The organism is Ruegeria sp. N4 (assembly GCF_056531425.1).
This window is the reverse complement of record NZ_JBQFLT010000015.1, coordinates 1-57,671: the sequence shown is the minus strand read 5'-3', so window position 1 is coordinate 57,671 and position 57,671 is coordinate 1. Positions and strand designations below refer to the sequence as shown.

Genomic DNA, 57,671 nt, shown 5'->3' with positions numbered 1-57,671 from the left:
GGCGCTTGCCCGGGATATGGCGTGCGAACAATTACCTGGACATCCGACAGATCCGGGATTGCATCAACCGGCGTCTCACGAATGGCCCAAATACCCGCAACTCCTATCATGAATGCGAGGGCCAAGATAACGAACCTGTTGGCGAGAGAAGAACGAATGATGGCCGTGATCACTGCGTAACACTCCCATCAAGCGCGACCTCTAACAGCGTCATCGAAAAGTCGGGATTGCGGCGAAGGATCAAAGAAACATCAATCCCTACAGGCAAGTTAGAAACCTCAATCCCCTCCGCAACCGGGAAATCCATGGTCATGCCCGGCATGCCGATCTCAGTCATCGGACCGTGTGTTACGTTCGCGGTACGCGCGTTCGGGTCGATACTGTTAATCCGGCCAGAAACCTGAAGTGGCGGTGCAATAGGCGTTGCCGCAGCCAACACCATTGTCATGCCATCTGCACGCGCGAAAGTCAGAGTCATTTCAGAACCGACTTCGAGCATGCTTGTGTCCAATGTAGGTTCTAATGGGAAATCCATGGTCATTCCGGGCATGCCAATCTCAGTCATCGGCCCGTGAGTGATGGTTGCCGTTCCCGCCTCAGCATTAACGAGGTTGATCGTGCCGGTGACTACAATCGGTGGAGCAGAAGGCGTGTCGGTTTCTTCGGGTTCAACGGAATCCGTCGGCGGCGAGCCCTCTTCGCGAATTGCCACAATCGAGAACATCCCCCCTTCTCCCTCAGCCAGATCAAACTCAATTGGCATGTCGATTGGCACGGTAGTGAGATCTACTCCTACAACAGGCAAATCCATTGTCATGGCGGCCCAACCGAGCTCGGGGATCGGTCCGTGCTCAAGCGTCAATTTGCCGTCTGAAGTGACGGCGCGCGCGATTCCGGCACCAGTTCCGGCAATACCATCGTCTGGTGCAAGCTCCATCAGGCTCAGAAGCCCATCCGCACCCCGTGCGATCACGAAAGCGACTGCGTCGCCTGCACTCAAGCTGTCGAGCGAAACACCAGACCTCACCGGAAACTGCGAAGTCATTGCGGGCCAATCGAGGCTTTCGAGAACATCGTGACGAACAGTTGCCATACGATTTTGGGCATCGAGTGAAACCAGGGTGCCTGCCCCGCGTGCTGGTTCGGTATCCGTTGGTGCCATTCGGGTGAAACCGGCGCTCAAAGCACTTTCACTGTCGATTAGAAACTGTGCGGATGCGACAACTTCCTCACCAGGTTCAAGCCCTTGCAGAACTTCTGTTCGACCCCCCTCGCCGAAACTGTCTCGAAGACCTGTAGTCACCAGTCTCGGGCGAAAAGTACCATCGCCTGTTTTTAAGATGACGCGTTCCGCCGAACCGGTACGAATTAACGCCTCTGATGGAACAGTGAGAACATTTCGGCTTTCATCCGGTATAAGGCTAACACTGCCAAACATGCCCGGCCGCAGCACGCCGTCGGTGTTATCGAAACTAAGCCTTACGGGAAGAGTTCGGGTTTGCGGATCAAGCTCAGGGTAAACATAGTCGATGTCGCCTTCGAAGGTGCGACCGGGTAGGTGCTCGAACCTTGCTATCGCGCGCATATCTTCCGACAAACGTGCAATATCTCGTTCAAATACATCAACGATCAGCCATACTTCAGAAAGATCGGTTACCGAAAAAGCAAGCGTGCCTGGCTGCAGGTACATGCCATCGGCGGCATTCAGAGCTATGACGACACCGTTTTGAGGTGCCTCAATTTCCACATTTCGAACCAACTCACCGCCCGCCTCAATCTCAGCAACCTGACGAGCGGACATACCGTGGCTGATCAACTTATTGCGCGCCGCGTCCAAAATCCGCGGGTCACCAGCTTCGACTGCGCGTACAAGATCGCCGGTCGCAGCTGCGATCAGTGGTGAAAAGAGTTCAAATAAAACTTGCCCCTTCTCAACGCGATCACCGACCGCTCGAACTTTCAGTTGCTCAATCCAACCTTCAACACGCGTATGAACGTGATTGGTCAGGTGTTCGTCAAAGCCGACGAAACCCACCGTTTCGATGCGAGGTTCGATATCAGTCATGCGTGCAACCGCAGTTCGCACACCAATTGCGTTGATTTCCGCAGCGCTCAGGGTGACTTCTTCAGGGTCGCCGGTAGGTTCCTGCCCAGAATAAACCGGGATCAAGTCCATACCCATCGGCGATTTTCCAGGTCCAGGCTGCCGAAAATTCGGATCCATCGGTGCTACCCAATAAAGGACCTCTGGTTCGTTCGACTGGCCCTGATCAATTGGATTCAGGTACAGTCTTTCAAGAAAGACACCTCCACCCAGGCCAATCGCCAAGGCAAGTACTGATAGTGCCGCATATCTTCCACGCATAATAATCTCCTGACGGTCGCAGTGCATGCTCGAACCGAAACAACATGAAAACCCGCGCTGACGGGCCTGTGGATGTTAGGAGATTTGTGGAGGACGATCGGGCGTCAGAGGCGCTTGAGAGTTGTGGATGTCGGAATCCATGTTACGGTTTTTCTGGCCAAAAGCTTCAGCCAAAACCGCAAGTCCTACGTGGGTCGGATATTCGCCAACACAACAGATACCGGAATGACATTCTCCGCTGTGATTTACGTGGCTATCCGTGTGGATTTGGCCAGTCGTCGGATGCAAACCGCTATGGTCGTGTTTGAAGTCTGATGACTTTGCAGCCATTGAAACGCCGTGAGGCTCAGAGGTGCTACTGTTTTTGACGTCACTGCTCGCGACCACAACAGTGCCGACGAAGGTCATCGCCAAGCAGACGCATGTCAGAAACGTCATTCGCAACACTGAGAAAAACTTCCACTTCATCCCGTGCAGTTAGGACGAACGTAACGAGTGTTCAAGCCAGTCGGAGGAAAAAACAGGTGAGTTGGTGCGCTGTATCGAAATGAAGCGGATTCCCGCGAATACACGTAACAAACTGCCAAAATAGGAGGCAGTTCATACGATGAGCGCATCTAAGTTTGGCCGAGGTTCTTCAGGATCGGGCAGTCGGGACGGTGGTCTCCGGCACATTCATCGATTAAATGAGACAGTGTAGCATGCATGGCCTTCAGGTCCGCGATCTTGGCATCTATTTCTTTTAGGTTCTGTTTGGCGATATCCTTCACGTCCGCGCTTGCGCGTTCTTTGTCCTCGTACAACGCCAGTAGTGAACGGCAATCCTCAATGGTAAAGCCCAATGAGCGGGCCCGCCCGATGAAGGCCAGTTTGTGCAGTTCCTTTTCGTCGAAATGTCGATACCCGTTCAGACTGCGCCTGGGTTTGATGAATCCGATATCCTCGTAATAACGGATGGTTTTGGCAGGCAGACCCGAACGTTCTGCTACATCTCCGATATTCACAGCGGTTCTCCTATTCTATTCAGCAGGCGCTGATCGCAGCGCCTGCTCTTCATTCTGCGAGATCTGTTCTCGCCCAACTTTGATCGGCTTAACCCAGCGCAACCGCAGCGCGTTGGTCAGGACAAATACACTGGACAGCGCCATGGCACCTGCAGCCAAAACCGGCGACAGCAACGGGCCGCCAAACGGATAGAGCACCCCCGCTGCAACCGGTATGAGCAGCGTGTTGTAGCTGAAAGCCCAGAACAGGTTTTGGCGGATGTTACGCATGGTGCGCTGACTAATATCGAAGGCGTTGACCACGCCTGTCAGGTCGCCTGACATCAGAACGACGTCAGCCGCCTCGATGGCGATGTCAGTGCCTGTCCCGATCGCAATTCCTACGTCAGCCGCCGCCAGAGCGGGGGCATCATTGATGCCATCACCCACAAAGGCCAGTTTTCCGCCATTTGAGCGCAGATCTTGCAACGCGGATACTTTACCCTCTGGCAGAACCTCGGCCACGACATGATCGATGCCAAGCTGCGCCGCGATGGATTTGGCTGTAGCGGTATTGTCGCCGGTAATCATCGCTACTTTCAGCCCCAGTCCGTGCAAAGCTTCAATTGCGTCTGGCGTGGTGGTCTTGATTGGGTCCGCCACGGCGATGACGGCTGCGATAACTCCGTCTACGGAGGCATAAAGTGGAGTCTTTCCGTTGATTGCGAGTTCAGCGCCCCGATCAGACAACGCGCCCATTTCAACCCCTTCGCGACTCATCAGGCGGTCGGCCCCGATCAGGATTGTATGGCCTTCGACTGAGGCGCTTACCCCGTAACCGGTGATCGACGTGAAGTCTTCTGGCTTCGAAAGCTCCAGACCACGGGTTTCAGCCGCGCGCACGATGGCCGTGGCGATCGGATGTTCGGATGTGACCTCAACGGCAGCAACAAGGCGCAGAACCTCATCCTCGGCCAATCCTTCGGCCACAATCAGGTCGGTCAGCTCCGGACGCCCTTCGGTCAAGGTCCCCGTCTTGTCCACCGCAACAACGGTGGTTTCCTGCAGCATTTGCAAGGCGTCGCCCTTTCGAAACAGGACACCCATCTCGGCCGCGCGGCCGGTGCCGACCATGATTGAGGTGGGTGTGGCCAACCCCATGGCGCAGGGGCAAGCAATGATCAGTACCGCAACCCCGGCTACCAACGCCAAGCTGAGCGCAGGATCGGGTCCGAACAACATCCAAACCAGCACAGTCATTACGGCCACAGCGATCACTACCGGCACGAACCACAGCGTGATGCGGTCAACCAAGCCTTGAATCGGAAGCTTGGCACCCTGTGCTTGTTCGACCATTTGAATGATCTGGGCCAACATAGTGTCTGCGCCGATCTTTTCAGCCCGGTACGTCAATGCGCCCGCGCCATTAACTGTTCCGCCGACCACAGTTGCGCCCTCGGTCTTTTCGGCAGGAACCGGCTCGCCGGTGATCATGCTTTCATCGACATATGACGCGCCGGTCACTACGGCACCATCCACCGCGATTTTTTCGCCCGGTCGAACGTGCACAATATCCCCTACAACGATCTGCTCGATCGGTAGCTCGACAACCGATCCGTCGCGCTCAACGCGCGCTGTTTTTGCCTGCAGACCGACCAGTTTTCGGATCGCTTCACCAGTTCGCCCCTTGGCGCGCGCCTCGAGGAACCTCCCCAGCAATATGAGAACCACGATCACCGCTGCGGCCTCGTAGTAGACGTTTGCGGTTCCGGCGGGAAGAACACCCGGCGCAAAGGTGGAAACAAGCGAGAACCCATAAGCCGCCGAAGTGCCCAGAGCCACCAGAGAATTCATGTCCGGCGCGCCTTTGAACAAGGAAGGGAATCCCTTAGTATAGAACTGCAAACCTGGCCCAAAAAGAACGATCGTGGTTAGAAGGAATTGCAGGTAATAGCTGTTCTGGATGCCGATCGTGCTCGCTATCAGGTGGTGCATGCCCGGAATAACATGCGAGCCCATTTCAAGGATAAAGACCGGCAAAGCGAGCAAGGCGGCAAAGCTTGTTCGCCGGGCCAATTGGCGAATCTCTTTGGCTTTGCGGTCTTGTGGTTCGGTCTGCGTCGCGGATCGCAGGCTCGCCGGATAGCCAGCAGATGCCGCAAGCGCCGCGATGGCTTCGGGTGTTGTGACTCCCTCAGCATAACGTACAGTTGCACTTTCGGTGGCCAGATTGACCGACGCGGACAAGACGCCATCATCTGCTTGCAATGCCCGTTCAACGCGCCCCACGCACGATGCGCAGGACATGTTCTGAATATCCAGCGTTACCTCTTCCGTCCGTGCCAGATATCCGGCGCTGTTTAACGCATCAGCAATGGCCGCTTTATCGGCTGGATCGCGGAAATCGACCTGAACGCTTTCGCTGGCGAGATTAACCGAAGCGGCATCTACCCCTGGCACATCTTTCAACGCGCGCTCAACCCGCCCTACGCAGGACGCACAGCTCATACCCTGAACTTGAAACCTTGCATGTGAAATTTCAGTCATATTGTCACCACCAATGTTCTGCTGACGGGAAACATAAGGGTTCCAGCAAGTGGAAGGTCAAGGGATGGGGCTGACTTTCTTTGCCACTAATTTTGACGATCCAATAATCACGACTTGACCTTCCTGTGCTGGAATACTTTAGCCGGGACGACGGAACACAGGAGCAAACATCCATGACGACCCTAAATATCCCGGATATGAGCTGCGGGCACTGCAAGTCAGCTATCGAAAAAGCCGTTGCCACGGTGGATTCCTCCGCACAGTTGGACTTTGACATGGAAAACCGCAGGGTACGTGTCTTAAGCACCAATTCACTTGATCATATCCTTGCAGCGCTGAAGTCCGAGGGATACGAAGCCACGATCGCATGATAAACTTAGGAGCGCACATGCTGTCGCCCCCTTGGTTCTATCTTGCGTCTCTGACTGCCACGATTAACCGGGTCATTTCATCTTCGGTGATCAGACCCGGGGCAAGCGCATCTCCAATCACAAACGAAGGAGTGCCACTGAAGCCAAGCTGTCGGGCCAATTCCATGGAAATCTGAATATGCGCGTCGACTTCCGGCGCTTCCATATCTGCGCGCAATTGATCCTCGTCCAGGCCAAGTTCCCGAACAACTTTCAGTACACTGGCCTCAGTGGCACGACCGTTCAGAGCCATAAGCGCCCAATGAAATTCTTCGTATTTTCCCTGGTTTCGTGAGGCCAGCGCAGCGCGTGCCGCGAAGTCGGAACCTTCTCCAAGTATGGGCCATTCTCGATAAACAATTCGCACATCGGAATCGCCCGCGATTACGTTCTTCACGACCGGGGCAGCGCGTTTGCAATATGGGCAGTTATAGTCGAAAAACTCGACCACGGTTACATCGCCTTCCGGGTTTCCGATTACAGGCGCATTCGGATCCTGTTCCAGCAATTCACGCTGATTTTCCAAGACGCTTCCAATTGCTTCGGCTTTTGCCTGATCCTCGCGCTGTTGAAGCAATTGAATCGCCTGCATGATGATCTCAGGGTTTTCCAAAATGGCTTCGAGAGCCAGCCGTTTTACATCGGAGTCAGACAGCTCGTCGGCGCGTGCCATAGGAATGCCAATCGACATGGCGATAGCGACTAAGCCTGCAAGTATTCGTTTCACATCAGTTTCCTTCCGTTTGTTCTGCTTCGGTGCGTTGCTCTTGCAGCTTGCGTTCCCGATCCGGCCAACTCTCCTGGATGAAGGCGAGGATGTCCCAGATATCCTGATCCGACAGAGTGTCCCCGAAGCCTGGCATGCCGCTTTTGACGTCAGCGACACCCATCTGTTTCAAAGTTTGGTCCCCGCCAAACTTTGTATAGTCGAACAACAGCTTGTCGCCGTGATGCCAGGTATGCCCGGTTCGGTCATGCGGGGGCGCCCGCAAGACGCCATCCGGATCAGGTGTTTGCCAATCCTGCTGACCCTCCAAATTTGCCCCGTGGCATGACGCGCAGTTTTCGGCGTACAAAACTGCACCACGTGCCGAATCCGCTGATGCACTGTTCTGCGCACGCCCACTCAGGCCCCAGCCAGCGACCGCGACAATGATCACTACAGCAGCCAGTGACACCCATTTCGCCGAACTCTTGTTCATCATGCCACGCTCAGCCAGGTCTTCATACCAGCGGCCTGATGCGACAGCATATGGCAATGAAACAGCCAATCCCCCGGGTTATCCGCAACGAACGCAATCTCCCGCTTTTCTATCCGGTCAACCAGGATTGTGTCCCGCAGCGGCCCTAGGTTGCCGTTTGGCAGAACTTCCTGAAAGTGCGTCCCGTGCAAGTGCATAGCGTGCGGAAAGACGGTGTCGTTCTGCATCTGAATCCGGACTATGTCGCCACGCGAAACGGCAGCAAGGGGGTTTTCAGGTAACCCGGCGACACCGTTGAATGTCCAGATCTGCCCTTCCTGAACCAATTCATTGGTGCTCATGACCTGGCCGTTAAAAGTGCCTTGACGCAGTCCGCCCATCGCCCCGCCTTCCATCACTAATGGGATTGTCAAAGCGTCAGAAACATCTTCGAGAAAGGAAACAGGGTTGGGTGGCAGGGCTTCTATTGCACCGCGGTTTGCGGATGCACCGCTTCCCGAAACCGGGATTTCAGCAATGACAAACGATTCATCGCGTTCGTGAAGAGTTATTTGAACGGCTTCGTTCGATTCCGCTGTGACATCAACAATTAAGTCTGCTCGCTGTGCAGGCCCAAAAACAAGGGTTTCAAAATCCTCTGGCTGCCTTACAGGCATGCCATCATAAGCGACCAGTTTCCCGTTTGCGCCACCTACTGAGACATACATGATCCGATCAGTTGCCACGTTGACCATTCGAAGTCGCAAACGCTGGTTTGTCAGAACTTCTGTCATGGGCGATATGTGTGCGTGAACGTAGTTTCCCATTCGGCCTGCATGCGTCCAGTCATGCATCGCGCCGAAATCATCGACGATTTGGGCGTCCTGACCCAACCTCCAGTCATCCAGCAGGATCGTAATGTCATGATCCGTGTCCGGCGGGTCCATTTCGTCGACGATGAACGCGCCGTAAAGGCCCCTGGCCACTTGTTCCGTTGACTGGTTATGAGAGTGGTACCAGAAGGTTCCTGCATCCTTCAGAGGCAAGTCATACTGAAACTCGCCGCTTGTTGGTACAGCCTCCTGTGTAAGACCCGGCACCCCATCCATGTTGTTTGGTACCCGCAGTCCATGCCAATGGATTGCCGTAGGCTGAGGCAGTGAGTTCAGGAGTGTCCGGCGAACCGTTTCGCCCTGCCGGGCACGAATTTCGGGGCCCGGAACACCGCCATCATATCCCCATATCTCGGTTTCAGGATAGCTGTCGGGGGCAACACGTGCCAATCCTGAACGCGCCTCGATTATTCGGGGGGCGGTAGCCGCCCTCCCGATAGTCGGCACTGCGATTAGTGCCGACGTGCCTGCAACGAATTGCCTGCGATTGAGCTTCATGAGGACTTCCCTCCAAAGAAAATTTGATCTCTCACTCGATTACCCCCCGTCGTGCACATCCAGCAGATAGGTCGCCATTGCCTTCCGGTCTTCGTCTGTCAGAAAGCTGGTGCCATAGTTTACGACCTCTCCCATGGCGCCGCCGAAGACATCGCCATCAGGCATGACGCCGGTGCGCAACGCGTAGGCCAAATCATCTACCGTCCAACCACGCTTTTGCAGGGTCTCAAAGTCGATGGCCGGTGCCTTGTCACCGCCCGGCAGAGAGTCACTTCCCTTGAAGTGTTCCGTGTCCGAATTTCTTGCGCCAGCCAGGTTCCTCCCGGTGTGGCAGGCCGCACAATGTGTGGCACCTTCGACCAGTAGCCGGCCCCGGTTCCACACTTCGTCATTGCCCGGCACGGGATCAGTGCGGGGTGGTTCCAGAAAAGCCGCGCGCCACAGCTTCAGGCCCCATCTCTGATTGAAGGGGAACGCCATTTCCTGTTCTTTTGACGGTTCCGCTACCGGTGGAACTGTTTGCCATGCGGCCCAGAGATCGGCGATGTCCTGATCCGTGAAATTGGCATAGAATGGATAAGGAAAGGCCGGGTAATAGGGTTGTCCGCCGGGTGATACGCCTTGACGCACCGCGCGGGCGAACTCCTCGATTGTCCAATCACCGATCCCGTGATCGGGATCTGTGGTCAGGTTCGGCGAAAAGAGCGTGCCGAACGGGGTATCCAACTCCACCCCACCGGCCAAGGCCGCGCCCCCTTTGGCAAAATCTGTGTGGCAAGCGATACAACCACTTGCCCTTGCCAGATACGCCCCGCGGTTAACGTCACCCTGAATGTCGAGAGCTTGTAAGGGCTGGCCAATCGGCCAAGCCATCACAGCAACAAGTCCCGCTGACGCCGCTACGGCGGCAGCAAGGCCCAATCGGAATATCGGTCTCATGACGCATTCCTATTCCGACCGAAATTGCGTGTGACACGCCGAGCATGTCTGGCTCAGCATCATGAACACACCATCTGCCGGCATTTCAGAAAGTTGTGCCTGGTTTGGACTGCCGCCCATCATTCCGGCACCCATCATAGAACCGCCACCCATCATGGATGCGCCGCCCATCATGCCCGAACCATGGCCCGACCCGGACATCATCAACCCGTTGTCCGCCGCAAGCACAAGGCCTTCAGAGTAGGATTCCAACTGCCTGGCTAACTCTGCAAATGAACCCCAATCCTGCCAGATCTCCGATTTGGCCTCCGAGGGTTTGCCATCAGATCCCTCTGGAAACAGCTTTGTCATGCTCTCGCCAGCGTGACGCCCGATTTTCTTGGCCTCGCTTCGTACCGTTTGCGCATTGTAGGGCGTTTTCCCCTGCATCATCGGCGTAAGGATCTTCATGCTGTCCTTCATCGCGGACATACCATCCATGCGTTCTTTGACGATGCCGGTTGCGCCACCATGCGCCAGGGCGGCGGCTGCAAACAGAGAAACCAGGGCAACGCCTGTGGTCATTTTCAGAATGTTCATTGTTTTGTCCTTGTCGTCTGCTTCGACGCGCCCAGGTTGAGCGCAATTCGACTGGTCAGATCAGGACACGCGGCGGTGGTGGGTCAAACGCCGCGATACCGAGAACCCGGTATTGGGCTCGAGGGATCGAGTATCTTTGTTCAGTATCTTGGGGGCCAGGCGGTGGTGGACCCATCGAAAATAGACCAACAGCGTTGCAAATCGTTCCGCCATGACAATGTCCGGGATGACCCTGCTTGACATGCTCAACGTCCGCGGAGTCCGTTTGGTCAATCACGTGCTGAGAACCACTGCCATGTGCATGAGCAGAATCGGCCGTCACAAGCAGCCCGCCAATGGTCAGCACCATTGACAGTATGATGTAACGAATTGCACTGCCCATTCGGCTCGTCACCTTCAGAAAATCCCGTTTTCCTGCTGCAGCTCTCTGATATACGCCACGATGCCCTTCACATCCGCACGGGTCAAGCCATCGACCGGCGGCATATTGCCGAACTTCCAATGGTGTGCCCGAACTCCATTCTGGACTGCCACATAAAATGACTCGTCCGAATGGTGGCTTGGTTCATAGATTTTATGCACCAAAGGTGGTGCAAGGCCTTCCAGACCTGTTGCATTCGCGCCATGGCACGCCGAGCATTTGGCGTCGAATGCCACTTTGCCGACGGCCGCAAATTCGCTTAGCTGGTCCGGCAGAGTGACGTTTTCGATTGGGTCTCCTTGCTCCAGTGCTGACGTATCGGGCGGCGTCATCGAGTGACCTGTTGGTTGCTGATTTAAGTTGTAGACGAACGCGGCGGCGCCTGCGATCACTACTCCGCCGATCAAGAGTGTAAGTTTATCCATCTCTGTTCTTCACATGATTGTCAGTTCTTAGGTTCAACGCGCGCAAAAAAAATCGGCCTGACCAAGGTCAGATCAGTTTTACCTGAGTGCCCACAGTGGCCAGTTCGAACAATTCCGCAATCTGCTCGTTGTACAAGCCAATGCAGCCGTTGGAGGATCTTCTCCCGATCTTGCGCGTGTCGTTGGTGCCGTGGATCCGGTAGTATTGCCAGCTCAAATAAAGTGCATGTGTCCCCAGAGGATTCTCCGGACCCGGGCCCACATAATCGGGCCAAGCGGGGTTGCGCTTTTTCATTGCTGGTGTCGGTCGCCAAGACGGCCCTTCGACCTTGCGAGTAACTGTGGTGTAGCCCAGCCTTGTAAGGTCTTCCGTCAGCGGTACGCTGGTTGGATACATTCGGTAGACGCTTTCGTCTTCCGACCAATATTGCAGGACCTTGGACTGTGTATCGGACAGGATCACACCATTCTTAAGCGTATCAAAGTGGTCCTGCCATTTAGCAACGCGGAATGAGGAAACATTGCGGCGCGTCCCCTCAGTTGCCGTTGATTGGGCCCAAACGGCCGGTGCTGGAAAAAGCGTCGTCGCAGCAAACGCGGCAATCACTCCACGTCGCGTAACAACCTTTCCTTCTTTGCTCCGTTTCATGCCTGCCATCCCAAAGTTTATTCTTTTTTTCCGACTCAAATAACTCGTATGCCCGGTTCCTGCGCTGGAAGGTCAACACGCAAATGACATTTCATATGGGATGTCTCGTCTGAATTGTCGTTGCCGTTGGCGCAGGGATATTTCCTTAGAAGGCGGACCCAAATCATCAAGTCATTGTGGAAAAGCAATTTTTCTTGGACGTAACTCCAGGCTGCTTTAAGCAAAACCTGACTTTCTTGAATCAACCGAACACAAAAAAGCAACGCTAACAATTGCTTAGTTCTTGGTGAATTGATGTGATCACCCGTCGATGCGAGGGTAGCAGGCACTACAAATGACAATCACAGTGGACTAAACACCATGTCCTTCAGGAAAGCTTTCCAAGCACTGGCCGCACTTTTGTTCATCGGCGCTTGTACCGAAACAACGTCAATATCTGCAGATAGCGAGCCCGGAACGCTTTCCCAAGTTCCTGACGCCGTAGCCCAGATTGCTGCTCCGGGCCAGGACCTGAACGCAGTGAAAATCATGCCTGAGGACGGTTGCTATTGGTATCGCTATGTTGGGCCAGTTGAAACAACCTACCTACCACTTAGGACTATTGAAGGGCGCCCAATCTGTACGCGCGCCTGACAAGCGCCTGTCAGCTGGTCGCGGTCAGAAGCCGCTCGGGAGGGTAGAGATGAGCCGTGGACCCTGGCCTGACACGATCATAAAGCCCGATGATATGTGGCATCGCCATCCTTACGCAGCCAGAACTTGCGCGACCTCCGATAGATCTTGGATAAGGCGTTCCGTGAATTCGCAGGTATGTGTCGCGACCACCTTCGAACAGATAAAACGCCCTTGATCCCAATGGGTTTGTCGGCCCACCGGGCACACCATCTGCGAATTGCGCATATTCATCAGGGTCGCGCTCAATCATTTCGGCTGTAGGAGTCCAACGCGGCCATTTGGCCTTTCGCTTGATCGTGTAGACTCCGGGCTCGTAAAGATTGCCTCGGGCAATGGCTACGCCGTAACGCATTGCTGTGCCACCGTCTTCGATGAAATACAGATATCGTGCCACCGCGTCGACATGAATGTCACCCGGAGTAAGTGGTCGATTGGTTTGCACACGCTGAGGCAGGAAACGTGGGTGTAAACCCCAGGGATTGGATGTTGCGGGATCAAAATTGGCTGGAGTTACTTGCGCATCCCACTCCGACCATTGCGAGGCCGCCGCCGACGTCACTCCAAAAACCGGCTGAGAGAAAATGGCGAGCGAGGCTGCAACAAAATGTCGTCTGGTCAGCATTGATAGCGCTCCTATTGGCTGGTTGGTGTCTGGAGTTAGTACCCAGGGGATTAGACAATCCGCGACGGGGGAAGATTTGTCCATTCAATTATTCGTTCGATATCGCTTCGACCCACCCGCGAGTTTTCAAGGCTTAAAGTGACCTAGGCAGCTTCGTGTTTAACCTGAAACTTCACCAGGCGTCGGGACGACAATGCCTGCTGTTCATACCCCTAAAAACTTCCCTGTTCCGGCCGTGTCTATGCACCAAGTAAGGCCCAAGCAAATGCTGGACTGGTTTGACAGCGTCAAATTCGCTTCGCGCCAAAACAGCTTGACCTTCCATCGTGGGAAGGCGTTAGCAGAGGTCTCCAATCCAAATTTTGGAGTTGAATGTGAAAGAAAAACAGACTGCAAACGCGCCGCAGGCGTCAGTACCGGTTAGCGGCGGCAAGATAATGAAATGGGGCATGATGGTATGTTGCATTGCCATGATAACGCCGATCGCTCTCTACTTGATCGCCGGCGGGACGGTTGGTGGGCTTTCTGACTCCTTGGGTCTTTTCGCACCGTTGATCCTGTGCCTCGGAGCCCATTTCTTTATGCACAAGGCGATGGAAAAATCCTGTCATTCGAACAAATCTGAATCGGAAAGACCAAAGGCAACAGACGCCGCGGTCGGACCGAACCCAGTACACCGGCAATAATCTTCAATCATGAAGCTTTGGTGCTCAAGGTTGGCCGCCATGTCGCTGGCCGCTCTTTCGCTGGCGGCTTGCGCACCACGCCCTAAACTATGCCCGCTGCAACCGCCGCAGCCTGAATACGCCCTGCCCCAAGGTTGCCGGGTTCAATGGGAGGGCGCGGATGGCGGGGCCTATTTCATCTGCGAAGACGGGCGCGAAGGTTTCGTGAGCTGATCGTGGGGATGTGACATTCCGGCTCGTTGACCCTCCAGCGCTGGAATCTGGCAGAGACGGGTGCAAAACAACCGATGGCAACGCGCAATGGCAAGAACACTCCTAAATTTATGTATTATGATCTTGGGGTTAATCTTTGGCCAGACTTCCGCCGGGACAAGCCTTGCAGCTACATCCCAAGCGTATGAATCAGAGCCCCTGGTCGCACACATAATTACCGCGCAGGACGGGATCGCGCCTGACGTCAAGACGATCACTGCAGGACTGCATCTGAAACTGGGCGAAGATTGGAAAACCTACTGGAAGTCGCCTGGTGAGGTGGGAATTCCGCCCAAGATCACTTGGAACGGCTCGCAAAACGTCAGCGACGTACAGTTTCACTGGCCCGCGCCGATCCGTTTTCGCGCCTTCGGGATCGAGAATTTCGGGTACAAGGACGAAGTGGTCTTTCCGCTGACCGTCACACTCGAGAACCCCGGAGCGCCAGTTGACTTGAAGGCCGCTGTGACAACGCTGATCTGTTCCGATATCTGTGTGCCGGTCGAGTTTTCGCTGGACTTGTCGCTGACTCAGGGAACGGGTCGGGATCAGGACTCGGCCCGGCTTATAAATGCCTTTCTGTCGCGGGTGCCAACCACGGGAAACACAAGCGGAATGAAGTCCGACGCCGCGACCCTGGATACCGAGTCCGAGATGCTGACGCTGAATTTCACCAGCGACCTGCCCTTTGATGCGCCTGATGTCTTTCCCGACATGGGACGTGACACCGCGTTTGGTGCACCCGACATCCGGCTCGCTGGCGACAGGCGTCAGCTATGGGTGCAGTTCCCGGTCCTCGCTCTGGCACAGGACCCCCCCGCCTTGTCCGTCACGGTTACCGACACCAACCGCGTGGCCGAGTTTTCGCCCCGTACCGACGCTCCCCCTACCCCGCCACCATATGAGATCGCGGCCGCCGAAACTTCAGCCAGCGCGCTGGTCTGGATCATTTTGCTGGCGGTGGGCGGCGGGTTGATTCTGAATGTCATGCCCTGCGTACTGCCAGTGCTTTCGATCAAGCTTTCCTCGGCGGTAAAGGCTCGCGACCGCTCTGCGGCTCAGATTCGCGCCGGGTTCCTGGCTTCGGCAGCCGGAATCCTGACATTCATGTGGCTGTTGGCGGCTATCACCATTGCGGCGCGGTCGCTGGGCTATTCCGTCGGCTGGGGCATCCAGTTCCAGAATCCGCTTTTCCTTGCGGTGATGATCGTGGTGCTGGCGGTTTTTGCAACCAGCCTCGCGGGCTTGTTCGAGATCACGCTGCCGCAGTCGCTGAACACCCGGCTTGCCCATGTCGAAAAGGGCCGCGTGTCGCTGGTCGGGGATTTCCTGACCGGAGCCTTCTCAGCAGTTCTGGCGACGCCCTGCTCGGCCCCCTTCCTCGGCACGGCGGTGGCCTTTGCCCTGACCGGCCGACCGGTGGATATCGTGGCGATCTTCACCGCAATGGGGGTCGGGCTGGCCATTCCTTACCTGCTGGTTGCAGTGCACCCGAAACTTACCGCCGCTCTGCCTAAACCGGGGCGTTGGATGGTGGGATTAAAATGGGCCCTGTCGGCGGCACTGCTGACCACGATCGGCTGGTTGGTCTGGGTGATGGTCGGGGTGGCCGGAGACACTGCTGCAACTGCTACCGTGCTGGCTGCAACTGTTCTGGTCCTGTTGATCTGGAAAAGTACGATGATGCCACCCGTTTTGCGCTGGACAGCCCTGTTGCTGACGCTGACCGCAGCGTTTGCCGCACCGGTTGCGATTGCCGGCAAAGACCGGTCCAGGCTGCTTGAACCAGCCGGAGAGATCCCTTGGATTACCTTCAGCCGCCCCGAAATCGCCCGCCTTGTGTCGCGCGGCGAGGTGGTTTTCGTCGATGTCACAGCCGACTGGTGTCTGACCTGCAAGGCCAACAAAGCGCTGGTGCTGGAACGCGGCGAGGTTCTGGCAACACTGCAATCGGACAAAGCAATTCCGATGCAGGCCGACTGGACCCGCCCCGACGATGTGATCGCCCGTTTCCTTGAGGACAATGGACGGTTCGGGATCCCCTTCAACATCGTCTACGGCCCGTCGGCCCCCGAAGGCATCGCCCTGCCAGAGATCTTGACCACGAACGCCATTCTCGACGCGATGGAACAGGCCGCGCCGATTGCGGGCGGAGCCGTGGAAAGCGGATCCTGACCCCGGAGTTCACATATCCCGGACGCGGTTGCTCTGCTGCGCTAAACGCATGGTCTCGTGCTCTTCCATATCCAGTATCGCCTGAAAGAGTTCGCGTGCCTCGGGTATCTCGGCACGCCCGTGCAAATACCGATATAAGTCGATCACCTGATTGTGAAGATCGAAGACCGCTTCGCAGATCTCATCGACGCTCATCTGTGCGAACGGCCTGTCGCAGGCGCGATGTGGGTCGATCGGCTCATTGCCCAAATAGTCATATACCCAGGTGTTGAGCGCTTTGGGATCGGCTCGTTTCACGAAACCATCGACGATTTTCTCCAGAGCAGCCTCATGATCGGCGAGGTAGGTAAGCAACATCCTGGCCAGCTCCTGCTCTGACTGTGTCGAACAGTGGGCCAAACATTCGGCGAGCCAATGATGCATTTCCCGCGTCCAGACAATTAGATCAGAAAACGTTTCAACTTTCATGGTCTCAACCTCCTAAAGATCGGCATGCGATAGCCTAAACCGGAATTTTCCAGATGGCTCACTGGGCATCAGCGCGAAGTCGGCGCCGGCCCGATCCACGCCGGGCTGCGGGAATCAACCCCCCAGTTCCAGCAATGCCCGGTCGATTGCCACCTTGCGCGGATCCCCCTGCGGCAGGTCATCCGCCAGATCCCTTGCCCTGCCATAGGCGTTCCGGGCGCCGTCGGTCTCGCCCAGCACCGAATAGGCGTTGCCCAGCCGCATCCAGCCGTCCAGATCGCCTGGGTTTTCCTGCATCCGGCTCGCAAGCCGTTCGACCATCGAGCGGATGAAGGCCTGCCGGTCTTCGTCTGACATCTCCTCGGCCGCCGCCACCTGATCGGCAGTTGGGCCGGGCATGGAAGGGGCAAAAGCCGCCAGATTCACCGGAGCCCGTCCGATCGACGGGGCGATGCGGTTAAGCTGGGCCACAAAACTCTCCATCCATGGCCGGAACTCCTCTTCGGCGTCCATCCGCGTCTTCAGTAGGTCATAGGCCTTATCAGGCGATCCAGCCTGCTCCAGACCAATGGCTTTGTAGAATGTCGCTGCTGGGTTCGATGGGTCCAGTTCCAAGGCTCGTTCAAACGCCCGATCGGCCTTGGGCGTAACGACACCGTCATCGGCATAGACCAACGCCTCGCCATATTGCGACACCAGCGCTGAATTCGCATTGGGTCGGTCCAGCAACCCCTCGAACGCGTCTGCGGCATCTCCAAAGCGTCCCATACGCATATAGGTCTGAGCCAACAACACCCATCCCTCGGTTGGCCCGCCGGTTTCATCCGCCTCAAGCCGCGACTTCAGGCGCACGGCAAGGTCGGCGATTTCACGGGCTTCGGCCTGCTCCCCCTCGCGTTGGGCAAATGGCTGGCTGGGGATGTAGGGACTACCCAGTTGCCAATAAAGACCGGCTCCGAGCGCTGGAACTACCAGCGCGGCAAGTAAAATCAGCGCACGCCCGGAATGGCCCATTATCGCTTTGTCGTCCGATTGCCGGTCAATCGCCTTCAGGCGACGTTCTATCTCGGCTCTGGCGGCCTTGGCCTCTTCGGCTGAGATAATTCCTCGTTCCAGGTCCTTCTCCACTTCGCCGATCTGGTCGGAAAAGATGGCAGAGGCGCTTTCGCGTCTCGACAAGTCCGAGGTCTTGCGCCCCAGGCCGGAGAGGGCGAGCGTCAGAAACACCGCCACGGCCATGAATGAAAAGATAATCCAGATCATGCGTGCGGCTCCGTGAGTGAATGGTTTTCGGGATTCCGTTCTTCGCTCGCGCCGCGTTCCGTCTCTTGTTTTCGCGACTTCCGATATCGGCGCGCATTTTGGGTCAATACCGCTGCAGTCGCGATACCACCCAGCCCCAGGATGACGATAGGCGCAACCCACAGAATGTAAGTTGATGGCTTCCATGGCGGGTTGAACAGAACATAGTCGCCATAACGCGCAACCAGAAAGTCCATAACCTGCTGGTCCGTGTCGCCTGCCACCAGCCGTTCGCGCACAAGCAGACGAAGGTCGCGCGCCACGCCAGCGTTAGAACTGTCGATGTCTTGGTTCTGGCACACCACGCATCGCACCTGTTTCGAAATCGCCCGGGCCCGCTCTTCCAATACCGGATCTGCAAGTATCTCGTCGGGCTCAACCGCGAATGCCGGCTGCGACACCAGCATCGCCAGAGTGACCGCGGTAATTACAATGCGACGTATCATGACGCCTCTCCTCCGGCCGCCCGCGCCTGATCCAGCGCGGTGCGCATCTTTGAAATTGCCTCGTCGCCCAGCACCGGGCCGACAAAACGGAATACGACCTTGCCCGCGCCATCAATCACAAAGGTCTCCGGCACGCCGGAAATCCCCCATTCGATCCCGGCTCGGCCGTCCAGGTCGGAACCGATGCGCTCATAAGGGTTGCCCAGATCGTCGAGCCATTTCCGCGCGTCCTGCGGCTTGTCTTTGTAGTTAATGCCCATCAGGCGAATGCCCTCATCGCGTACCATACGCGTCAGCACCGCATGTTCGGCCCGGCAGGGCACGCACCAGGACGCAAACACGTTGACCACGATCGGAGCTGACCCGTCATTTTCCACCAGATCGGTACTGGACAGCCCGTGGGTATCCAGCCCTTCGACCGGCGGCAAGTCGAACTCAGGCACCGGCTGCGAGATCAAAACAGACGGGATTTCGTTTGGATCGCGATCGGGATTCAGTCCCCATAGCAGGAAGGCACCCAGGATGCCGGCAATCGTAATTGGGAACAGTGCAAATAGACGTTTCATTGCCCTACTCCGCCGCCACCGCAACGGAGCTCTGCCCAGTCCGTTTTCGTGGTGCACCGACGCGTAGACGCCGATCGGAGAGTGACAAGACACCACCAAATGCTAACAATCCTGAACCTATCCAGATCCAGACCACCAATGGCTCATACAAGATACGCAGGGTCCATTTGCTCTGTTCTGATTCCGCCGCCGGTTCCGATATTGAGGCGTAAAGGTCCCCTGCCAACGTCGTTCGAATTGCTGACTCGGTCGTACTGGTACCCGCCACGAGATAGGCCCTGCGCTCGGGTTGAAGCGTGGTGACATAAGCGCCATCGCGAAATACCGTCAGTGTGGCCGCGCGAGACAGATAGTTCGGACCGCGAAGCTGTTCCACACCGTCAAAACGCACGTCGAACCCTGCTATCTCAATCTGTGTTCCGGGCTCGGCAAAAGTCACGACCTCGGATTTCCAAGCGCTGGACCCGATAAAGCCGATCATACAGACAGCCAACCCCGCATGGGCCACGACCATGCCGTAATGAGAACGCGGTAGGCTGCGGGCCCGACGCAGGGACTCGGCCAACGGTGCCTCACCCAGCTTAATTCGGCTGGCCCACTCTGTCAGCACAGCGCCCAGCAACCAAACCGCAAGGCCGATCGACACTACCGCCAAGGCTGGGCCGCCGGTATCCAGATACCACACAAGCAACGCTACGAGCAGGCTAACCCCGGCCACCCATTTGAGCCGGGACAGAACACCGCGCAAATCCGCCCGCTTCCATGACAACAGCGGCCCAATCCCCATTACAACGACTAGAACCAGCATGATCGGCACGAAACTGGCGTTGTAATAAGGTGGTCCAACCGAAATCTTTTCACCTGTCACAGCCTCAAGCAAAAGCGGATAAAGCGTACCGAATAGAACCGTCGCCGTTGCGGTGGCCAGCAGCAGGTTGTTAATAAGCAAACCGGCCTCGCGGCTGATCGGGGCAAAAAGACCGCCGCCCTCCATCTCCGGTGCGCGTATGGCAAACAGCGTCAATGAACCACCGATCGCGACAGCCAACAGCGCCAAGATGTAAATGCCGCGTTCGGGATCGACCGAAAACGCATGGACCGATGTAAGCAAGCCTGAGCGGACAATGAATGTCCCCAACAAGGACAACGAGAAGGTCAAAACGGCCAGTAGGATCGTCCAACTTTTGAAGCTGCCGCGCTTTTCGGTCACAATGGCCGAATGGAACAGCGCTGTGCCAGCAAGCCAGGGCATAAACGAGACATTCTCGACCGGATCCCAGAACCACCAGCCGCCCCAACCCAGTTCGTAATAGGCCCACCAGCTGCCCAGAACGATACCAAGTGTCAGAAACACCCAGGCCGCCAATGTCCAGGGTCGGACCCACCGCGCCCATGCCGGATCGACCCGCCCCTCAATCAGGGCAGCCACGGCGAAAGAAAATACGATAGAGAAGCCGACGTAACCCAGGTATAGGAACGGCGGGTGCATAGCCAGGCCGACATCCTGCAACAGCGGATTTAAATCCTGACCATCCAGCGGTGCCGGAAACACCCGGTCAAACGGGTTCGAGGTGAACAGCATGAATGACAGGAACCCCGCGCTGATCCAGGCCTGCACTGCCAGAGTGCGCGCCTTGAGTTTCAGTGGGATGTTCCGAGCCAACAGAGACACACCCAGCCCGAAAATCACCAATATCAGAATCCACAACAGCAGCGACCCTTCGTGGCTACCCCAGGTCGCAGCCACCTTGAAAAGCATCGGTTTCAGCGAATGAGAATTGCTGGCCACATTTAGCACAGTGAAATCGCTGACCACGAAGGACCACATCAGAGCGGCGAAGGCGATAGCAACCAGCGCTGTCAGTAGGACCGAGGTCGCAGATGCCGATCGCATCCACATGACATTGTTCCGTGCTGCTCCAATCAAGGGAAATACGCTTTGCACCAAGGACACGGCCAGGGCAAGCGCCAGGGCGAACTGCCCGATTTCCGGTATCATTCCAATCCCTCCGGATTTCCGGTTTTGCGGCCTTGTCCGACAATCCAGCGCTGGAGGGTCAAGCGCATTATTGCCGCACCCCCTTCGGCTGATGCATGCTTGACGAGCGCAAATCTGGCCGGCGGCCTTGACCTTCCAGCGCTGGAGACCCCCACCATTTCGACTTCACCGATGGACGTACCGAACACTTTGTTTTCAGGGCAGGGACTCAGGAAACAAACGAACACGAGGGCATCATGACACGGAGCAACAGCAAGATTACGTGCGTCTGGCAACGCCTCCAGGCTGTAATACTGGCTGGGGGGCTGAGCCTTGGGTCAACTGCCATGGCCCAACCGGAAACCCGTCCGGCTGACAACGTGGCGATGAACCCGCAAGCCTCCAGCAACATGTCAGGTATGGGAAGCATGTCCAGGATGATGCGCCCCGACGCGGTGCCGCCAACGGGTGTCGTTGGCGGTATGCATCCACCCGAGGGTGTTTTGATGCCTGTGTTCTCTTACATGAACATGGAGATGGACGGAAATCGTACCGGAACGCAGTCGCTGTCTACCTCGAACGTTCTGTCGCAGTATCCGATCGCGCCGCTCAGCATGAGCATGAACATGGCGATGGTCGGCCTGATGTACGGTGTGACCGACGAGATCTCGGTGATGGCGATGCTGCCCTATACCCGCAAGACGATGAAGCACCAGACCCGCATGGGCCAGACCTTTAAGACCAGGGCACAGGGGTTTGGCGATCTGAAGATCATCGGCGGATATGATATCTACAAATCCGACGGGCAGGTGCTGGAACTATCTCTTGGCCTCAGTCTGCCGACTGGCTCGATAGACGAGACCGACACCACGCCAGCTGGGCCGGACCAGCTGCTGCCCTACCCCATGCAACTGGGTTCAGGCACCTACGACCTGCTGCCGGGCGTCACCTATACGGGCCAGAACGCGGATTGGTCTTGGGGCGCCCAGCTGGCCGCCGTGATCCGGATGGGTGAGAATGATGCCGGTTACACCTTGGGTGACGTCTATTCAGCAACAGTTTGGGGTGCACGGCGCTGGAATGACCAGTTCAGCTCCTCGTTGCGGGTGGTCGGCGACATCGTGGAAAACATTGACGGGTCGGATGCGCGCCTGAACCCAGGCATGGTGCCCACCGCTGATCCGACCCTGCGCGGCGGCCAGTTTCTGAGTATCGGAATCGGAGTGAATTACCTTGTGCCGGGGTCGGGCGTTTTGGCGGGCACGCGCCTGGGTATCGAGGGCGTGATCCCTGTGTATCAAGATCTGGATGGGCCCCAGCTTGAACGCGATTACGCAGTCTCCTTCGCGATACGCAGGGCGTTCTGACCCTTCAGCCCCAAACCGACTGTAAACGGACAATCAGCGCCGCCGCGGTGGTCAGAACGACCACTGACACCGCCATCAGTAGCAGGGCCAATGTCACAGGTCCGCCGCGCCCAGGTACGCGACGTGCCAGTTGGGCTGCAAATCCAGTACCGTGGGCGATCTGGCTCTGAACGACGGATAGGTATAGCGGCAGCGCTCCGACCAGCGTGGCGTACAGGTAAACGCCTGAGATGTTCTCGAAGTAGGCGGAGCGTACCAGCGTCGGACCGACTACCCGCAACGCCACTACGGGATCACCGCCGAAAGACCCGAACCAGTCTGCCGAAAGCGCGTAGATCAGCGCGTGCAGCGCGATGAACAGGACGGCCCGTAGCAGCAGGTCAATTAGCAGATACCGGGCCGGGATGGCCCCCCTGCCCCGCGCCCTTACCCCAACGGCGAAAAGAAAAAAGCTGAGATAATTTAAAAGGAAAACGACCGGCAACCCATTCGTCACCACCTGACGCAAAAACCGAACAAACGCGGGACCACTGTTCAGGAGGTGCGTCGCAAAGCCCGGCGTGCGCAAAACGAAGATGGCCAACAGCGGAAACAACGCAAGGCAACTGACGATCAGCGTGTTTCTGGCAAACTTCCAGAAAGGCAATTCAGTGGCAAAATATCTGTTCATTTCATTTAGTTTGCCAACGGTTCCAGCGCAATGTCGATGCCAATTGGTTTACAGACCTGCGACAGAACCTCCGATTTTATTATTCCGCAAGCCCTCTACCTACTTTACGCGCAAAATCTGTTACTTTTGCTCGTTACTTTTGTTGCGCTATCAGTTTCAAGTTACACTCGATAAGTATCCCTTATCAGATGTGATTGACTTTGCCGCGGAATCAGCGCAGAATACAGTTCATGTGTCGGTTTTCCTTAACCACTGGACTCGCATCGGCATTGGTCCGTAACCCGTAGACCTCTGCCCCGCACCGGCAGCAAACCTAAGTAGATGCAGCACCGTAACCTGCAATTTTGTAAATATGTACCGGCACAAATTCAGTCCGAGTCTACTCGTAAAAAACCAACACAGCATAAGGCCAACCATGGAACATGGTGAAAACAAGCATGAGCAGTCTACAGGTTAGGGAAAATCGACACATGAAGCCCCCTGCCCCATACCTCCCCACTGTCTCCCCTGCCCTGTCACAGACAGACCAGGACGCGCTCACCGATCTCTATGTGCGCGGCACGCCGGAAAACACGCTCCGCGCTTATGAGCGCGACTTGCTCTATGTCACCGCCTGGAAGTCTGCGCGGTTCGGTGCGGCGTTGGACTGGCCGGAATCCGAGGCCACCGCCCTCGCCTTCATTCTCGATCACGCCCGCGATTTGAACGATGCCCCGGAAGACGACACTGCACGACAGGTGGCAGAGGCACTGATCGCGCAAGGGCTGCGCAAGTCGTTGGCCTGTCCGGCCCCGTCAACGCTGGACCGGCGCATCGCCTCCTGGTTGGCCTTTCACCGGATGAAGAACCTCCCTTCCCCCTTCGACGCGCCACAGGTGAAACAGGCCCGCGCCAAGGCGCGACGCGCCGCCGCCCGGCCCCCTACTCCAAAATCGCAACATCCGATCACCCGCGATGTGCTGGAACAGTTGCTAACCACCTGTCGCGGCTCGCGCCGTGATTGTCGAGATCGGGCAATCCTGATGTTGGGCTGGGCCAGCGGTGGGCGGCGGCGGTCGGAAATCACGGCGCTGATGCGCGAGGATGTCAGCCTGAAAGCGTTCGAAAAAGAAGGTTTGGTCTGGCTCTCGCTGGTGGAGACCAAGACCACAGCCAAGGGCGAAACCCCGCGACTGGTGCTAAAGGGCCGCGCCGCGCAAGCCTTGGTGCATTGGATCGAGGTTGGCGGGATCGAGGATGGCCCCCTGTTCCGCCCCATCTCCAAAGCCGACCGGGTGCTGAAACGTCGCCTCAGCCCGGATGCGATTGCGCAGATCGTCAAACACCGCCTGAAACTGGCCGGGCTGCCTCAGGGGTTTGCCTCACCGCATGGATTACGCTCGGGCTTTCTGACCCAGGCCGCGCTGGACGGCGCCCCGATCCAAGCCGCCATGCGCCTCTCGCTGCACCGCTCCATGGCGCAGGCGCAGAAATATTACGATGATGTCGATATAGCAGAGAACCCGGCGGCGGATCTGTTGGGGTGAATGCTTACTGATTGTTCGAAGAAGTCCAGGCTTGAGGGATACTCTGGTTGCAATGCCTATGTCTTGTCCCCTACCCCATCCGTTAGTGTGGCCAGTGCGGAAACATATCTCGACACATCGCGATGAGTCCCCAGACCAATCCACTAGCTGACGGGGCTTCCAACTTTTCCAGAGTTTATGGAGTCACTCTGCACTCCACTGGTCCTTAATCTGACAGGCTCTCGAGAACACGGGATGCGACGTGGTCATTCAAAAAAGGCATGCAATTCGTCTCACGGCAAAAAGTTCACAGCTGTGAACTTTCATGTCAACATGTAGTAGGACTCACATCCCCCTACTCTACATATAAAAAAAGGTTGACTTGAATCATTTCATCAGGTCTCTGTGGTGGTAGAGCGTAAATCGCCAATTCGAGCATACAGATGTAACCATGATACCAACCACACCCATTGCATCAACTTCCCCAGTTGATATCAGCAGCGAGATCAGTAGTCGACTGAATCTCGCAATCAAAGAACACCTTCTTGCGGCCTATGCTCCAGACTCAACAAAGCAGCTGCGCCTTTTCCCAGCTCAAGAAGTTTGCGATCTGATTGGCATCAGCCACCAGTATCTTCGCAAAGCGACTGTGGAAGGCGCCGTTCCCGAGGCCAGTGAAATCAATCACGGTCGCAGGTATTATACAGGTCTGGAAGTTTGGGAACTGCGGCAGCTTTTAGAAGCCCGCAGTAAAACTCCAGGACGATACGTTCCGCGGCGTCGCGAAGGCGAGTCACTGCAGCGAATTCAGGTGATGAACTTCAAGGGTGGCTCCAGCAAGTCCACGACATGTATTCACCTTGCGCATTACCTCGCACTGCAAGGCTTCAGGGTACTTTGTGTTGACCTCGATCCTCAAGCTTCGCTTTCAGCAATGTGCGGCCTTCAAACCGAGCTGGATGAGAGTATTGATACCGTCTACGACGCGATCACTTACCATGATCCGATTTCGATGAAGGAAGTCATCCGAGAAACTTACTTTCCTGGCCTTTCGATCGCGCCAGGCGGGCTGATGCTGTCTGAGTTTGAGGCAGAGTCGGCAAAGCTAAACAGCAAGCAGCACCCCTTCTTTGCGCGCCTTCACGACGCCATCATGTCGGTGGAGACCGATTACGATGTGGTTCTGATCGATAGCCCCCCCAGCCTTGGTTTTATCACAATGGGTGGTATGGCGGCCGCAACGTCAGTGATTGTACCACTAACTCCTTCGATGCTCGATGTCGCGTCCACCGCGCAGTTTCTCAAAATGACTTCCTCGTACATGGAGGTAATTGAAAGAAGCGGAGCAAAACTTGTTTATGATAACTACCGTCTCTTGGTTACGCGGGACGAGCCTGTTGATACACCATCTCAAACAATTGTTGCGTTCATGCGTGCCCTCTTTCAAGAGCGAGTAATGACTGCGACCAGCCTAAAAAGTACCGCCATTAGTGATGCAGCCATGCTTCAGCAATCAATCTATGAGCTGAACAGGTCTGACCTGACACGAGCAACTTACGACCGAGCCAAGACCTCGATGGATGCCGTCGGTAAAGAAGTAGAAAACATGGTTCTTGAAGCATGGGGGCGCATCTGATGGCGAAGGAGCGTAGAGCAAGAAAGCGTCATTCCAGCATGATGGAAATCGCAGAGCAAGCTACTATTGAGGTCAAAGACGCGACCCCCTCCCCTGCCCGACCAATCACGCCGGGTCTGCAATTCATTGAGGACACGTATAACGCTATTGATGAGATAGACCCCGATCTTATCGATGACTGGGGAGTGGAGGACCGGCTTGAGAAGTTCACAGCTGTGAACTCTAGAACTGACGACGACAGTGACGTCCCAAACCATTCACTTGAGCAACTGGCGGACAGCATACGAGAGAACGGTCAGCAAGTGCCAATTCAGGTGCGTCATGAACCTGGTCGAACCGGGCGCTACCAGATCATTTTTGGTCGACGTCGACTGGCTGCCTGCCGCTACCTAAAAGAAACCTACCCGGATGAAAACATTAAGATTAAGGCTAACGTTGTCGACCTCGATGATGACAAGGCCCTGATCGCCAAAGCCCTTGAAAATGCGTCCAGGAAGGACCTCACATTCTATGAGCGCGCGCGCTTTGCTACCGACATCATTGCTTCAGGTAAAAATAGGTCAGAGGTCATAACAATCATGTCTCTGACAAAGTCTGGGTTGTCCAACCTAGAGCGCATTACGAAGTCAATACCGCGCGAACTGGGTGATGCTATTGGGGCTGCGCCGGGCTTCGGTCGCACCAAGTGGATGATCTTGGTTGATGCTTTGGATCAAAAGTTGATCACACCTCGCAACGCACTCCGGGAACTGGAGAAGCTACCTCCCAGCTCCTCTTCAGATGAACGTCTCTTGGCACTACTTGATGACATAAAGAGGAAATCCGAAACACCCAGACCAAACCCCAGAATCGTCGGAGAAGGCCTAGCAACTGTTAAACAAGGGGCCACAGGGCTGAACATCAGTATTAACGACAGTGCAGCCCCCGGCTTCTCAGATTGGTTGGATGAGAACATTGAAACACTAATGAAAGAATTCCGAGACCGCTTTGAGGCAGTAAGCGGACGGAAGTAAGGAGTTCACAGCTGTGAACAAAATCAAAGGCAAGCGAGCAAAGGAGAAAAGGTAGAAAGAAATAGCCCCCGAAAGCGGTGATGCTCCCGAGGACCAAATCTTGTCTAGCAACTTGAACTTAGCTCCTCCCGAATCACCACACAAGAAAAAACACCCTTGGGTGGGCGATATTTCTTTGTCTGCTGACAAAAAGCTATGAGGACAGTAACAAATTGCGCTCCAACAGGAGCAGTCGGGTCGTTGGCCGGACAGGGAAGTAGTGCGCCAAAGTGGATGCAGCTCCGTGCTATAGAAGAAGCTCGTGAACAGCTTGGGCTGAAGGCTACGAGCATTTCTATTTTGCGAGCATTACTTTCGTTTATGTCAGCTGATCGTGTAAGCAAAATGGCCGATGACCATCACATCGCCTATGCTAGCAATGCTGCAATAGCCGAGCGAGCCCACGTGAGTATTCAAACAGTGGAGCGCCACGTCTCGAAACTGATCAAGTTGGGTATCATTCTACGCGTTACCGCCGCAAACGGCAAAAGGTGGTGCAGACGAGACGGAGCAGGGCAGGTGATGCTGGTCAGCGGGCTGTCGCTACTACCACTGGCAACCCGTCATGCGGAGTTCTCAGCCCTTGCTAGCGAGTATCGTCGTGCACAAGAAGCCCTTCAGATTCTGCGGGATGAATGCACACTAGCGCTGGCCCGACTTCAGGACGCCATCTCAGATGGTGTTCAAGACCTACTCGTTCGGGCGCGGTTGATCCTTCGTCGTCGACCGCAACAGGACGTTCTCCAGGGACTGCTGGACGAAATCAATGAGTGTGTTTCTGTGGAAAACTGCCCATCAGAAACCTGCGAGGCCATCAAATTGAGGGATGGCGACACCGAAATTGAGGGGCACAAAGAGCACTTACTGAGTCATAATAGTAGAAAAGAAGATTACTCAAAGATTCAGGTGACCCAGGATCAAATGGAGCAGGCATTTCCTCGGTTATGTTCAGAATTGAGGTTTGCACGAGACCAAGCGCATTGTGATCAACTGATGGACCAGTTAGCTGACCACATGCTGCTTGGAGAGACCTGGTATGCAATGAAATCATCACATGGACCAGCAATACGCTTCATGGTCTTAGGTTATATCTTGCAACGTGTTGAGGGAATTCAAAGCCACAGAGCGTACCTGACATCGATCATGAGCAAGATTGATCGGGGAGACATGGAGCCAACGGCAATGTTAATACCTCTAAAAACTAGGCAGGGTGGGTTAAAGAATCTCAAAACTACGTAGTGCGTCTTACAGGACAGATGTCCATCATCTCCTCTGGATTTACGAAGAGCTGTGCAACTTCAAATGCGATACTAATTAAGACACGGTTTGTCGGAGTGCAGTCAATCGCTCGAACGTGATACTCGAAGCATCGGCCACGGCTTAGGTCCCAGGACTGATTGGAAACACTAGGGCAGGGGAGTTGCATCTTCAATGCAGTTTCTATGGAGGATTTAGCGGGTAGGCAGCTTGAGTTTTCTCCACGAAACGCTGCGCAAAGGATCTGACAGCCTTGATTGTCAACAAATTGGTCCATATATTGTGGCAACAGGAGTGACCATCATGGAATTACGTGATCTTGTAGAAGACAGGATGATCTCACCGGATCGTCTGGCCCGGCATCTGAAAACCACCAAACGCGAGATTGGTGAGACTTTGGGCATTTCTCCGGAATCCTTGTCTCGGCGGAAGCGCGTAGCTTCTGTCTCAGTCCAGACGTCCTTGCGTCATCTGGTCGAGATTCTGAATACCGTCGCACCGGCTGTTGGAAGCTCGCTCATGGCCTATGCCTGGTATCGGTCTGAACCCATTGTGGGTTTTGGCGGGCGTACGCCCGAGGAAATCGTTAAGGACGGAGAAAACGCTGCTTTGAAGTCCCATATTCTGCGGCGATTAGAAGGCGGTTACGCTTGAAGCATGCCATCCGGGTGCAGCGTACTGTCATCCGTGCCGCCAAACCGCGCTGGTCGTATCTGCCGACATCGGGGGAGGGGGCTGCAAGACGGGGTGGGCGGTTCAACCCAATTGGGCAACCAGCGCTCTATACGTCGCTGTCACATGAAACAGCCGCGCGCGAGGTGCGTTTCAGCCTGAACCAAGAACCCTATACATTTTATTTTCTAGCGGTTGATTGCCATCATATCGTGGATCTAACCAGCCGGGATACCAGGCAGGCATTGGGCATCTCATGGGAGGATATCGCCAATGACAACTGGGAATCCGAGATGCACCAAGGGTTGGTTCCATCAACCCACGTTGTTGCAGACAGACTGAAGGGCGATGGCTACTCAGGTGTCCTAGTGAACAGTTTCGCGTCGGGGGCGACGCCTGATGACATAAACCTCGTTCTTTGGGGCTGGGATGCCGTTGACGATTTGCCGTCCAGTCGACCAAATGCGGTGATGGTCCTTCACCGTGATGATCTACCGAACAGTGATGTATCTTGGCAATGAATCTCGGTCCCTAATGACAAGAGCTTTACTATGGCCCGAAAACCCGCTCATTCCATTGATAGGCTGAAAAGAGCTTAGCGTAAAAAAACGGGCGCGGATCGTGCTGGAAGATCGTAGATGTACCTGCGCTGCGCTCGCAACATACTGTTTTTCCAAAGAATCGGGCGGAAAGTGTGAATTCGCCGCTCTGCGGCGAGGGCTTTCAGAAACCGCGAAAGCGGACCTTCAACGCCACGAAACGAGTTCAGTCCTGTTTCGCGACAGTTCTTCAGGATCGCGGATCTTCTTGCTCTCGCGATATGAACGCGACGCTAGGCCAAAGCAGACTTTTGAAACCCGATCAAGCCACATTCTTGCTGCACGTCATTCGAACAACTGTTACCCTTCGAGAAAACACTAGGAAGTATCGATTTGAGCAGTGAAATCGCAAGCCAGGGCAGCCTGTTTACATCCGATTTTTTGACCGATACCATTCAGGGCGTTTCCGAGTGGAATATCCTTAGCGATGCTGATCTCGACCAGTTCGGCGCGTCTCTTCGGTTAGTCTTCGAGCGTTTCCCGATTTCCCAGACACCCAATGAAAGCCAGACCGAAGATGATTTGATCTGGCCGATCCTTGAAGCGCTTGGCTGGACTCAATCCCTTCGTCAGCAAAATCTATCACCGCGCGGGCGCGAAGACGTGCCCGATGGTTTGCTCTTCGATAGCGCAGAGACGAAAGCCAAGGCGAACAGCTTTCCTGAAGAGTGGAAGCGCTACGAGTTCGGCCGCGCCGTGGTCGAATCCAAGAGATGGGCACGTCCCCTTGATCGCCGCTCTGGACGGCGTGGAGAGGAAACCGCCCCGTCAACCCAGATGCTCCGCTACTTGCGTCGCATCGACGACATCACGGGTGGCACGCTCCGTTGGGGCATTCTTACCAACGGCTCTAAATGGCGGCTCTACTTCTCAGGTGCGCGGTCTGTGTCTGAGCAATTCTTCGAGCTCGACATTGCCGCGATCCTCGACCTGCCAGGGCACTCTGACGGGCTCTTTGCCCTCAATGAGGCCGATCGTCTTCACTGGTTGAAAGTCTTTTTGCTGATCTTCCGGCGCGAGGCGTTTGTCCCAGCGGGTGCTGACCCTCGCACGTTCCACGAAAAGGCGCTCGAAGAGGGGAAATTCTACGAACAGCGCGTTGCGGAAGACTTGTCCAATAAGGTTTTCGGGGAAGTATTCCCGGATCTGGTGCGCGCGATCGTCAAGGCCGCGCCTGTGGCCGACTTACAGGCAGTGCGCGAAGCCGCACTAATCCTGCTCTACCGTCTCTTGTTTATCCTGTACGCCGAAGACCGTGACCTCTTGCCTGTCAAAGACACTCGCTATGACGATTACGGGCTACGAAACAAGGTGCGCCTTGATGTCCAAGAACGCAAAGACAAGAACGATGTCTTCTCGGAAACCGCCGCGCGCTATTGGGGCGCAATGGCCGATTTGTTCATTGCAATTGACAAGGGAGACGCCTCGATCGGCTTGCCACCCTATAATGGCGGTCTTTTCGACCAGGAGCGGCATGCGATCTTGACCAACATCCGCATCTCCGATGCGGTTATGGCGCGCGTGATCGACGCCCTATCGTTTGAGGTGACGCCCGAGGGCCGAAAATACATCAACTACCGCAACCTTTCGGTCCAACAACTTGGCTCGATCTATGAGCGGCTTCTCGAATACGAGGTGACGCGCGATGGCGAAGACATCACCGTTCAGCCGAACATCTTCGCGCGCAAGGGATCGGGCAGCTATTACACACCCGACGACCTGGTGCAGCTCATCTTGACCGAGACCCTAGAGCCGCTTGTCGAAGAGCGCAAGGTTGCATTTCGGGACAAGATCACAGAGCTGGGGCAGGGGGACTTACCCGACCATCGCAAGATCGGCCAGCTCAAGCGTCTCGATCCTGCAACCGCGCTTCTTGACCTGAAAATCTGCGATCCTGCTATGGGTTCCGGCCACTTCCTTGTTAGTCTTGTCGATTTTATGGCCGACCAGGTGATCACCGCCATGGCCGAGGCTGAGCTCGACACGCCCGAGGAATGGGGCGACTACATTTCCCCATTAGGAGAGCGGATCGACACGATCCGCAACACCATCCTTGCCAATGCCGACGAACGGGATTGGACGATCGACGAGGAACAGCTCGACGATCGCCACATCATTCGACGTATGGTGCTCAAGCGCTGCATCTACGGTGTGGACAAGAACACGATGGCTGTGGAGCTCGCCAAGGTGGCGCTGTGGTTGCACACTTTCACCGTTGGAGCGCCGCTATCCTTCCTCGATCACCATCTTCGCTGTGGCGACAGCCTCTTTGGTTCTTGGGTGAAGAAGGGTATCGACAAGGCCGCGACCTACGGCACGCCGCTCTTGCTGCATGAGCCCATGAAGCGCGCCCTGCGGGCAGCGTCCAAAATGCAGATCGTCGAGGGGCTGACAGACGCCGAAATTGCCGAAGCGCACCGATCGGCTGACGTGTTTGCCGAGATCGAGGACATGACCGCGCCGCTCGATGCGCTTCTAAAACTGATTCATGCAATCGACTGGCTCGACATTAGGGGCAAGGAAAAGAAGATTGCGATGCAAGCTTTCTTCGATGGCGAGTTTGGTGATCCCCTCGATATCGTCTTGGGCAAACAAAAACTTACTAGACCCAAGGCAAAGGCTGCAGACGAGACCCTCAAAGGGCGCATGAGCGCCGCTGAAAAATTCGATCTGTTTTCTGGTATTTTTGCGCAAGCGCAGGTTCTCATTGCAGAGGAAAACTTCCTCAATTGGCAAGTGACCTTCCCGGGCATCTGGTCTGATTGGGAAGAAGACGAGCTGACCGGCGGGTTTCATGCCGTGATCGGCAACCCGCCATGGGATCGAATGAAGCTGCAACAGGTCGAGTGGTTTGCCGAGCGCCGCCCTGAAATCGCCATGGCCGCACGCGCGGCTGACAGAAAGAAGATGATCAACGCTCTCGAACAAGCGGGCGATCCCTTGGCACAGGACTACGCTAAGGCGTCAGAGCGTGCAGAGGCTGGCACACGCATGGCGCGGAAGGGCGGGGATTACCCCTTACTTTCCGGTGGTGACGTGAACCTCTATTCGCTCTTCGTCGAGCGTGCCACGACCGTGGTGAGGCAAGACGGACTGATTGGTCTGCTCGTCCCATCCGGGATCGCATCAGACAAGACCGCCGCCAAGTTCTTCAAAGGCGTGGCGACGGAAGGGCGACTGAAGTCACTCTATGACTTCGAGAACCGGCGCACACGTTATGATTTGAAGCCTTTCTTCGAGGACGTGGACAGCCGCTTCAAGTTCTGCGCGTTCGTGGCAAGTCCGTCACCAACGGAAGAGGCCGCGCGCTGCGCGTTTTTCCTACAAGCGGTGAGCGAGCTTGCAGACCCAGACACATGCTTCTCCCTCAACGCCGAGGACTTCGCGCGTGTGAACCCGAACACAGGCACTGCGCCGATTTTCCGATCGAAGCGTGATGCTGATCTGACGACGGTCATCTATGGCAATGCTGTGCCCTTGGTCGATAGGTCTTCCGGCACGGAAGTGAAAACATGGCCCGTGCAATACCTGCGCATGCTAGACATGACGAACGACTCTAACCTGTTTCGCACTCGCATGGAGCTCGATGATCAGGAGGGTGCGTACCCTCTCGGCGGCAACACGTTTGGAAGCGCTTCAGGAAATTGGCTACCTCTTTATGTCGGGCGAATGATTCATCAATTCGATCATCGTGCGGCATCGGTTGAAGTGAACGAGTCAAATCTGCACAACGCGGCGCTGAGCGGAGCGGTGACTGAAGAGCAAAAGGCCGATCCGGACTTCGTTCCCACTCCTCAATATTGGGTGCCGGAAAGCGAGGCCGATCTGCCGTCCGGCGTTGAATGGATGATCGCCTTTCGGGATATCGCTAGGGCGACCGATGCACGAACGATGATAGCAGCAGCAATCCCGAAAGCGGGTGTCGGGAATACAGCCCCCCTGATCCTCTGGAATGATGAAGAACAGCGGGCCGAAAACAAAGCGCTTCTCCTGGGGAATCTTGGCGCGATCTCATTGGACTACGTGACCAGGCAGAAAGCTCAAAGCACGCACCTGAACTGGTACATCGTCGAACAGCTTCCAGTGATCGCACCGAGCAAATTCGGCAGCGTACGTTTCGGAGCGAAGAGCGCGGCCGAGGTTGTCCGGCAGTCTGTTCTTGAGCTCACCTACACTGCCCATGACATGGAACCATTTGCACGGGACATGGGGCATGTGGACGAGGACGGAACCGTGAAACCACCCTTCACTTGGGACAAAGAGCGCCGCCTTGTGTTGCGCGCCAAACTCGATGCCGTTTTCTTCCACCTCTATGGCATCACCGACCGAGATGACATCCGCTACATCTACTCGACCTTCCCGATCGTCGAGCGTGAAGAGAAAGCCGCCTATGGCGGCAAATACCGCTCTTGTGATCTGTGCCTCGCCTACATGAACGCGCTCGCCGCCGGAAACCCGGACGCGGAGATTAAGCTATGAGCAACGTCAATGTCAGACGGGCGGTCGAGAACATTCGTTCGGGAACAAACATATACACCCCGCTTGTCGAGACCATCGTGAATGCTATCCAGGCGATCGAAGCGGGATCAGCCGAGAAGGGGCTTGTCGATATTCTGGTGAAGCGGTCGAACCAGCAGGAGCTTGAGGGTGGATAGCCGCTAAGAGATCACCAATAGGTCCGCATTCTTGCTAGCTCGTCCCTTATTCCAATCTCAATCCGCTGCAGAACTGCTCGCACCCGTTTTGGCATCGGTTGGCGGGGAGGCCAGAGCAGATTTACGGCGCGTTCGGGGTTTCCGCTTTCCATAACCTTGACCAAGGTACCGCCGCGCAAGTCCTCGACCACTTGGTAGCCGAAGAATGCCGCATAGCCCAAACCCGCTCGGCAAGCAGTTCGCGCTAGCGCTACGCTATCACACACAAATCCTGGGTCAGGACGCACCACGACGGGTGATCCCCTGAGCTCATCAAATTTCCACTCTAGGCCAAATCGCCTTTTGGCAATGTCGATCCCCACGCATGGCAGGTTGGCTAAGCATTGTGGATTTTCAGGTACGCCCAGGCGTTCGACCAAGACTGGCGCTGCACATACGAAAGACGGCATTTTGCCCACCTTTCGAGCAATCATCCCGCTATCTGGCAACTCTCCGATCCTGACGGCGGCATCGTATCCTCCGCCTACGAGATCAAGCGGCTGGTCCGTCAGATCAATTTTGAGGCGAAGTTCCGGAAACTCAGATTGCAAAGCAAGAAGTGTCGGTGCCAAAACCAAGTTGCCAAATTCAACTGGCGCTGTGAGTTTGATCTGCCCGCGTGCACTTTTCTGAATTTCCTTAATTCGTTCCTCGGAAGTATCCAATCCCTCCAAGAGCCTTTTGCAATCGTGATAGTACTGCTCGCCCTCAAGCGTCAGAACCGACTGCCGCGTGGTGCGCGCCATTAGTTTTACATCCAAGGACTTTTCCAATTCCGCAAGGCTTCTCACGACTGTCGGTTGCGATCGACCCAAGCGCCGTGCTGCTTCAGTCTGAGAGCCATGCTCGACGATTGCCACAAAGGTCTTGATCGCAGTCAGTTTGTCCATTTGATCGGCTTTTCTGATAAATGTAATTCAATCTTAGCATAAATCGTGGCGCCAGATTTCTCTACCCTGTCTCCTCGCGACGAGGAGGCAAATTATGAGACACCCCATTTTGATTGCATCGCTGGTCCTTGGCCCGTTGGCCACCAGCGCCATGGCGCAAGCCGAAACATCCCGCTTGGGCGAAATTGACTTCCCAACGAGTTGCAGTTCGGCAGCGCACGACGCCGTTACCGAAGGCACCTTGCTATTGCATCACATGATGTATCGCATGGCCAACGCCCGCTTCGAGGCTGCTGCTGAAGCTGACCCTGATTGTGCAATGGCTCAATGGGGCATTGCCATGAGCAACTTCCATCCGCTCTGGCCTGGCATCCAATCGCCTCCTGAACTCCAAAAAGGCCTCTCGGCAATCGATCGGGCTGCAAGTCTCGATGCGGGGACCGCGTTGGAACAGGCCTACGTCGCCGCCGCCGCAACATTCTATGATCCGGCTCTTACCACCTATCCCGAACGCAAGGCCGCTTGGTCAGACGCGCAACGTCAAATCCATGCGGACTTTCCCGACAATCCTGATGCCGCAGCTTTTGCCGCTTTGGCCATGTTGGCGGTCGCGCCCCCAAGCGATCGAACGCTAGCGCGTCAGCGTGAGGCCGGTGCGCTATTGGAAGACCTGAACGTACGCGTGCCTCAGCATCCCGGGGTCCTGCATTATCTCGTTCACGCCTACGATCACCCGCCCCTGGCCGAAGCTGCCCTTCCGTTCGTTCAGGCATACCTGGAACTCGCACCTGAAAACCCGCATGCACTTCATATGCCTTCGCATATCATGACCCGGCTTGGTCGATGGGATGAGGCCGCAGACCTCAACCGCAGATCCGCCGCCGCCGTGCTTGCGCAGCCGAAGATCGACGGGACGGTGTCCGACCACTATCCCCACGCGCTGGACTACCTGACTTATGCGCTGTTGCAGTTGGGAGAGGTGGAGGAGGCCACCGAAACGGTCGCGACGCTGCTCAATACACCAGACATGCAGGATGTCTTTGGAACCGCGTATGCCGTAGCGGCGGCCCCGGCTCGGCTTGCGTTGGAACAGGAAGACTGGGAGGCAGCAGCAGCACTTCCTGACATTCCCTATCAAGAACTTGAATGGGGCCGATACCCGCATGCACTCGCCATCGTTGCGTTTGCGCAGGGTGTGGGCGCGGCGCGAAGCGGAGACGTTCCAGGGGTTGAAGCCGCACTCGCTCGGCTCTCCGATCTCACCGCAATCATGGACGAGCGTGGGATGAACTACTGGGTGACTCTTGCGAATGCGCAAAGTGGTGCCATCAAGGCGTGGCAGGCGTATGAAGCCGGTGATCCAGCCGCGCGTTCCATGATGGAAGCTGCCGCAGAAACGGAGGATTCGGTCGGAAAGGCACCCGTCACTCCAAGCCATGTCCTGCCGGTGCGTGAACAGCTCGGAGATATGCAGCGTTTGCTCGGTGAGACAGACGCGGCCGTCGCCGCTTACGAAGCTGCCTTGGCAATTTCTCCTAATCGTCGTCGCTCAATTGCAGGGATTGCTGAGGCATCAGGAAACTGAAGCCGAGCGGTCGTGACCAATTGCCAATTGGATACCTTGAAGGCCCGCGTTTTGGGTCCGCTCCAAAAGCGACGTCCTCGTAAAGTCTGGAAGTAGCTTCAAAGCGAAAACCACGCGGGGCTGCCCGCGCAGTATAGGCAAAATAGTTCAATGGCGCCATTCGCACAATGCGCACCATTCGGGAGATATGGGGCTCCCGGCCCGGTTTCGCCGCTTTTGGCGCGAACGTCAGCTCCTGAGATGCGAACGGCCGCGCTTTGAACGAGACGACACAAGCTCAGAGGTTTGGCCAAATCTGCAGATGGACGGTTCCGTAGCGCTTTCACTGAGGTGCTTGTTGTATGAGCAGCGGGTGACTGTGAGCCTTTTGCAACCGTCGACGATTTGAGTGGATTGGTTGCGGCGAAACCTCTCTGCGCCTACGGTCAGAGAATTGTGGCGGGAGGCTTCAATGATCCGATCAATTGTTGCAGCGTGCCTGATTTTTACGGCCTTTTCACCACCCGCATTTGCCGAGATGATCCATCTGCATGCCAAGAATGGAAACATTGAGGGTGTTCTGGCTGAGCTAGATAAAGGTGTCCCGCTGGAAATTCGCAGCACCAGCATGACCAGCGCCCCCGGCGTAACTCCTCTATTTGTGGCGGCGAAATTCGGCCACGTAGATCTTGTGAAGGAGCTTCTAGCGAGAGGGGCTGACCCCACAATCTTTTTCTACCAAGAGAATGGTGCCTATACTGTGGGAACGGCACTGCATCATGCAGCGGCCTACGGTCACACAGAGGTGGTTCGGGTTCTTATTGCAGCGGGTGCAGACCCTGCAAGTTATGAGCCTTATATTTCCACACCATTGCATCAAGCCCTCCGAGCCGGAAATTTGGAGATAGCCAATATACTGGTCGAAGCAGGGGCTCCACGCCGGGTTGAATTTCCCTCAATCGCAAATGCAATTGAAGGCGCCGACCATGTTAGAGGGGCACAGTTGGCAAAAGGATGCGAGATTTGCCACGGGGTCCCCTCAAGGTCCCTGTCGTTGGGTGACAACGGCCCAAATCTGTGGAGCATCTTTGGAAAGGCCACTGCATCAGACCCGACCTTTGAATACTCAAGCTACCTGCGCGATTTGGATACGGTTTGGGACGCGGATGCGCTCAACAACTATCTGGCAAGCCCGTATCAGTTTGTACCGGGGACCAAAAAAGTGATGCTTGGGTTTGCCAATGAAGACGATCGCGCGTCGTTGGTTGCGTTTCTCGCAACTTTGTCTGATTGACGCGAAGCACGAACGACGGCTCCGTCCGCATCCGATTCTTTGGCCGCTCGATATTCGCTGCGATCAGCACCAATGGCCGATTTTGTCGCTGCAAGACAGCGTGTGAAACTACGCTTTTGCAGAAAATCTCGCGTTGCGCGCGCACGCAGCGAGAAATCCAAGGCGCAAGTTGGGCTATCTCCTTGAATCCGCCGCGCAATAAACGAACGGCGGCATCACCGAAAAACTGCTTAAAGGGGGATTTAGCACTCAGCCGCACTCGACCCCTAGATCGCGCGGCGAAGAGATCTCATTCTCCTAAACCGACGTTAATGCAAGTCTTCGACAGTTCAGATGTCGTTTCTTTTTTTTCGACAGATACCGCTGACGAGGTCCGTCTGCTACGGTGTTTCAGGCAAAGATCAGCTCCGTTGGAAGCTGGAAAATGTGAGGGCGCGAGATGTTTGGCAAAGCCAATTCGGTACTTGTTTTAAGTGGACTGCTTGCAGGGGTCTCCACTTTTGCGTTGGCGGAAGCACCAGCCAACTTGCTTGCGCTGGCGACGGTCGAAAACAGCTTGGCACGCGCCGGAGAAGACACCGGGGCGCTGGTTGCCAACTTGATCGACGGCAACGCCGGCACGGTCGCCGTCTTTGAGGCCGTGGACGGGATGCCCATCGACTTGCTCTTTGCCTTTGAGCGCGGAACCGTGGCGCCGGAGACATTCTCTTTGACACTTTCCAACGATGCCAGAATACCGGCCCCTGCCCGAATTGACATCCTTGCGTCAACCGCATCAGCCTCTTCAGGTTTTTCCTCCCTCAGAGCCGAGACCATCGATCCCTTGAAGCCCGTGCAAAAGGCCCGGTTCGGCAGTGGCGCGGCGGATTGGTTGCTTGTGCGGCTTTACCCGGCACGGGGCGCAGAAGAAATTGCGCTTGCGGACCTCAGCATCGGCGGCAAGGAGGGCTTTCCAGAAACCCGTTATGCCTTCGGTGAAACGCCGATCACCGCGCTCGAGATTGTGGCTGAAATGCAGACGCTCGGCGCTGCGGATCTCAAACTCACAGCGCAAGAAGCCGCAATTTTTGCACGTGCGGGGGAAGGTAACCTGACCAACGCCGAATTTATGGAGATCGCCCTTCTGGCATCCGGCGTAATGGACGGCGCCACGCGCTCAGACTACATTGCGCGCGTCAACGCGTTAACAGCGGAAGCGAAATCCGTCTTGGACCTCTCTGCCCCACGTCGTGAGAGCGGCGCGCAACTCCTCACATGGCTTCACACCCGCGCCTTCCAGGGCGGGTACCGCGAAGCGCAAACGAACCTCTCGGGGGTCTTGGACGATGGCGTGTTCAACTGCGTTTCGTCGGCTGTGCTTTATAACGCGGTCGCTGGGGGTCTTGGATTTGACATACGCGCGATCGAGGTCCCGGATCATGCGTTCTCGATCGTCTACGATGGCCTCAACCACATGGACGTTGAGACAACAACGGCCGAGGGCTTTGACCCGCGACGAAAAAATGTCGCGGACTTTGAGAACCTAACCGGGTTTCGCTACATCCCGCAGTCAAACAAATCGAAACGCCGGGAAATCGGGGCGGCCGGTTTGGCGGCATTGATCTACTACAACCATGGCGTTGAACACCTCCGCGCTGGCCGATACCAAGACGCGCTTTTTGCAAACTTTCGGGCGATGAGCCTGGATCCCGAGTTCGCTTCGGCGGCGACCAATGCCCTTGCGGCGTTGGGCCGATGGAGCACGTCGCTCGCAGATGTTGGGAACTGGGAAGACGCCACCGAGGTCGCGGCTGTTGGCGCCCGACTTGCGCCGGAAGATCGCGGGCTGGCCGCAACGCGCAAGGCCATTTGGCAACGTTGGGCGTTCGCGGAGGCACATGCGGGGCGCCCGGAAGCCGCGCTCGACATTTTGGCGACGGCAGCCGATGAGATCGACCGGGACACCTTTGACGGGCTGCGTGCGGCGGTCTTCACGCGGCCGGCCGAAGACTTTATCGATGCGGGCGACTGGCAAGGGGCGCTTGATGCAACGTTAACCGCCGACGCGCTTTTGGATCCTCAATCCCTTGGGGATCTACGTGAATGGCGGGGCGGGGTTTATCAACGATGGGCGTCCGCGGAATTGGATGCAGGCCGCTTCCCCAACGCCCTTGAGGTATTGCAGGCCGGATCTTTGGCCTATCCAGGCGATCGCAATATCGCACGTGCAACGCGATATCTTGCGCAGGAATGGGCAAAGGCTGAGGGGTTTCCCAAGGGGCTGGATGCGCTTCAAAGCGTCAAAAGCGCGGTGCCAGACATCACCAACTTAGACGAGATCGCGGAGACCTTTTTGCGGCGCCACATTCGCGCCGGGATAGAAACGGTCACTTTAGAGGCGGCATTGGCAGACGTTGCGCAAGTCGGCGAAATTGTTGGCCCGAATCAAATGAATGAGCTCACGGCATTTGCCTTTGAGGCCTATGGTCATGCCCGCATCGACGCCGAGGATTGGGCTGCTGCCGCAGAAATCTATGCGGAAGGCCGCAAAGCGGTTCCGGACAGCAAGAGCCTGGCGCGAAATGCACGCTACGTGGCCCAAGAGTGGCAGCGCCAGGCAAATGCAGAGGGCGGTGTCGCCGCACTTGAGGCGGTCCAACGAACCCTGAGGGCGCTCTTTCCAGACTTTGCCGTCGACCCGGGGTTCGGTGAGGACGAGATCATTCGTCAAGTAAACGCAGCACTGCGTTCCGGTGATACTGGCTCGGCGGAAGAGATCCTTGCGAGCGCGCAACTTTTGACCCGTCTGGAGACATACCAGGAGCTCCAGACCGTGATCTTTGATTACAGAGCGCGCGACGCAATGGATGCTGGAAACTGGGAAGACGCAGCTGAGATTTACCACGCCGGTCGCATGCAACTTGGGGATCCAAAACTCTTTTCACAAAATATCGCCTACATCGCGCAAGAATGGACCCGCTCTGCGGCGCAACGTGATAGCGCGGCGGGTGTCGCTGAAGCGATGGACCAGCTCCTCCGTCTATTTCCGCAAGACAAGAAGGTCGCGGGGATGGGTGTGACGACGCTCAACCGGATGATTGCTCAACACGTCGAAACCGGTGACTTCGAGGCCGCCAAAAACACTGTCGGCCAAGCGCGCCGCGTGCTCAGCCAGGAAGAGGCGGGCGAGCTCTTGGTGACCTTGTATGTCCGGTCCGCGTCTAAGGCGATTGACGAGGCGCGCTGGGAAGAGGCGCTGACAGCCTATGCTGACGGTCTGGCCATCGCACCCGATGCGCGGGACCTAAAGCGCAATGTACCATTCGTTTTCCAAGAGTGGTCACACAGCGCTTTGACGGAAGGGGGCGCGTCTCTCTTCGTCACCGAGGTCACGCGCATGGAGGACATTCTTCCCGGAACAAAATCGCTTCAAGACGTCCTAGAGAACGTGCTGGGTCGCGCAGCAACCGACCTCGTCGATCGCGCTGATCCGGAGGGCGCACTTGCGCTCATCCATGACGTGTCCCCTGTGCTCGCCGACACGCTCTCGGCAGACTTAAAAGCGATCATCTATGATCGATGGGCCCGGAGCAAATTTGACGCAGAAGCCTGGCAAGAGGCGATCGGCATCTACGACATGGGTCTTCTCGAAGTTCCCGACAGTAGGCTCTTGAAGAACAACCGTCGCTACGCGGAGGGCCAGCTGTGAGCGTCAACTTCCTCCGTACAACGTTTCGCTGTCTGGCCAGTTTGGGCCTCGCTTTGACACTAAGCGCCGGAGCTGCTTCGGCCAATCCTGAGGCTCTCGACGCCACCTCGGTTCTCGAAGGCGGGTCCGGCCCGGACGTCTCAGAATGGGGTGCAGACTATGCCACGTGGCAAGCACCCCATCACATCAGAGATCTCGCGACACGCGCCTATGGTGGCGTTGTCACCACGTCTTCCTCGCAAGAAAACGATGCCTGGTCTTCGGCGAACCTCGGCGACGGGCTGCCCTCTATATACCAACAAAGCATCGGCACCCGCGAATGCGTGCATTGTGGGTGGGGTGCCGAGAAAGGGGATGCTGCCCCGGCAATTTCCGTCCAATTTCGAGACGGGCGGATCGCCGATCTCAGCGCGATCGTTCTCGACACGCGCGTTGGGAAGACTGCACCTTTCCCATGGTTCAGGTTTCCCAGTCTGGTTCGCGTCTGGGTCAAACCCGGAGAGGGCCAGGCCTATGAGCAAATCTTGGAGGTGACGCTTCCGAAGACGGCGCAAAGGAACCTTATTCCGCTCAGACCCGGGACACGGGCTCAGGCTGTTCGGATTGAAATTTTGGGCACGCACTTGGATGAGCCACCGACCATGGCCAATATCGAAGTGTGGGAGGACGACGCGACCCCCACGTCACTTGTCGAAGACCAGGCGTGGGATCTGGCCGAACCGTCGGCCGGGGCGCAGGTTGTCTCGTTCAGCGGATTTGAGAAAAACCCGCCGGTGTTCGCGCTCACCGGACAAGACAATCGCGCCTGGATCACCAAGAAAGGCCCAGACCCAAAACATGTCGTTCTGGCCTTTGGCCCCCATGAGCAGGTTTTCGTCAGCGATGTTGTCGTCGAATTCGCTCCGGGAACCGGGCTGCCGGGACGGATAGCGCTTGATGTGTCAGACCAAGCGCAAGGGGTCGACTTTGAACGCATTGCCGTTCTTGCGCCCCTCGCCACGAACCCTGTGGTTCGATTTCCAGTTGGTCAGAAACTCAGGCACCTTCGGCTTGTCTTTGAAGGCGGGGCCGATCAGCTCGCGATCAGAAAAATCGCTGTGATGGAAGGCGCGTCCGACCTGCTCTCTTTACGGCAACGCTCGACACCATCCATAACGCTTGATGCCCAGATCCCAGCGCAAGAGCGTGCCGGTCCGGATGAAATCGAACCCAACGACAAATTTGCAAACGCGCAGATGCTGGACACAAACGACGTGATTCGCGGTCTTGTAAGTGGTGGGGACACGGATATTTTTGCGTTGCCGCACGCAGATACCGGCGTTCCAATCCTCACGGTCGCGTCGTCAGATCAAATTGTTCAGTCCCTTGGCTTTTGGCGGCGCGATGGCCGACCACACAGCGGTGTCGCCGGAGCGGTAGGTCCGGATGGCTCGAAACGCTTCGCCCTCCTTCCCCCCGATGCGCCGGATTTTGTGTCCTTGACGGCTCAGGCAAGTCAGGTGGCCATTGTGTATGACACCTCCGGGAGCCTTGAGGGCTCGGAACGCGCGTTGCAAAACGCACTCGAAACCTATGTCCAGAGCGCCCCAGCGGGACAAAGACTGCATTTGGTTCGCTTTTCCGACGAGGTCGTGACCGTCGCACCCGGCCAAGGCCATGACGGACTTTTGGCTGCTTTACGGGAAGGCATCATTGCCGACGGAGCGACGAAACTCCACGAGGGCTTGGATACCGCGCTCGATATCCTCTCCGCCCAGGACGGGAGCAAAGCCATCTTACTGATCGGCGATGGCATCGATTCCGCCAGCAAGAAAGAGGTAACACGCGCCCGAATTCTTCAACGCGCCAATGACCTCTCTATCCCAATCTACAGCATTGCCATGGGCGAGGAGGTAAACCGATATCAGTTCAAAGCCGTTGGAACGGGTCGCAACGTCTTTCGTGGTCTCTCGGTGATGACAGGTGGCCGCAGCTTTTATGCGACAGGGGCCGAAGATCTGACCCGGTTCTACGACACCCTCCGGGAGGTAATGGCCGCACCGGTGCCCTATGAGTTGCGCACTGAACTCAACATTATTCCTGGAACACTGCGTGTAAGGGCTGCAAACCCGGTGCTATCACCAGAAACTGCCACGCCCGTCCACGTGATCCTTGACATGTCTGGGTCGATGGCACGCCCTATGGCGCATGGCGAGCGGCGCATCGATGCTGCAAAAGCCGTCCTAAATCAGGTTCTTGGAAGCCTACCTGAAGGAATTGAGTTCGGCCTTACGGTGTATGGAAATCGGATCCCGGAAAGTGCCGGAAAAGACACCGCCTGCACCGACATTGAAACGCCAATTCCGCCCGGCCCGTTGAAAAAGGCAGTTGTTTCGGGACTGGTGGCCGGGCTCGAGCCAAGCGGGGGGACCACCCCCCTCATTGGAAGCATCGCGGCGGTCGCAAAAACGGTGCACGCGGGAGCTGGTACACGCATTATCGTGATCACAGATGGCATTGAAGAATGCGCTCCCAATCCAGAAGCCGTCATGCGGGATGTGCGAGCGCAAGCTTCTGGCGATATCGAAATGAACCTCATCGGGTTTGACCTAAACACCGACGCCGACCGCGCGAATATCGCCGAGATTGCACGCGCCGGTGGCGGCACTTTTGTGGATGCCCGAGGCAGCGCAGCATTTGCCAACGCACTGCAGGCGGCTTTTTCGGCGGATGTCGACGTCGTCAATCAAGAGGGCATCGTCGTCGCAAAAGGGCGTATCGGAGGAGACGGCATCTCCGTTCCGTCAGGGCGCTTTGAGGTACGGCTCAGCGGGGGCAAATCTCTTGGCGCAATCGAGATCTCCGGCAACATGGACACATGGGTCGACATCGAAACAGGTCCAAGCGGTCCGAAATTGGTGGCCTATGCGCCTGGCGTCACGCCGCCACGCCTGGAACCAAATTGCGGGGCTGCCGCGATTGCCGGCTCGGAAGCTGACAGAGTGCGCCGCGTTCAACAGAAGCTCAACGCATTGGGGTTCAACGTTGGTCCGGCCGATGGGCTCGCAGGCCGCGCAACCCGCGCCGGGATTGAGGCGTTCAGCGCAGGCTTTGGCTTGCCCGGCCTTGTTGGGGTGTCCGTACGTCTCGAGCAGCATCTCGACTGTGTCATCGCAACTGGCACCACGGAGATCCGGTAGATGGTGTTTTACCGAGCGGCTCCGTTCCGCATGCGACACAGACGCACGAGTAGCGTTGCTGGAGCATTGGCCTGTTTGGGCCATCTACCACGGAATTGACCGAAGCTCGTCTATTAAAGCCTTCTCCGTCTTTTGCGAATGGTCCCCGTTGGAGAAGACGTACCGACTTTATGCCACCGTCGAAGCGATAGACTGGACCGTCTTTTATTGTTTGCAACCGGGTGAAAGGACGCAGCCACAGGGCTATTGAAGCGACACCCAGGGATGGTGCGCTTACGTGTCACGGCGTGTCAATATTGGGAATCTCGATGTCAGGAAGTGGATTCCAACCTGTCAGGCTCAGGCCCAAGAAGTTCAAGAAAACAAAAAAAGCTCCTATGCCTTCAACAATACCGGCGCCCCAAATAGTCGTTCCCTCCAAAGCAATTCCAATCGAAGTCCCAAGACCGAAACTGAGCCCAAAGGCCAGTAGTCCCCAAATCAGCACTGACATCATGCAACCTTCATTTTGGCCGCAGTCCTGCATGCCCGTGACAATGAAGTAAGGCAGGAGAGAAAAGTCCACCAAGAGCAGTAATGTCACAAAGGCGCCGCCTCGACCGCGATCGTCTACGCCAGTTGCGGCCCCGGTCGCAGGGTCAATCCGCCACCACGACACGTCGCGTCCTCCCGCGACCGCAAGCAAGGACGTTCGATCCATATCGGCCGCAGCGTTTGCTAGAGCCTGGCCCTGCAGGCCGAGCGACGAGAGCTCGGCCTGCGATGACACAACACGAAACTGGTCTGCCTCCGAGAGAGTTGCCCAGGCGCTCGCGGACGACTTCAAAGTGACGCTTGGCGGTGCGTCCGTGCCAAATCCGGCCTCCAACCAGGTCTCGGCTACCCCAGCTCTTAGCGCAATATTTGGGGCAGCGCGAAAGCCCGTCGTGCTCACCTGCATCGCTCTAAGCCCGGACTCAACAATATCAAAACTCGCCAGCCTTGCTTCGTCGTCTTGGACTTGAAATCCGTTGATCGTGGTCATCGGCGCGCCGCGCCAAATAATGGATCCGTCCTCTGCAACGGATTGCGCGGCCAAGTCCATCAATCGCGATAGCATCGCACGCGCTAAGGAATTGTTGGGGCGGGGGAGCTTTTTTTCCATGACCACGCGCAATTGCGCGATCAGCACCGACATCAATTCTCCCTCGGATGCGGCAGCACCATCGGCGTTGATCGTCCAGACGCCGACAGGTGCCGACGTGCGATGATCAGTCGCCTCCCAGATACGCCGTTCCACAAGGACAGGCGTCGCTTGGAAAGGCCCCTGGAGCGCGACTTCGATAACAACGGCTGTGACTTGTTCAGCATCTGCGGGTTCGCCAATCGGTGCACCGCCGATCGTTGAGCTCAGACCGCTGAAGGCGTCGGCAATGCCGGCACTGGCCTCACCGGCGCCATCGGTAAAGATCGGATCCAATACACTTCCGTCCCACTCAAACGCGATTTGCTGTATGTCTTCGCTCTCCAGGCGCACAAGAAAGCTCTCGGCTTTTGTCAGATCGCCGAACCCATCTTTACTCGCTGTATCAGGCAAGATCGTCAGCAAGGCCGAACCGGCGCCGTCCTTTCCAGGAGTTATGGTTGTGCCGTCGAGGACAGACACGTCCCTAACGTCGTTTTCGTCGCTAACCTCGATTTTTAAGCCCACTTCAACTTTGTGATATGCCGACGGAGGGAGGGAGGCTGAAAACCGCTGCAATGTCACGGCAGTAGAAGGATCGAATGCGATATGATGGTCTTCCCACTTATCGCTGTTTGGTGCCCGGGTCTGCACCCAGGCGTACCGAGACGCCTCTTCCAAGAAGATAGCGTCCAATTCGACGCCAGTTGGCATTCTATCGCCGAGCACTTGCTCTAATTCCTCCGCGACAGCAAGCACTTGCTCATTAGCTGGTACGTCAGGTGCCGGGTTCTGCATAAACTGTACAAAGCGGTCTAAATCTTCACTGAGCATACCGGCGGCCCGCATGCCCTCCACTGCACCCGACAAATCAGCGGTTTCGGTTACGATCGCGGAACGGATCGAAGGCGCGCTTGCGGCGATCAATCGAGCAGCTTCTTTCGGAGGAAGCGTTGTAAACGCAAAGCGAGTTTCAACTCCGCAGGTTCTCAGTATGCTCTCTAATACCAATGCCTGGTCCCACGAATTGCCGGCGCCCGTTGAAAGCGTTCCGGAGACACCTCGCATCACTCCGTCGTAGATTTGCGTCGCGAGGCGTTTGTCGATCTGTTGCACGATCTCAGACGTCGGCGCCGTACATACCTCCTCGGCTAAAGCTGCTGCATTGAAACGTGTCTCGTCTATGCTGCTATCGATCTGGTCTAGCACTCTTTCGAAAGACGCTGCATCTGCCGCAACGGCTGAACTTCCAGAAAAGGGTGCGCTGGCAATTGCCAGAGAAACGATTAGCGCCGTGGCCTGCCGAAATAATTTTCTCATCATCGTTCTCTCTGTTCTGAGGGCGCGTTAGTAAGTATCGCGATCACACCAAGACACCAAAAAGGCTCCGTGATTGCAATGTACCACTGAGAGCGATCGATCTTGCACCGCAGATCTCGGTTGCAATGGTGGGACGGCGTCGCTCCCGGTTCTAAAAACGAAAGACTTCGAACGCTACATGGAGGAGCTCCTGAGGTCTGGGAAATTGCCGACTAGGCTAGTGCTTCCTGAAATAGAACGCTCCCCACAAGCACAACATCTGGAAGACCTGATAAATGAGCTGAACAGGCCCAATCCATGCATAGCCATCCCCGGATTGTTGTTTGAGATTGAAGCAACCGCTGCAGCATAGGTGAGATCAAAACAGCTACTTGGTTTGGAAGACCATTTGACCGCTATGTCCGCATCTGGGAACAGCGAAGCGTGAATTTGAAGTCAGCCTCAGCCCTCAGCCGCCAGCAAGGAATTCTTTGATCCGCGCGTTCAGGGTTTCTGGTGCGTCCTCGTGGATCATGTGTGACCCGTTTTCGATGATTTCGACATGCGCATCAGGCAGCCGCTCGCTAAGTCCATCGATTAGCAGCCTAAACAAGTGCGGACTATCAGCCCCGCCGATAAGAAGGACCGGAATATGGATATCCGAAAACGATGTTCCGATCAGATCGGGGAAGCCATGATACAGTGAGAGGGCTCTGTCAGGGCCTCGGTTGTCCCAAACTTGAGCGTATCGTTCCTCCGATAGTGCCTCGAAATATCTGTCGCCCAAAACCCCTCGGCCAAACTTTTCAACGGCCAGTTTATCATCGCCAATCCGAAACGCCTTTTCAGATGGGCCTACGGTACCTATGCCAAACTTAATGATGTCAAACGCAAGCCGGGGCGCAGAGAACAAAAGGCCGATCAACTGGGTAGGCTTTGGCGGAATACTCACGTGCATTGAGACAGCAGGCGGTTCAATGAGGACGAGGCTGCGGAACATTTCCGGCACCTGCTTGGCCGCTAAGAGTGAAACAAGGCCGCCCCACGAGTGCCCTACGACGTGTGCCGGCCCTGCATCCATCACTTTGACCAAACCCGCCAGATCTTCCACATGCACCTGGATAGGGTCCCTGGCATCGGTTGGTATCGGAGCGTTCGGGACATGATAGCGTCGACTGTAGGCAATCGTGCGATAATTTTCCGAGAAAACGCCAAGCTGTTGGGACCAAGTGCGCACGTCCGAGGCGCTGCCGTGCACAAAAACCAGTGGCTCGCCTTCACCCTTTTCGAAGGTCGCAAGAACGGTGCCGTTCACTTCCACTGACTTGGCTTCATCCAAATCGAGCATGGTTTCAAGACTAGCGCAATGTAACTCCATTGTTAACGGCAGCTTCGGCGGCCGCTCTGCAGGTACAGCTTTGCACGATGAACGGCAGGTTTGGGCCGATCTCCTAACAAGTTGTGGAAAGAAATTACGGGAGCACCTTAGATCTCAGCGTTATCGCTCAGATTGAACTAAGTTGGCTATGCTAATTCGCTGATCGTCGATTTCAGATGGCGCATGTCGGTACCGCAGCATCCTCCAAATACTTGAATCGACGGATTCTGCTGCGCAATCGCGGCAATCTGTTTACCAAGTTCAATTGGATCGCCTTCGTCCAGCTCATCCGCTTCGTCAAGTTCCGCATGCGAGCAACTCGAAGCGTTCGCCACAAGGCCTCTCAGCCGGGGGTGGTTGCCAATCGCTCTGGCGAAATGGGTAGGGTGAGCGCAGTTGACCATAAAAAACATCGCCGCCGAGTCGGTTGCCGCGTCGATTTGGTCTATGCCGTCCACAAGTTTGGTTCCGTCTGCCAGGCACCCGTCTGTCTCAACAACCAGAGACATGATGATCGGCAGATCAGCGTCTCGGGCGGCGAGGATGCAACCCGCTGCCTCGCTTGGGCGGTTGAATGTATAAGCGGTGACCAGATCGAGGCTTGTGTCTTTCAGGCTTTGCATTTGAGCAGCGTGGTACCGACGTGCATCTTCGATGGGTACCGGCGGGATGTCGGCGTAAGGATCATAGCGCGGGCCGATGCAGGCCGACACCAGTACATCATCGCGAGCGGAAGCTTGGCGCACGTCTTCCATTAGACTGACCGCATCTTTGTTTACTTCGGCGAGCCGCTCTGCATCGTACCCCATGGGCGCTGCCCGGTCGGCGTTCGCCATCCATGTGGGCGCATCAAGGATGCATCCGACATTCATTTCACGGGCCAGATCGACAAGTGCCTGCATTTGACCGGCCAGTATCACCCTGGTGCCAGGTTCTTCCAGCAATGGAAACGACGCGAAACCGGGAAGCTCAACTCCATGATTGAAAATCAGGTCGGTGCCAGTGCCGGCGTAAACCAGAAAGGTCTTGTCACCTTCGAGTGGGAGCTGCCGCGCCATTCTGATCCACGCCTATTGCCGTTACCTCTGCACAAGAAACCTACTTTGTCTCGGGCCTCCTGTGAACCTTAGGACTGCGACAGGGTGTATTCCGTCACTCTGATCCCCACGCCAGGCCATACACCCGGTCATGTCTCGGTCGAAATCACCAGTGGCGACCGGTGCGCTCTGATAACAGGTGATGCAATCCCTACAACCGCCCAGTGCGGGCATCTCGAGTGGCATTTTACGTTTGATTCCGATGCTGAGATGGCCGTGACATCCCGTCGGAAACTGTCCGAAACAGGATGTATTGTGCTCGGAAACCACTTCGCTTTGCCGTCTATTGGTCGGGTGAAGGCGGACAACGACGCGTTTCGCTGGGAGGACTAGCCCAGACTGTATTTTGATGTGAACGGGTCTGTTGTCGGATGGAGGCTGACGTGAAAGTTCGACGCGCCCCGCAGCATACAGGCAATGATCGGCTTAACTAAATCTCGAACCTATTGGGCTATGTCACATTCCCTTGAATTCTTGTTTCACAAGCTTTCTCTCTTCACCATTTTGTGAAAGCCTGAAGCAGTTATGAGTGACAGAGTGTGCAATTTTCAGAAAACAGTGGTTCTTTCTGAACTCCAATCAGCTCTCTTGGACGGAATTTGTGATCACTGCGCGGTGACAAGTTCGGAACTGGCCAAGAGTGGAGAGGTGCTGGAAATATGTGGTCAAGAGTACTGTTTCGATTATGAAACCGGTGTGTCCACGGAGACTGAAATTTTGTTGTGCCCCAGCTGTCACGAGGCAAACCATCTGGACGCGCAGCGACAGCATAACCCTTGCCACATCTCTGCAAGACGCAGCCGGGAAAACATGGGTTAGTCGATGGGTTCAGGAGGCGAAGTTTTGGAACGGTTTTTTGCAAGAACCATCGCTGGTCCAATTTCAGTAGTCTGACAGACCAAGCTCGTCCCACATCCAGCCGAAATCATACTCAGCCACCGGAGAGCCGGTCTGGCGCGCGCTGCGGTTTTCGATTGTCTTCAGCCAGTCTATGACTTTCTTCCTGCCCGCCGTGCTGCGAACGGCCTGGCGCGGGGTCTTGCCATCCAGGGCAGGAATCGGCTGGTCAAGCGTATCGCGGTAATGCTGTTCGAGATATTCGTGGGCCATCTGACGGGCAAGGGCACGGGGGATGTCCTCTTCTTCTGCCACTCCGTTACTCGTGCTGTCATCCGCCATCATCTGTTCGGCGGTCTGGATTGATGTCAGCGGAGATTTCACCAGGTCGCCCAGGAGGTCCCGGACCAGGGCTTCGCCGCGTTCAGCGCGCGCTGTAGAGTTCACAGAAAGTGTGAGTGTCCGACCTTTCAGATCTAGGGACCCAAGCACGGAGGCCCCTGACATTGATTTGTCCAACACGAGGCCGGTGCCGTGCTTGGTGCCGGACGGGGTGTCGAGGTCAAGCCAGGTCCAATCCTTCTGGCCTGAGATCACGAGTTCTGCGGACTGTGTTAGCTTTTCAGATACCTGGCTTTGCCTCACTTTGCTGGCGAGGGGGAAGCGCATGTCGTGAAAGAGCAGGTTGTCGCCATCGCTGTTGCTGATTTGTGGTGGTTCCGGATCCAGCAGGTTCGGCAGATGTGCGAAGAGCCAGGCATTGGTGAAGAGGGGTGCGGAACGGTGTAGCTGATCCTGTGTCAGCCTCAGTTCAACGTCGGGGTTCAATTTCAACACGGAGCGGAGCCCGTCTTCAAAAAACGCGACGGTGTCGGGGTCGAAGGGGAGCAGCGCCCCCGAGATCACGTTATATTCCCCCTGTGCGACAACCCGAGCTGCGATGCGATCCCATCGCTGCAGCATCTGCGTCGCGCTGTGTTCCCGGACGGTAACCGGCTCTGCGTCCGAAAGCATGTTGCGCAAGACCATGGATCTGCCGGGGTCTACCTCGCTCACCTCATAAAGGCTGACCGACGCGTCCCGCAAACCCTCGATATAGGCGCGGGTCTGCGCACTCTCTTTGGAACCGCTCCCTTTCAGATAGGCATCTACAGCGTTTTCGGCGTCCGGTCCGAATGTCCTGCCCAGCAAGTCTTCCAGGCCACCGCCCCACAGAACCATTGGCCAATCCTCGCCCAGCAGGTCGCCCAGATCCTCGAAATCGAGATCAAAGGCTTCGAGACTTGGCAGAAAATGCTCGTCCAACACGTCCGCGAGCCGCTCGTGCCAAATCTCGTCACGGGTGATAAACCGAATGAGCCCACCAAGATCGTTCCCCGTTGTCATCTTCAGCTTCTCCCTGTTCGCCAGACAGAGGCGATCTAGCGCAGATTGCAACCGCCAGCCAGATCACAGGCTTGTGCAGATCTGCGTTGCATGGATGGTCTTGTCGTGGCGAATGCTATGTCTTTGGCTCCCGCTCAAAAAGCTCTGCGAAAAGTTCTTCGGAGCGACGCAGGCCTTCATCGGTTAGCACAATCGATTTTGCCTTTCCAACCGGGTCCAGGATCAGCCCCTTGCGGTGCAGGCGGTCAAGCGCGTCCCAGTCAAAGCCTTTCCATGCGCGGCGCTCGTCATGCAGCGTCAACCAGAGCAGCGCCAGGACTGCCTCATCCACTTTGTTTTCATCTATGTCCATAACAACAGCGGACGCGACAAAGGGCGGGCTCGTCAACCCAGATCCGGCGCATGGAGGGCATGCAAAGATCTTCAGCTAGCCTATAGTGCGACCAGAATGATAAGGCCGGGTGAAACCCGTGCCACCTCACATCACGGGTATGAATCGCTCCCGGCGAATAGATATCGCATTGTCATTGGACAGCTGGGCTGTGCCAAGCAATACTGGGAGCATGGCGCTGACAGACACCACACCTGTCCACCTGATCCATGTAGACCCTGACGTCAACATGGCACGGTTCTACGGAATAGAGTTGCAGCCGACGCTGTTTGGGGAAGTTTCGGTTCTCCGCACGTGGGGACGTATTGGCACAAACGGACAAGCTATGATGGTGACGTACGAAGACGAAGCCCAGGCTGCTGACGCGCTCCATATACTTGAAAGACAAAAACGTCGCCGAGGCTATGTTCCGGTTGGAGCATAGGCGTTTGATCCCATGGTTGGATGATGCGACCATATTCAAAGGAAAGGTGTGCAGCGAGGCATGTGTGAGAGCACCGCATCGATGGTTCTTCCAACCTTCCAACACAACGCGACAGATGCCAAACAAGCGTGATAGTGTTCAGGGCTTGTTGCTATCGATCCAGCGGGACATCAGATTGCGATCCCGAAAACACTCGTCCGGAACAGGGCTGCGCTTGATCCGGGCGATGCGTTCCGCAAATGCCACCTGCTTCGAGCTTGGCCTTGTATCGCGAACGCGAGGTGCTGATCTCTGCGTGTCGATCCATTGGCTCATCGCGCGCCGATCTTGCTGGATTTCCCAGGGCAAAACGACGTTTTGTTGCTCTGCCAACTTGCGTGCATAAGCAAGTTGCTTTGCCGTTGCTGGCAGTGCTGTCTGTGTCTCTGAAATGGCAGTTTCGGACATAAGTTTTTCCCCTTGGCAGCTTAGCAAAAGAATAGAACAAAAGGGGTTCCAAAGCAAACATATTGTGGGTGCTTAACGTAAGTATACTAAATATAGTGTTTTCGTCGAGGCAGGATAACACGCGTGCTTTTGTTTTCTGACAAGACCACGCAAACGGTGAATTGAGACCCGCGCGCGGCGCGCGGTTCACATTGATCAATTGACAGGGCAGGGGATCGACGCGCTAAAGCGCGCTCACCCCGGCCCTGGCATTGTCCAATAGTGGGGCTGCTGTGACCGGCAGGCCGGTCCCATCATCCCGATCCGCCCGCATCCTGTGTCGGGCCGGTCAAGGGGCAAACGCCGCGCGGTGCGCGTCGTCTCCATGTCAAAAAAAACCGGTTCCTCCCACGCGCAAGCGCGCGGTTCCCTCCCATTTTTTCGCCACTCCGACCCCGTGACAGTCCCGCCCCAGGCCACAGGCAGGGCTTCGCCCTCCTGTTGGCGGAGAAAGGGACGAGGCAGCAGAGGAAGCCTATAACCAGTTTCAGGAAATGGCCGGGAAAGGCAGTGTCGAAGCGTTCAAGGCTTTCCGCGATCTGGGCAAGAAAACCCGCAACGGCGAAATCACCGCGTTTCTCGCGCGGCGCTTTACAACCCAGCAGGCCGACTTCATGGCTGAAATCGCGGCTGATGTTGATGCTGATATTCGCTCGATCTGGACGCCTTCCGAGACGAACTGCTTCAAGCGGCTCAAGGCTGTACAGTTGGATGAACTGTACAAAGACCTTCTGGATTTGCACATGGACACCGATGCCTACCGCGCGTTCAGCAAGTCCAAGAAGGGCGAGAAGAACCAAGCGCTGCACAAGCTGTTCAACGATCCAGAGCATCAAAAGGCTTTGCGCATCACCGCCGAACAGAAAGCCCGCATTGACGCATGGGTCCCTGAGTGCTTCTAAAACAATTAGGGCAGGGCGCATTGCGCCCTGTTCCCAGCAGGGATTTAATCATGACGTATTCCCGCAAGGTGACTGCCGAAACGCAATGAAAGAATGATAGCATACTTGCTATTTGCTTGCACTGCCATCATATCAGCGATATGCTGTCATCATCAAACATGGAGGATGAAATGGCAAATCTGACAGTCAGAAATCTATCTGATGACGTTCACAGTCGCGTTCGGTTTGTCGCGGCAGAACGTGGCATCAGCACTGAGGAAGCCGCGCGGCAACTTCTCGATGAGGCGTCACGGCCAGCCGAGAAGGTTGGCGACGTGATTGTGGAATACGTGCAGGGCCTTAATGCATTCTTGCCAGATATTGAACGTAGTGGCGACAAAGCAGAACCGGCGGACTTCGGGTGATTATTCTAGACACAAACGTGCTGTCCGACCCGATGAAGGAAAGCCCTTCCAAGGCGGTGATTGGGTGGTTGAATGCGCTGCATAGCGCGCAGTTTTATACCACGACGATCACCATCTTTGAGGTACGTTACGGGATCGAATTATTGCCTGACGGCAACCGGAAAGCTGCGCTTTGGAAGGGGTTCGACTTTACGCTAGGCCGTCTGTGCGGCAACCGGATTTTGCCATTTGACCGTGCGGCTGCGGAGGCCCTTGCAACCATGCAAGCCGAAGCGAAAGCCTATGACGTGAAGTTGGCGGACGCGCAGATTGCGGCAATTGCAAAGACACACGGTTTTTCAGTCGCAACAAGAGACGTGAAGCCGTTTCAGTTCTTAGGTGTCAATGTTTTGAATCCTTGGGATCACCCATCCGATTGAGGGACTGGAAGAATGACCAAAGCCACCACCCCAACAGCACCAGAGAGCGCCATTCGCCGCGTCTGGAAGTCCGCGCAGATGTATATTGCGTTCCACAAGGACCAGAACAAACGGCAGCGCAGCGAGCCGAAGTTCTGGCCCCCGAAGTACGGCAGCGCGTCCGTTCATGGCGATCCGAGCGAGCAGGAGGCCATTGTTGTGGTCAAAGCCGCCGACCCGGAGGACACTCAGGATGTGCAAATCAAGCTGCACCCCGGTCGGATTGTTGTGCGTCGTGATGCAGAAAGCTGGTGGCAAGGGGTTGCGGTCGAAGATCATTCTGTAACCGTCCGAATGGCGGATGGCACAATTATTGAGGTTCGACATGATGGGTCTGTCAAACGACGTTCCGCTGAAGATGAAACCCATGTCGAAGCGGATGGCAGCATTTTCAAATGGACCGAACATGCGGAAACAACAATGACAGGTGATGGGATCGAAATGACCCGTCGTACTGAGGACCGGATTACCGCGATCACCTATGACGGCGTTGTCGATCGGGCGCGCAAGCGATAGCCTCACCAAGATTCTTTCATTTTCCTCTTGTGGCGAGAGATACTGGCCCACTTCGGTGGGCCTTTTTTCTTACCGGCGGCTTGATGGTGCAATGTCCTTGTTGTCCTGACCGCGCGGGGTTGGAACCCCGCTCCATCAGGACTGTGCGCTTCCAGCGCAAGGGGCCGCTTCAGCGGCCAGGCCGCGTTTCTTCATCATGGTTTCGGGAATTGAAAGAGGCCAGCATGAGGGGGTAGATGCTGGCCTCTGGGGGAATTACCGTCAGTGAGCGGTAAGTGGTAGGGTTGAGACTTTGATAACCGACTCAAACGCAGGCCGAAATTAGGGCTTTCCCGTAGCAGCGGATGCTTCTTGCGCCGCTGCCAGCAAGAACCGGCGACTTGCGCCGCCACCGCGCCCTTAATCCTTGTTCCGCAGGTCATTCCGTTTCGGGAAAGCGGCCAGATCGCGGATTCGCCCAATGCCCATCTGTCGGATCGAGGTGATGTTGCCGCGTTTCTCTTTGTTCAAGCGTTCCGGGCGCAGCGGGCCCAGAAGCTCTTGCCATTCACTCGGTCTGACAGCCTCAATCCCGTTGCCAGTGAAGATCCTCGTTCACGTGTTTCTTCTCTGATGAACATAAGCGGGCAGTCGGGGGAGCCGCGCAGCCCCCGTTCCGGGCGCTCCGCTTCAACAGGTAATTTCCCCTGCGCTGATCGCGCATTCCTCGCGGAGCAAATTACCTGCTGACACCCCCATTATGCCCGCTTCTTCCATGTTCATCGAAACACTCAAAAAACGAGGATCAAACAATGGCAACTCAAACTCTGAAGCTGAACGTCAAAGCCGGTGAAAAAGATGGCAAAAACTTCTGGAACCGCTGCGGTGTCGCGTTCGTAAACACTGACGATCACGGCAACATCACCTCAATCCAGGTCAAACACGATATGTTCCCCGGCGTCGAAATGGTGGCCTTCCCAAAACGCAATGACGACAACGAACAGGTGACCGAATAAAAAGGGGTAGGGCGGCGCAAGTCGCCCTTTCCTTTGCTCCGGCTTCGGTCCGGACGCAATAGCGTCCCAGATTGTCGTAGCCGATGCCTTGGCGGCGCACACCTGCAGCGTCATTGGCCGTCGCTGATCTCATTTTGAGGCCAGTTCCAGCAAACAGATGTATCCACCTGGTTCCCTAGTCGGTTAGGTCTTTCTTCGGCCTCATTTTGAGATAAGAAATGCGGTGCTTGCAAAGACGCCACTCACAATACGACCGCACCGGCCACAACCAGCCGTTCCCTCCGGCTAAATTATGATCACTTCCTCCCATTTGATCAGGCCGGTGCGGTTCCTAAAACATCACCTTCAATTGAAAGCCGCCAAAACTCTGTACAGTAGGCTGCGCTGTACAAATGACGGCGTTATGCGCAAATCCCGCGCCTTGGGGCGCGTGACCGCGTGCTAAGCTTCAGCCGGCAGACCGGCTTACGCCCCGAACCAACCACGCCCTTTCTCCCTTCGGCCTGATGCGGTGAATCTGTCTCGTCGCGAGCCAGCTTAACCGCGGCCAAATGGTCGCCAGGACTTGCTTGTTTCGGCCCTTCGGGTAACGCCCGCTTTTGCAAGAGGTCTGGGAGATCCGCGCGAGGCGCGCGGCTCGCATTGATTATTGGACAGGGCAGGGGATCGACGCGCTAAAGCGCGCTCACCCCGGCCCTGGCATTGTCCAATAGTGGGTCTGCTGTGACCGGCAGGCCGGTCCCATCATCCCGATCCGCCCGCATCCTGTGTCGGGCCGGTCAAGGGGCAAGCGCCGCGCGGTGCGCGTC

General features: G+C 56.3%; 50 protein-coding genes (1 of these 50 running past the window's edge). 24 read left to right on the top strand and 26 right to left on the bottom strand.

Going from position 1 to position 57,671, the window contains the following annotated elements; translation table 11 throughout:
- The 5 genes from ACR0LW_RS19050 to ACR0LW_RS19030 all read right to left on the bottom strand — a co-directional run.
- Positions 1–173, bottom strand: partial view of an efflux RND transporter permease subunit gene (locus ACR0LW_RS19050; protein WP_170474405.1) — the 5' portion only. Its footprint begins 3,007 nt before the window's first position; only the first 173 of its 3,180 coding nucleotides appear in the window; the start codon lies at positions 171–173; its stop codon lies beyond the left edge, outside the window.
- Positions 170–2,365: an efflux RND transporter periplasmic adaptor subunit gene (locus tag ACR0LW_RS19045; protein WP_170417912.1), complete on the bottom strand. Its 2,196-nt coding sequence runs from the start codon at positions 2,363–2,365 to the stop codon at positions 170–172. Before ACR0LW_RS19045 ends, ACR0LW_RS19050 begins: the two co-directional genes overlap by 4 nt.
- Positions 2,366–2,440: 75 nt before the next feature.
- Positions 2,441–2,833 carry a hypothetical protein gene (locus ACR0LW_RS19040; protein WP_170741025.1) on the bottom strand — a complete coding sequence of 131 codons (393 nt, stop codon included), beginning with the start codon at positions 2,831–2,833 and terminating at the stop codon, positions 2,441–2,443.
- A gap of 149 nt (positions 2,834–2,982) precedes the next feature.
- Positions 2,983–3,369, bottom strand: a complete 387-nt coding sequence (cueR, locus tag ACR0LW_RS19035) for a Cu(I)-responsive transcriptional regulator (protein ID WP_152460772.1) — start codon at positions 3,367–3,369, stop codon at positions 2,983–2,985.
- Positions 3,370–3,384: 15 nt separating this feature from the next.
- Positions 3,385–5,895, bottom strand: coding sequence for a heavy metal translocating P-type ATPase (locus ACR0LW_RS19030; RefSeq protein WP_170417908.1), 2,511 nt, complete (start codon positions 5,893–5,895; stop codon positions 3,385–3,387).
- Between the two features lie 173 nt (positions 5,896–6,068).
- Between ACR0LW_RS19030 and ACR0LW_RS19025 the strand changes: the two genes are divergently transcribed.
- On the top strand, positions 6,069–6,266 hold the full coding sequence (locus tag ACR0LW_RS19025; protein ID WP_170417905.1) for a heavy-metal-associated domain-containing protein: 198 nt from the start codon (positions 6,069–6,071) through the stop codon (positions 6,264–6,266).
- A gap of 37 nt (positions 6,267–6,303) precedes the next feature.
- Here ACR0LW_RS19025 and ACR0LW_RS19020 read toward each other — a convergent pair whose 3' ends face one another.
- From ACR0LW_RS19020 to ACR0LW_RS18985, 8 genes are all read right to left on the bottom strand, one after another.
- On the bottom strand, positions 6,304–7,032 hold the full coding sequence (locus ACR0LW_RS19020) for a DsbA family protein (protein ID WP_414478956.1): 729 nt from the start codon (positions 7,030–7,032) through the stop codon (positions 6,304–6,306).
- A gap of 1 nt (position 7,033) precedes the next feature.
- Entirely contained in the window at positions 7,034–7,507 is a 474-nt protein-coding gene (locus tag ACR0LW_RS19015; RefSeq protein ID WP_171724989.1) for a c-type cytochrome, read from the bottom strand.
- Positions 7,507–8,877 carry a multicopper oxidase family protein gene (locus tag ACR0LW_RS19010; RefSeq protein WP_170417903.1) on the bottom strand — a complete coding sequence of 457 codons (1,371 nt, stop codon included), beginning with the start codon at positions 8,875–8,877 and terminating at the stop codon, positions 7,507–7,509. Before ACR0LW_RS19010 ends, ACR0LW_RS19015 begins: the two co-directional genes overlap by 1 nt.
- A 39-nt stretch (positions 8,878–8,916) precedes the next feature.
- Complete coding sequence (locus ACR0LW_RS19005) at positions 8,917–9,816, bottom strand: c-type cytochrome (protein ID WP_170417899.1); 900 nt, start codon at positions 9,814–9,816, stop codon at positions 8,917–8,919.
- A 9-nt stretch (positions 9,817–9,825) separates the two neighbouring features.
- A complete protein-coding gene (locus ACR0LW_RS19000; protein WP_170417895.1) occupies positions 9,826–10,395 on the bottom strand; it encodes a c-type cytochrome in 570 nt (189 codons plus the stop codon).
- 396 nt (positions 10,396–10,791) lie between these two features.
- A complete protein-coding gene (locus ACR0LW_RS18995) occupies positions 10,792–11,241 on the bottom strand; it encodes a c-type cytochrome (RefSeq protein ID WP_170417891.1) in 450 nt (149 codons plus the stop codon).
- A gap of 67 nt (positions 11,242–11,308) precedes the next feature.
- A complete protein-coding gene (locus ACR0LW_RS18990) occupies positions 11,309–11,899 on the bottom strand; it encodes a L,D-transpeptidase (RefSeq protein WP_170417888.1) in 591 nt (196 codons plus the stop codon).
- Between the two features lie 634 nt (positions 11,900–12,533).
- Positions 12,534–13,187, bottom strand: coding sequence for a L,D-transpeptidase (locus tag ACR0LW_RS18985; RefSeq protein ID WP_050605720.1), 654 nt, complete (start codon positions 13,185–13,187; stop codon positions 12,534–12,536).
- A 374-nt stretch (positions 13,188–13,561) separates the two neighbouring features.
- Here ACR0LW_RS18985 and ACR0LW_RS18980 point away from each other — a divergent pair, with 374 nt between their 5' ends.
- The 3 genes from ACR0LW_RS18980 to ACR0LW_RS18970 all read left to right on the top strand — a co-directional run bounded on the left by ACR0LW_RS18980 (position 13,562) and on the right by ACR0LW_RS18970 (position 16,300).
- Positions 13,562–13,873, top strand: a complete 312-nt coding sequence (locus ACR0LW_RS18980; protein ID WP_255612174.1) for a DUF2933 domain-containing protein — start codon at positions 13,562–13,564, stop codon at positions 13,871–13,873.
- Positions 13,874–13,912: 39 nt separating this feature from the next.
- The gene (locus ACR0LW_RS18975) at positions 13,913–14,086 is read left to right on the top strand and encodes a hypothetical protein (protein WP_170417885.1); all 174 of its coding nucleotides are present in this window, start codon (positions 13,913–13,915) and stop codon (positions 14,084–14,086) included.
- 117 nt (positions 14,087–14,203) lie between these two features.
- Positions 14,204–16,300 carry a protein-disulfide reductase DsbD family protein gene (locus tag ACR0LW_RS18970; protein ID WP_170418009.1) on the top strand — a complete coding sequence of 699 codons (2,097 nt, stop codon included), beginning with the start codon at positions 14,204–14,206 and terminating at the stop codon, positions 16,298–16,300.
- A 9-nt stretch (positions 16,301–16,309) separates the two neighbouring features.
- Here ACR0LW_RS18970 and ACR0LW_RS18965 read toward each other — a convergent pair whose 3' ends face one another.
- The 5 genes from ACR0LW_RS18965 to ACR0LW_RS18945 all read right to left on the bottom strand — a co-directional run bounded on the left by ACR0LW_RS18965 (position 16,310) and on the right by ACR0LW_RS18945 (position 21,081).
- Positions 16,310–16,768 carry an ATPase gene (locus ACR0LW_RS18965; RefSeq protein WP_170417881.1) on the bottom strand — a complete coding sequence of 153 codons (459 nt, stop codon included), beginning with the start codon at positions 16,766–16,768 and terminating at the stop codon, positions 16,310–16,312.
- Between the two features lie 114 nt (positions 16,769–16,882).
- The gene (gene ccmI, locus ACR0LW_RS18960) at positions 16,883–18,031 is read right to left on the bottom strand and encodes a c-type cytochrome biogenesis protein CcmI (protein ID WP_170417878.1); all 1,149 of its coding nucleotides are present in this window, start codon (positions 18,029–18,031) and stop codon (positions 16,883–16,885) included.
- Positions 18,028–18,516 (bottom strand): cytochrome c-type biogenesis protein, encoded by a 489-nt coding sequence (locus tag ACR0LW_RS18955; RefSeq protein ID WP_170417876.1) that lies wholly within the window; start codon positions 18,514–18,516, stop codon positions 18,028–18,030. Before ACR0LW_RS18955 ends, ccmI begins: the two co-directional genes overlap by 4 nt.
- Complete coding sequence (locus ACR0LW_RS18950) at positions 18,513–19,082, bottom strand: DsbE family thiol:disulfide interchange protein (protein WP_170417873.1); 570 nt, start codon at positions 19,080–19,082, stop codon at positions 18,513–18,515. Before ACR0LW_RS18950 ends, ACR0LW_RS18955 begins: the two co-directional genes overlap by 4 nt.
- A gap of 4 nt (positions 19,083–19,086) precedes the next feature.
- The gene (locus tag ACR0LW_RS18945; RefSeq protein ID WP_170417870.1) at positions 19,087–21,081 is read right to left on the bottom strand and encodes a heme lyase CcmF/NrfE family subunit; all 1,995 of its coding nucleotides are present in this window, start codon (positions 21,079–21,081) and stop codon (positions 19,087–19,089) included.
- 326 nt (positions 21,082–21,407) lie between these two features.
- Here ACR0LW_RS18945 and ACR0LW_RS18940 point away from each other — a divergent pair, with 326 nt between their 5' ends.
- Entirely contained in the window at positions 21,408–22,427 is a 1,020-nt protein-coding gene (locus tag ACR0LW_RS18940) for a transporter (protein ID WP_170775027.1), read from the top strand.
- A gap of 4 nt (positions 22,428–22,431) precedes the next feature.
- Here ACR0LW_RS18940 and ACR0LW_RS18935 read toward each other — a convergent pair whose 3' ends face one another.
- Positions 22,432–23,097, bottom strand: coding sequence for a hypothetical protein (locus ACR0LW_RS18935; protein WP_050605729.1), 666 nt, complete (start codon positions 23,095–23,097; stop codon positions 22,432–22,434).
- Between the two features lie 470 nt (positions 23,098–23,567).
- On the opposite strand from ACR0LW_RS18935, the gene ACR0LW_RS18930 reads away from it, so the two are divergent.
- The 8 genes from ACR0LW_RS18930 (at position 23,568) to ACR0LW_RS18895 (ending at position 34,473) form a co-directional block, all read left to right on the top strand.
- Entirely contained in the window at positions 23,568–24,623 is a 1,056-nt protein-coding gene (locus ACR0LW_RS18930; protein WP_480522591.1) for a tyrosine-type recombinase/integrase, read from the top strand.
- A gap of 430 nt (positions 24,624–25,053) precedes the next feature.
- Positions 25,054–26,238, top strand: coding sequence for a plasmid partitioning protein RepA (gene repA, locus ACR0LW_RS18925; RefSeq protein WP_480522593.1), 1,185 nt, complete (start codon positions 25,054–25,056; stop codon positions 26,236–26,238).
- Positions 26,238–27,251: a plasmid partitioning protein RepB gene (repB, locus tag ACR0LW_RS18920; protein ID WP_480522595.1), complete on the top strand. Its 1,014-nt coding sequence runs from the start codon at positions 26,238–26,240 to the stop codon at positions 27,249–27,251. The genes repA and repB overlap by 1 nt, the downstream gene beginning before the upstream one ends.
- Positions 27,252–27,446: 195 nt before the next feature.
- Positions 27,447–28,529 carry a helix-turn-helix domain-containing protein gene (locus ACR0LW_RS18915; protein WP_480522597.1) on the top strand — a complete coding sequence of 361 codons (1,083 nt, stop codon included), beginning with the start codon at positions 27,447–27,449 and terminating at the stop codon, positions 28,527–28,529.
- Positions 28,530–28,850: 321 nt separating this feature from the next.
- Positions 28,851–29,201, top strand: coding sequence for a hypothetical protein (locus ACR0LW_RS18910; protein WP_480522599.1), 351 nt, complete (start codon positions 28,851–28,853; stop codon positions 29,199–29,201).
- On the top strand, positions 29,198–29,740 hold the full coding sequence (locus tag ACR0LW_RS18905; protein WP_480522601.1) for an RES family NAD+ phosphorylase: 543 nt from the start codon (positions 29,198–29,200) through the stop codon (positions 29,738–29,740). Before ACR0LW_RS18910 ends, ACR0LW_RS18905 begins: the two co-directional genes overlap by 4 nt.
- Positions 29,741–30,151: 411 nt before the next feature.
- The gene (locus ACR0LW_RS18900; protein WP_480522602.1) at positions 30,152–34,297 is read left to right on the top strand and encodes an Eco57I restriction-modification methylase domain-containing protein; all 4,146 of its coding nucleotides are present in this window, start codon (positions 30,152–30,154) and stop codon (positions 34,295–34,297) included.
- Positions 34,294–34,473: a hypothetical protein gene (locus ACR0LW_RS18895; RefSeq protein WP_480522604.1), complete on the top strand. Its 180-nt coding sequence runs from the start codon at positions 34,294–34,296 to the stop codon at positions 34,471–34,473. Before ACR0LW_RS18900 ends, ACR0LW_RS18895 begins: the two co-directional genes overlap by 4 nt.
- A gap of 11 nt (positions 34,474–34,484) precedes the next feature.
- Here ACR0LW_RS18895 and ACR0LW_RS18890 read toward each other — a convergent pair whose 3' ends face one another.
- Positions 34,485–35,402, bottom strand: coding sequence for a LysR family transcriptional regulator (locus tag ACR0LW_RS18890; RefSeq protein WP_480522606.1), 918 nt, complete (start codon positions 35,400–35,402; stop codon positions 34,485–34,487).
- A 94-nt stretch (positions 35,403–35,496) separates the two neighbouring features.
- Between ACR0LW_RS18890 and ACR0LW_RS18885 the strand changes: the two genes are divergently transcribed.
- From ACR0LW_RS18885 to ACR0LW_RS18870, 4 genes are all read left to right on the top strand, one after another.
- The gene (locus ACR0LW_RS18885) at positions 35,497–36,987 is read left to right on the top strand and encodes a hypothetical protein (RefSeq protein WP_480522608.1); all 1,491 of its coding nucleotides are present in this window, start codon (positions 35,497–35,499) and stop codon (positions 36,985–36,987) included.
- A 451-nt stretch (positions 36,988–37,438) separates the two neighbouring features.
- Positions 37,439–38,260 (top strand): ankyrin repeat domain-containing protein, encoded by an 822-nt coding sequence (locus tag ACR0LW_RS18880; protein ID WP_480522610.1) that lies wholly within the window; start codon positions 37,439–37,441, stop codon positions 38,258–38,260.
- A 439-nt stretch (positions 38,261–38,699) separates the two neighbouring features.
- Positions 38,700–41,948 (top strand): ATP-binding protein, encoded by a 3,249-nt coding sequence (locus ACR0LW_RS18875; RefSeq protein ID WP_480522612.1) that lies wholly within the window; start codon positions 38,700–38,702, stop codon positions 41,946–41,948.
- A complete protein-coding gene (locus tag ACR0LW_RS18870; protein WP_480522614.1) occupies positions 41,945–45,127 on the top strand; it encodes a VWA domain-containing protein in 3,183 nt (1,060 codons plus the stop codon). The genes ACR0LW_RS18875 and ACR0LW_RS18870 overlap by 4 nt, the downstream gene beginning before the upstream one ends.
- A 280-nt stretch (positions 45,128–45,407) precedes the next feature.
- Here ACR0LW_RS18870 and ACR0LW_RS18865 read toward each other — a convergent pair whose 3' ends face one another.
- The 3 genes from ACR0LW_RS18865 to ACR0LW_RS18855 all read right to left on the bottom strand — a co-directional run bounded on the left by ACR0LW_RS18865 (position 45,408) and on the right by ACR0LW_RS18855 (position 50,024).
- Entirely contained in the window at positions 45,408–47,609 is a 2,202-nt protein-coding gene (locus ACR0LW_RS18865) for a transglutaminase-like domain-containing protein (RefSeq protein ID WP_480522616.1), read from the bottom strand.
- Between the two features lie 448 nt (positions 47,610–48,057).
- Entirely contained in the window at positions 48,058–48,936 is an 879-nt protein-coding gene (locus ACR0LW_RS18860) for an alpha/beta fold hydrolase (protein WP_480588243.1), read from the bottom strand.
- A gap of 176 nt (positions 48,937–49,112) precedes the next feature.
- Positions 49,113–50,024, bottom strand: coding sequence for a homocysteine S-methyltransferase family protein (locus ACR0LW_RS18855; protein WP_480522620.1), 912 nt, complete (start codon positions 50,022–50,024; stop codon positions 49,113–49,115).
- Between the two features lie 84 nt (positions 50,025–50,108).
- Here ACR0LW_RS18855 and ACR0LW_RS18850 point away from each other — a divergent pair, with 84 nt between their 5' ends.
- Positions 50,109–50,396 carry an MBL fold metallo-hydrolase gene (locus ACR0LW_RS18850; protein WP_170514471.1) on the top strand — a complete coding sequence of 96 codons (288 nt, stop codon included), beginning with the start codon at positions 50,109–50,111 and terminating at the stop codon, positions 50,394–50,396.
- Between the two features lie 549 nt (positions 50,397–50,945).
- On the opposite strand, the gene ACR0LW_RS18845 is transcribed toward ACR0LW_RS18850, so the two are convergent.
- Both ACR0LW_RS18845 and ACR0LW_RS18840 read right to left on the bottom strand, forming a co-directional pair.
- Positions 50,946–52,286, bottom strand: coding sequence for a DUF7986 domain-containing protein (locus ACR0LW_RS18845; RefSeq protein ID WP_480522622.1), 1,341 nt, complete (start codon positions 52,284–52,286; stop codon positions 50,946–50,948).
- 115 nt (positions 52,287–52,401) lie between these two features.
- A complete protein-coding gene (locus tag ACR0LW_RS18840) occupies positions 52,402–52,638 on the bottom strand; it encodes a DUF6429 family protein (protein WP_480522624.1) in 237 nt (78 codons plus the stop codon).
- Positions 52,639–52,849: 211 nt separating this feature from the next.
- On the opposite strand from ACR0LW_RS18840, the gene ACR0LW_RS18835 reads away from it, so the two are divergent.
- A complete protein-coding gene (locus tag ACR0LW_RS18835) occupies positions 52,850–53,101 on the top strand; it encodes a WGR domain-containing protein (RefSeq protein WP_480522626.1) in 252 nt (83 codons plus the stop codon).
- A 138-nt stretch (positions 53,102–53,239) separates the two neighbouring features.
- Here the strand turns inward: ACR0LW_RS18835 and ACR0LW_RS18830 are convergent, their stop codons facing one another.
- Positions 53,240–53,548, bottom strand: coding sequence for a hypothetical protein (locus ACR0LW_RS18830; protein WP_480522628.1), 309 nt, complete (start codon positions 53,546–53,548; stop codon positions 53,240–53,242).
- Positions 53,549–54,081: 533 nt separating this feature from the next.
- Between ACR0LW_RS18830 and ACR0LW_RS18825 the strand changes: the two genes are divergently transcribed.
- The 5 genes from ACR0LW_RS18825 to ACR0LW_RS18805 all read left to right on the top strand — a co-directional run bounded on the left by ACR0LW_RS18825 (position 54,082) and on the right by ACR0LW_RS18805 (position 56,862).
- Positions 54,082–54,489 carry a hypothetical protein gene (locus tag ACR0LW_RS18825; RefSeq protein ID WP_480522630.1) on the top strand — a complete coding sequence of 136 codons (408 nt, stop codon included), beginning with the start codon at positions 54,082–54,084 and terminating at the stop codon, positions 54,487–54,489.
- Between the two features lie 170 nt (positions 54,490–54,659).
- On the top strand, positions 54,660–54,893 hold the full coding sequence (locus ACR0LW_RS18820; RefSeq protein WP_152459995.1) for a FitA-like ribbon-helix-helix domain-containing protein: 234 nt from the start codon (positions 54,660–54,662) through the stop codon (positions 54,891–54,893).
- Complete coding sequence (locus ACR0LW_RS18815; protein WP_170514454.1) at positions 54,890–55,312, top strand: type II toxin-antitoxin system VapC family toxin; 423 nt, start codon at positions 54,890–54,892, stop codon at positions 55,310–55,312. The genes ACR0LW_RS18820 and ACR0LW_RS18815 overlap by 4 nt, the downstream gene beginning before the upstream one ends.
- Before the next feature lie 12 nt (positions 55,313–55,324).
- Positions 55,325–55,867 carry a hypothetical protein gene (locus tag ACR0LW_RS18810; RefSeq protein ID WP_152459997.1) on the top strand — a complete coding sequence of 181 codons (543 nt, stop codon included), beginning with the start codon at positions 55,325–55,327 and terminating at the stop codon, positions 55,865–55,867.
- A gap of 791 nt (positions 55,868–56,658) precedes the next feature.
- On the top strand, positions 56,659–56,862 hold the full coding sequence (locus ACR0LW_RS18805; RefSeq protein WP_152459998.1) for a hypothetical protein: 204 nt from the start codon (positions 56,659–56,661) through the stop codon (positions 56,860–56,862).
- Positions 56,863–57,671: the final 809 nt, after the last annotated feature.

Coding starts and splice junctions, on each gene's coding strand:
- ACR0LW_RS18880 (WP_480522610.1), top strand. CDS start 37,439: ATGATCCGATCAATTGTTGCAGCGTGCCTGATTTTTACGGCCTTTTCA.
- ACR0LW_RS18835 (WP_480522626.1), top strand. CDS start 52,850: ATGGCGCTGACAGACACCACACCTGTCCACCTGATCCATGTAGACCCT.
- ACR0LW_RS18940 (WP_170775027.1), top strand. CDS start 21,408: ATGGCCCAACCGGAAACCCGTCCGGCTGACAACGTGGCGATGAACCCG.
- ccmI (WP_170417878.1), bottom strand. CDS start 18,031: ATGATCTGGATTATCTTTTCATTCATGGCCGTGGCGGTGTTTCTGACG.
- ACR0LW_RS18995 (WP_170417891.1), bottom strand. CDS start 11,241: ATGGATAAACTTACACTCTTGATCGGCGGAGTAGTGATCGCAGGCGCC.
- ACR0LW_RS18820 (WP_152459995.1), top strand. CDS start 54,660: ATGGCAAATCTGACAGTCAGAAATCTATCTGATGACGTTCACAGTCGC.
- ACR0LW_RS18985 (WP_050605720.1), bottom strand. CDS start 13,187: ATGCTGACCAGACGACATTTTGTTGCAGCCTCGCTCGCCATTTTCTCT.
- ACR0LW_RS18840 (WP_480522624.1), bottom strand. CDS start 52,638: ATGGACATAGATGAAAACAAAGTGGATGAGGCAGTCCTGGCGCTGCTC.
- ACR0LW_RS19040 (WP_170741025.1), bottom strand. CDS start 2,833: ATGAAGTGGAAGTTTTTCTCAGTGTTGCGAATGACGTTTCTGACATGC.
- ACR0LW_RS18830 (WP_480522628.1), bottom strand. CDS start 53,548: ATGTCCGAAACTGCCATTTCAGAGACACAGACAGCACTGCCAGCAACG.
- ACR0LW_RS18935 (WP_050605729.1), bottom strand. CDS start 23,097: ATGAACAGATATTTTGCCACTGAATTGCCTTTCTGGAAGTTTGCCAGA.
- ACR0LW_RS18890 (WP_480522606.1), bottom strand. CDS start 35,402: ATGGACAAACTGACTGCGATCAAGACCTTTGTGGCAATCGTCGAGCAT.
- ACR0LW_RS18970 (WP_170418009.1), top strand. CDS start 14,204: ATGATCTTGGGGTTAATCTTTGGCCAGACTTCCGCCGGGACAAGCCTT.
- ACR0LW_RS19045 (WP_170417912.1), bottom strand. CDS start 2,365: ATGCGTGGAAGATATGCGGCACTATCAGTACTTGCCTTGGCGATTGGC.
- ACR0LW_RS18810 (WP_152459997.1), top strand. CDS start 55,325: ATGACCAAAGCCACCACCCCAACAGCACCAGAGAGCGCCATTCGCCGC.
- ACR0LW_RS18990 (WP_170417888.1), bottom strand. CDS start 11,899: ATGGCAGGCATGAAACGGAGCAAAGAAGGAAAGGTTGTTACGCGACGT.
- ACR0LW_RS18955 (WP_170417876.1), bottom strand. CDS start 18,516: ATGATACGTCGCATTGTAATTACCGCGGTCACTCTGGCGATGCTGGTG.
- ACR0LW_RS18895 (WP_480522604.1), top strand. CDS start 34,294: ATGAGCAACGTCAATGTCAGACGGGCGGTCGAGAACATTCGTTCGGGA.
- repB (WP_480522595.1), top strand. CDS start 26,238: ATGGCGAAGGAGCGTAGAGCAAGAAAGCGTCATTCCAGCATGATGGAA.
- ACR0LW_RS19000 (WP_170417895.1), bottom strand. CDS start 10,395: ATGAACATTCTGAAAATGACCACAGGCGTTGCCCTGGTTTCTCTGTTT.
- ACR0LW_RS19005 (WP_170417899.1), bottom strand. CDS start 9,816: ATGAGACCGATATTCCGATTGGGCCTTGCTGCCGCCGTAGCGGCGTCA.
- ACR0LW_RS19030 (WP_170417908.1), bottom strand. CDS start 5,895: ATGACTGAAATTTCACATGCAAGGTTTCAAGTTCAGGGTATGAGCTGT.
- repA (WP_480522593.1), top strand. CDS start 25,054: ATGATACCAACCACACCCATTGCATCAACTTCCCCAGTTGATATCAGC.
- ACR0LW_RS18855 (WP_480522620.1), bottom strand. CDS start 50,024: ATGGCGCGGCAGCTCCCACTCGAAGGTGACAAGACCTTTCTGGTTTAC.
- ACR0LW_RS18860 (WP_480588243.1), bottom strand. CDS start 48,936: ATGCTCGATTTGGATGAAGCCAAGTCAGTGGAAGTGAACGGCACCGTT.
- ACR0LW_RS18825 (WP_480522630.1), top strand. CDS start 54,082: ATGGCCGGGAAAGGCAGTGTCGAAGCGTTCAAGGCTTTCCGCGATCTG.
- ACR0LW_RS19010 (WP_170417903.1), bottom strand. CDS start 8,877: ATGAAGCTCAATCGCAGGCAATTCGTTGCAGGCACGTCGGCACTAATC.
- ACR0LW_RS18875 (WP_480522612.1), top strand. CDS start 38,700: ATGTTTGGCAAAGCCAATTCGGTACTTGTTTTAAGTGGACTGCTTGCA.
- ACR0LW_RS18950 (WP_170417873.1), bottom strand. CDS start 19,082: ATGAAACGTCTATTTGCACTGTTCCCAATTACGATTGCCGGCATCCTG.
- ACR0LW_RS18805 (WP_152459998.1), top strand. CDS start 56,659: ATGGCAACTCAAACTCTGAAGCTGAACGTCAAAGCCGGTGAAAAAGAT.
- ACR0LW_RS18930 (WP_480522591.1), top strand. CDS start 23,568: ATGAAGCCCCCTGCCCCATACCTCCCCACTGTCTCCCCTGCCCTGTCA.
- ACR0LW_RS19025 (WP_170417905.1), top strand. CDS start 6,069: ATGACGACCCTAAATATCCCGGATATGAGCTGCGGGCACTGCAAGTCA.
- ACR0LW_RS18910 (WP_480522599.1), top strand. CDS start 28,851: ATGGAATTACGTGATCTTGTAGAAGACAGGATGATCTCACCGGATCGT.
- ACR0LW_RS19015 (WP_171724989.1), bottom strand. CDS start 7,507: ATGAACAAGAGTTCGGCGAAATGGGTGTCACTGGCTGCTGTAGTGATC.
- ACR0LW_RS18845 (WP_480522622.1), bottom strand. CDS start 52,286: ATGACAACGGGGAACGATCTTGGTGGGCTCATTCGGTTTATCACCCGT.
- ACR0LW_RS18975 (WP_170417885.1), top strand. CDS start 13,913: ATGTCGCTGGCCGCTCTTTCGCTGGCGGCTTGCGCACCACGCCCTAAA.
- ACR0LW_RS18885 (WP_480522608.1), top strand. CDS start 35,497: ATGAGACACCCCATTTTGATTGCATCGCTGGTCCTTGGCCCGTTGGCC.
- ACR0LW_RS18945 (WP_170417870.1), bottom strand. CDS start 21,081: ATGATACCGGAAATCGGGCAGTTCGCCCTGGCGCTTGCCCTGGCCGTG.
- ACR0LW_RS18965 (WP_170417881.1), bottom strand. CDS start 16,768: ATGAAAGTTGAAACGTTTTCTGATCTAATTGTCTGGACGCGGGAAATG.
- ACR0LW_RS18915 (WP_480522597.1), top strand. CDS start 27,447: ATGAGGACAGTAACAAATTGCGCTCCAACAGGAGCAGTCGGGTCGTTG.
- ACR0LW_RS18865 (WP_480522616.1), bottom strand. CDS start 47,609: ATGAGAAAATTATTTCGGCAGGCCACGGCGCTAATCGTTTCTCTGGCA.